Annotated in this window: 50 protein-coding genes, 2 tRNA genes and 1 pseudogene (1 of these 53 cut by a window edge); 17 read left to right on the top strand and 36 right to left on the bottom strand. The window is 67.7% G+C overall.

Features of this window, described 5'->3' with window-relative positions; translation table 11 throughout:
* A pseudogene (locus OXR60_RS13190) lies at positions 1-350 on the top strand (hypothetical protein); the annotation flags it as partial.
* Between the two features lie 53 nt (positions 351-403).
* Complete coding sequence (gene nhaA / locus OXR60_RS13185; protein WP_267396372.1) at positions 404-1,795, top strand: Na+/H+ antiporter NhaA; 1,392 nt, start codon at positions 404-406, stop codon at positions 1,793-1,795.
* 62 nt (positions 1,796-1,857) lie between these two features.
* Here the strand turns inward: nhaA and OXR60_RS13180 are convergent, their stop codons facing one another.
* A complete protein-coding gene (locus tag OXR60_RS13180; protein WP_267396371.1) occupies positions 1,858-3,159 on the bottom strand; it encodes a hemolysin family protein in 1,302 nt (433 codons plus the stop codon).
* 154 nt (positions 3,160-3,313) lie between these two features.
* Between OXR60_RS13180 and OXR60_RS13175 the strand changes: the two genes are divergently transcribed.
* Positions 3,314-3,988, top strand: coding sequence for an OmpA family protein (locus OXR60_RS13175; protein ID WP_267396370.1), 675 nt, complete (start codon positions 3,314-3,316; stop codon positions 3,986-3,988).
* A 135-nt stretch (positions 3,989-4,123) separates the two neighbouring features.
* Here the strand turns inward: OXR60_RS13175 and OXR60_RS13170 are convergent, their stop codons facing one another.
* Positions 4,124-4,552: a nucleoside deaminase gene (locus OXR60_RS13170; protein ID WP_267396380.1), complete on the bottom strand. Its 429-nt coding sequence runs from the start codon at positions 4,550-4,552 to the stop codon at positions 4,124-4,126.
* A 65-nt stretch (positions 4,553-4,617) separates the two neighbouring features.
* Positions 4,618-4,827, bottom strand: coding sequence for a hypothetical protein (locus tag OXR60_RS13165; protein ID WP_267396369.1), 210 nt, complete (start codon positions 4,825-4,827; stop codon positions 4,618-4,620).
* Positions 4,828-4,968: 141 nt separating this feature from the next.
* Here OXR60_RS13165 and rpmB point away from each other — a divergent pair, with 141 nt between their 5' ends.
* A complete protein-coding gene (gene rpmB, locus OXR60_RS13160) occupies positions 4,969-5,268 on the top strand; it encodes a 50S ribosomal protein L28 (RefSeq protein ID WP_267396368.1) in 300 nt (99 codons plus the stop codon).
* Between the two features lie 134 nt (positions 5,269-5,402).
* Here rpmB and OXR60_RS13155 read toward each other — a convergent pair whose 3' ends face one another.
* Entirely contained in the window at positions 5,403-6,404 is a 1,002-nt protein-coding gene (locus OXR60_RS13155; RefSeq protein WP_267396367.1) for an esterase-like activity of phytase family protein, read from the bottom strand.
* Between the two features lie 157 nt (positions 6,405-6,561).
* Here OXR60_RS13155 and OXR60_RS13150 point away from each other — a divergent pair, with 157 nt between their 5' ends.
* Both OXR60_RS13150 and OXR60_RS13145 read left to right on the top strand, forming a co-directional pair.
* Positions 6,562-6,930 (top strand): glycine zipper 2TM domain-containing protein, encoded by a 369-nt coding sequence (locus tag OXR60_RS13150; RefSeq protein WP_267396366.1) that lies wholly within the window; start codon positions 6,562-6,564, stop codon positions 6,928-6,930.
* A gap of 260 nt (positions 6,931-7,190) precedes the next feature.
* Positions 7,191-9,521 carry a TonB-dependent receptor gene (locus OXR60_RS13145; protein ID WP_267396365.1) on the top strand — a complete coding sequence of 777 codons (2,331 nt, stop codon included), beginning with the start codon at positions 7,191-7,193 and terminating at the stop codon, positions 9,519-9,521.
* 236 nt (positions 9,522-9,757) lie between these two features.
* Here OXR60_RS13145 and typA read toward each other — a convergent pair whose 3' ends face one another.
* The 4 genes from typA to OXR60_RS13125 all read right to left on the bottom strand — a co-directional run bounded on the left by typA (position 9,758) and on the right by OXR60_RS13125 (position 13,791).
* Complete coding sequence (gene typA, locus OXR60_RS13140) at positions 9,758-11,599, bottom strand: translational GTPase TypA (protein WP_267396364.1); 1,842 nt, start codon at positions 11,597-11,599, stop codon at positions 9,758-9,760.
* Between the two features lie 209 nt (positions 11,600-11,808).
* Positions 11,809-12,462, bottom strand: a complete 654-nt coding sequence (locus OXR60_RS13135) for a hypothetical protein (RefSeq protein ID WP_267396363.1) — start codon at positions 12,460-12,462, stop codon at positions 11,809-11,811.
* Between the two features lie 138 nt (positions 12,463-12,600).
* Positions 12,601-13,074 carry a hypothetical protein gene (locus tag OXR60_RS13130; protein WP_267396362.1) on the bottom strand — a complete coding sequence of 158 codons (474 nt, stop codon included), beginning with the start codon at positions 13,072-13,074 and terminating at the stop codon, positions 12,601-12,603.
* Positions 13,075-13,200: 126 nt separating this feature from the next.
* A complete protein-coding gene (locus OXR60_RS13125; protein ID WP_267396361.1) occupies positions 13,201-13,791 on the bottom strand; it encodes a hypothetical protein in 591 nt (196 codons plus the stop codon).
* 272 nt (positions 13,792-14,063) lie between these two features.
* On the opposite strand from OXR60_RS13125, the gene OXR60_RS13120 reads away from it, so the two are divergent.
* Entirely contained in the window at positions 14,064-15,284 is a 1,221-nt protein-coding gene (locus OXR60_RS13120) for a toxic anion resistance protein (protein WP_267396360.1), read from the top strand.
* A gap of 16 nt (positions 15,285-15,300) precedes the next feature.
* Complete coding sequence (locus OXR60_RS13115; RefSeq protein ID WP_267396359.1) at positions 15,301-16,005, top strand: hypothetical protein; 705 nt, start codon at positions 15,301-15,303, stop codon at positions 16,003-16,005.
* Between the two features lie 9 nt (positions 16,006-16,014).
* Here OXR60_RS13115 and OXR60_RS13110 read toward each other — a convergent pair.
* The 6 genes from OXR60_RS13110 to OXR60_RS13085 all read right to left on the bottom strand — a co-directional run bounded on the left by OXR60_RS13110 (position 16,015) and on the right by OXR60_RS13085 (position 20,287).
* Positions 16,015-16,090: transfer RNA gene (locus tag OXR60_RS13110), tRNA-Val, on the bottom strand.
* Between the two features lie 65 nt (positions 16,091-16,155).
* The gene (locus tag OXR60_RS13105) at positions 16,156-16,905 is read right to left on the bottom strand and encodes a MarR family winged helix-turn-helix transcriptional regulator (RefSeq protein ID WP_267396358.1); all 750 of its coding nucleotides are present in this window, start codon (positions 16,903-16,905) and stop codon (positions 16,156-16,158) included.
* A gap of 334 nt (positions 16,906-17,239) precedes the next feature.
* Complete coding sequence (locus OXR60_RS13100; protein ID WP_267396379.1) at positions 17,240-18,703, bottom strand: NAD(P)(+) transhydrogenase (Re/Si-specific) subunit beta; 1,464 nt, start codon at positions 18,701-18,703, stop codon at positions 17,240-17,242.
* On the bottom strand, positions 18,703-18,993 hold the full coding sequence (locus tag OXR60_RS13095; RefSeq protein WP_267396357.1) for an NAD(P) transhydrogenase subunit alpha: 291 nt from the start codon (positions 18,991-18,993) through the stop codon (positions 18,703-18,705). The genes OXR60_RS13100 and OXR60_RS13095 overlap by 1 nt, the downstream gene beginning before the upstream one ends.
* 33 nt (positions 18,994-19,026) lie before the next feature.
* On the bottom strand, positions 19,027-20,154 hold the full coding sequence (locus tag OXR60_RS13090; protein ID WP_267396356.1) for an NAD(P) transhydrogenase subunit alpha: 1,128 nt from the start codon (positions 20,152-20,154) through the stop codon (positions 19,027-19,029).
* Positions 20,155-20,164: 10 nt separating this feature from the next.
* Positions 20,165-20,287, bottom strand: coding sequence for an aa3-type cytochrome c oxidase subunit IV (locus OXR60_RS13085; protein WP_267396355.1), 123 nt, complete (start codon positions 20,285-20,287; stop codon positions 20,165-20,167).
* Between the two features lie 132 nt (positions 20,288-20,419).
* On the opposite strand from OXR60_RS13085, the gene OXR60_RS13080 reads away from it, so the two are divergent.
* Positions 20,420-21,835 (top strand): sigma-54 dependent transcriptional regulator, encoded by a 1,416-nt coding sequence (locus OXR60_RS13080; protein ID WP_267396354.1) that lies wholly within the window; start codon positions 20,420-20,422, stop codon positions 21,833-21,835.
* Positions 21,836-21,886: 51 nt separating this feature from the next.
* Positions 21,887-22,234, top strand: coding sequence for a PilZ domain-containing protein (locus tag OXR60_RS13075; RefSeq protein WP_267396352.1), 348 nt, complete (start codon positions 21,887-21,889; stop codon positions 22,232-22,234).
* A gap of 7 nt (positions 22,235-22,241) precedes the next feature.
* Here OXR60_RS13075 and OXR60_RS13070 read toward each other — a convergent pair whose 3' ends face one another.
* The 8 genes from OXR60_RS13070 to glmM form a co-directional block, all read right to left on the bottom strand.
* Positions 22,242-22,574, bottom strand: a complete 333-nt coding sequence (locus tag OXR60_RS13070; protein ID WP_267396351.1) for a PilZ domain-containing protein — start codon at positions 22,572-22,574, stop codon at positions 22,242-22,244.
* 131 nt (positions 22,575-22,705) lie between these two features.
* Positions 22,706-23,590 (bottom strand): bestrophin family ion channel, encoded by an 885-nt coding sequence (locus OXR60_RS13065; RefSeq protein WP_267396350.1) that lies wholly within the window; start codon positions 23,588-23,590, stop codon positions 22,706-22,708.
* 82 nt (positions 23,591-23,672) lie between these two features.
* The gene (gene folP / locus OXR60_RS13060) at positions 23,673-24,722 is read right to left on the bottom strand and encodes a dihydropteroate synthase (RefSeq protein ID WP_267396348.1); all 1,050 of its coding nucleotides are present in this window, start codon (positions 24,720-24,722) and stop codon (positions 23,673-23,675) included.
* A 111-nt stretch (positions 24,723-24,833) separates the two neighbouring features.
* Complete coding sequence (locus tag OXR60_RS13055; RefSeq protein WP_276046603.1) at positions 24,834-25,979, bottom strand: site-specific DNA-methyltransferase; 1,146 nt, start codon at positions 25,977-25,979, stop codon at positions 24,834-24,836.
* Positions 25,980-26,155: 176 nt separating this feature from the next.
* Positions 26,156-26,785, bottom strand: a complete 630-nt coding sequence (locus OXR60_RS13050; RefSeq protein ID WP_267396347.1) for a ribonuclease HII — start codon at positions 26,783-26,785, stop codon at positions 26,156-26,158.
* 2 nt (positions 26,786-26,787) lie between these two features.
* Entirely contained in the window at positions 26,788-27,558 is a 771-nt protein-coding gene (thiD, locus tag OXR60_RS13045; protein ID WP_267396377.1) for a bifunctional hydroxymethylpyrimidine kinase/phosphomethylpyrimidine kinase, read from the bottom strand.
* Positions 27,555-27,779 carry a DUF1272 domain-containing protein gene (locus tag OXR60_RS13040; RefSeq protein ID WP_267396346.1) on the bottom strand — a complete coding sequence of 75 codons (225 nt, stop codon included), beginning with the start codon at positions 27,777-27,779 and terminating at the stop codon, positions 27,555-27,557. The genes thiD and OXR60_RS13040 overlap by 4 nt, the downstream gene beginning before the upstream one ends.
* Positions 27,779-29,119 carry a phosphoglucosamine mutase gene (glmM, locus tag OXR60_RS13035; RefSeq protein ID WP_267396345.1) on the bottom strand — a complete coding sequence of 447 codons (1,341 nt, stop codon included), beginning with the start codon at positions 29,117-29,119 and terminating at the stop codon, positions 27,779-27,781. The genes OXR60_RS13040 and glmM overlap by 1 nt, the downstream gene beginning before the upstream one ends.
* 56 nt (positions 29,120-29,175) lie before the next feature.
* On the opposite strand from glmM, the gene OXR60_RS13030 reads away from it, so the two are divergent.
* Positions 29,176-30,417: a cation:dicarboxylase symporter family transporter gene (locus OXR60_RS13030; protein WP_267396344.1), complete on the top strand. Its 1,242-nt coding sequence runs from the start codon at positions 29,176-29,178 to the stop codon at positions 30,415-30,417.
* A 3-nt stretch (positions 30,418-30,420) separates the two neighbouring features.
* Here OXR60_RS13030 and OXR60_RS13025 read toward each other — a convergent pair whose 3' ends face one another.
* Positions 30,421-32,025 carry a peptide MFS transporter gene (locus OXR60_RS13025; protein WP_267396343.1) on the bottom strand — a complete coding sequence of 535 codons (1,605 nt, stop codon included), beginning with the start codon at positions 32,023-32,025 and terminating at the stop codon, positions 30,421-30,423.
* Positions 32,026-32,133: 108 nt separating this feature from the next.
* Here OXR60_RS13025 and OXR60_RS13020 point away from each other — a divergent pair, with 108 nt between their 5' ends.
* Positions 32,134-32,745 (top strand): nitroreductase, encoded by a 612-nt coding sequence (locus tag OXR60_RS13020; protein WP_267396342.1) that lies wholly within the window; start codon positions 32,134-32,136, stop codon positions 32,743-32,745.
* Between the two features lie 6 nt (positions 32,746-32,751).
* Positions 32,752-33,108, top strand: coding sequence for a GntR family transcriptional regulator (locus OXR60_RS13015; RefSeq protein ID WP_267396341.1), 357 nt, complete (start codon positions 32,752-32,754; stop codon positions 33,106-33,108).
* Between the two features lie 162 nt (positions 33,109-33,270).
* Here the strand turns inward: OXR60_RS13015 and OXR60_RS13010 are convergent, their stop codons facing one another.
* Positions 33,271-34,089: an arylamine N-acetyltransferase gene (locus OXR60_RS13010; protein WP_267396340.1), complete on the bottom strand. Its 819-nt coding sequence runs from the start codon at positions 34,087-34,089 to the stop codon at positions 33,271-33,273.
* The gene (locus tag OXR60_RS13005; RefSeq protein ID WP_267396339.1) at positions 34,089-35,804 is read right to left on the bottom strand and encodes an acyl-CoA dehydrogenase; all 1,716 of its coding nucleotides are present in this window, start codon (positions 35,802-35,804) and stop codon (positions 34,089-34,091) included. Before OXR60_RS13005 ends, OXR60_RS13010 begins: the two co-directional genes overlap by 1 nt.
* Before the next feature lie 39 nt (positions 35,805-35,843).
* On the opposite strand from OXR60_RS13005, the gene OXR60_RS13000 reads away from it, so the two are divergent.
* Positions 35,844-36,767: an L-threonylcarbamoyladenylate synthase gene (locus OXR60_RS13000; RefSeq protein WP_267396338.1), complete on the top strand. Its 924-nt coding sequence runs from the start codon at positions 35,844-35,846 to the stop codon at positions 36,765-36,767.
* Here OXR60_RS13000 and msrA read toward each other — a convergent pair.
* Positions 36,764-37,303 (bottom strand): peptide-methionine (S)-S-oxide reductase MsrA, encoded by a 540-nt coding sequence (msrA, locus tag OXR60_RS12995; protein ID WP_267396337.1) that lies wholly within the window; start codon positions 37,301-37,303, stop codon positions 36,764-36,766. The genes OXR60_RS13000 and msrA overlap by 4 nt on opposite strands.
* A 78-nt stretch (positions 37,304-37,381) precedes the next feature.
* On the opposite strand from msrA, the gene galE reads away from it, so the two are divergent.
* Positions 37,382-38,407 (top strand): UDP-glucose 4-epimerase GalE, encoded by a 1,026-nt coding sequence (gene galE / locus OXR60_RS12990; RefSeq protein WP_267396336.1) that lies wholly within the window; start codon positions 37,382-37,384, stop codon positions 38,405-38,407.
* On the opposite strand, the gene OXR60_RS12985 is transcribed toward galE, so the two are convergent.
* The 3 genes from OXR60_RS12985 to folK form a co-directional block, all read right to left on the bottom strand.
* The gene (locus OXR60_RS12985) at positions 38,404-39,108 is read right to left on the bottom strand and encodes a phosphatase PAP2 family protein (RefSeq protein WP_267396335.1); all 705 of its coding nucleotides are present in this window, start codon (positions 39,106-39,108) and stop codon (positions 38,404-38,406) included. The two genes, galE and OXR60_RS12985, sit on opposite strands and share 4 nt — an antisense overlap.
* Before the next feature lie 224 nt (positions 39,109-39,332).
* Positions 39,333-39,408, bottom strand: a tRNA-Lys gene (locus tag OXR60_RS12980).
* A gap of 22 nt (positions 39,409-39,430) precedes the next feature.
* On the bottom strand, positions 39,431-39,907 hold the full coding sequence (folK, locus tag OXR60_RS12975) for a 2-amino-4-hydroxy-6-hydroxymethyldihydropteridine diphosphokinase (RefSeq protein WP_267396334.1): 477 nt from the start codon (positions 39,905-39,907) through the stop codon (positions 39,431-39,433).
* Between the two features lie 22 nt (positions 39,908-39,929).
* Between folK and OXR60_RS12970 the strand changes: the two genes are divergently transcribed.
* Entirely contained in the window at positions 39,930-40,652 is a 723-nt protein-coding gene (locus tag OXR60_RS12970) for a uracil-DNA glycosylase (protein ID WP_267396333.1), read from the top strand.
* On the opposite strand, the gene aguB is transcribed toward OXR60_RS12970, so the two are convergent.
* The 4 genes from aguB to rpsD form a co-directional block, all read right to left on the bottom strand.
* A complete protein-coding gene (aguB, locus tag OXR60_RS12965; RefSeq protein ID WP_267396332.1) occupies positions 40,640-41,500 on the bottom strand; it encodes an N-carbamoylputrescine amidase in 861 nt (286 codons plus the stop codon). The two genes, OXR60_RS12970 and aguB, sit on opposite strands and share 13 nt — an antisense overlap.
* 93 nt (positions 41,501-41,593) lie before the next feature.
* Entirely contained in the window at positions 41,594-42,559 is a 966-nt protein-coding gene (locus tag OXR60_RS12960) for an agmatine deiminase family protein (RefSeq protein WP_267396331.1), read from the bottom strand.
* On the bottom strand, positions 42,556-44,208 hold the full coding sequence (locus OXR60_RS12955; RefSeq protein WP_267396330.1) for a M28 family metallopeptidase: 1,653 nt from the start codon (positions 44,206-44,208) through the stop codon (positions 42,556-42,558). Before OXR60_RS12955 ends, OXR60_RS12960 begins: the two co-directional genes overlap by 4 nt.
* A gap of 122 nt (positions 44,209-44,330) precedes the next feature.
* On the bottom strand, positions 44,331-44,945 hold the full coding sequence (rpsD, locus tag OXR60_RS12950) for a 30S ribosomal protein S4 (RefSeq protein ID WP_267396329.1): 615 nt from the start codon (positions 44,943-44,945) through the stop codon (positions 44,331-44,333).
* A 182-nt stretch (positions 44,946-45,127) separates the two neighbouring features.
* On the opposite strand from rpsD, the gene OXR60_RS12945 reads away from it, so the two are divergent.
* Entirely contained in the window at positions 45,128-45,433 is a 306-nt protein-coding gene (locus tag OXR60_RS12945) for a chorismate mutase (protein ID WP_267396328.1), read from the top strand.
* Positions 45,434-45,443: 10 nt separating this feature from the next.
* Here OXR60_RS12945 and OXR60_RS12940 read toward each other — a convergent pair whose 3' ends face one another.
* The 3 genes in view from OXR60_RS12940 to OXR60_RS12930 are tightly spaced (each overlapping or abutting the next) and all read right to left on the bottom strand, a layout consistent with a single transcriptional unit that may run on beyond the window.
* Positions 45,444-46,181: an RNA methyltransferase gene (locus OXR60_RS12940; protein WP_267396327.1), complete on the bottom strand. Its 738-nt coding sequence runs from the start codon at positions 46,179-46,181 to the stop codon at positions 45,444-45,446.
* A complete protein-coding gene (nrdR, locus tag OXR60_RS12935) occupies positions 46,181-46,654 on the bottom strand; it encodes a transcriptional regulator NrdR (protein ID WP_267396326.1) in 474 nt (157 codons plus the stop codon). Before nrdR ends, OXR60_RS12940 begins: the two co-directional genes overlap by 1 nt.
* Positions 46,655-46,809 carry the 3' portion of a hypothetical protein gene (locus OXR60_RS12930; protein WP_267396325.1) on the bottom strand. Its footprint extends 22 nt past the window's final position, so only the last 155 of its 177 coding nucleotides appear in the window; its start codon lies beyond the right edge, outside the window; its stop codon occupies positions 46,655-46,657.

The raw sequence follows: 46,809 nt of genomic DNA, 5'->3' as shown, positions 1-46,809 counted from the left end.
AGCGTAGCTCCGACGAGGCGATCGCTACCGCGCCGTCGGCGGCAACCACCGCCGCCGAGACATCGGACGCACCGGTCGCGCCCACGCCGACGGCTGCCGCGCCGGCCGCGGCGGATGCCCCGGTCACCCAGCTGAAGGGCCTCGGCCCCAAGGTCGCCGCGCGGCTCGGCGAGCTCGGCATCACCAGCGTCGGTCAGCTCGCCGCGCTGGGCGCCGGCGAGGCGGCCGATCTCGACGCCAGGCTCGGCGCCTTTCAGGGCCGGATGGGCCGCGATCGGTGGATCGAGCAGGCCCGCTTCCTCGCCGCGGGCGACCGCGCCGGCTTCGAGGCGGTGTTCGGCAAGCTCTGATCCGTTCGCGGGCGACGGGGAACCAAAGCCCGCGCCCGCGCCTTGCCCCCGGCATGGGATTATCGCCACGCCGCACCGGCGCAACTGCCGCGCGCGCGCGCCACTCGCCCGCCGCCGCTGCGTTTCTCGACCGGATCGAGCCGTTCTTCGCCGGTAGCGACGTCTCGGGCGGCCCACTGCTGCTCGCCACCGTGATCGCGCTGGCCGCTACCAACAGCGGCCTTGCCCACCTCTACGAGCGCTTCTGGGATACACCCTTCACGCTGTCGTTCGGCGCCTCGCGGCTCAGCCATAGCCTCGCCGAGTGGATCGACCACGCGCTGCTGCCATTGTTCTTCATCATCATCGGCGCCGACGTGAAGCGCGAGATCGTCCGCGGCGAGCTGTCGCAATGGCGCACCGCCGCCTTTCCGGTGGCGGGGGCGATCGGCGGCATGATCGTGCCCGTTGCGCTGTTCCTGTTGATTAACCACGCTTCCGCCGACAAGGCCGGCTGGGGCACGGTCGTGACCATGGACACCGCCTTCGGCCTCGCCGCGATCGGCCTGTTCGCCACCCGCCTGCCACCGGGGGTGCGCGCGCTGTTCCTCGCCTTTGCCGCGATCGACGACATCGGCGGCCTGCTGGTGATCGCGATCGCCTATACCGAGACGATCCATGTCACCGGGCTGGTGATCGCCGGCGTTGCGCTGCTCGCGATGATCGGCCTGCGCCGCTTGCGCTGGGTCGCCTCGCTGCCGTTCGTGCTCCTCGCGCTGGTGGTATGGGGTGGGATCTTCGCCGCCGGCGTCCATGCCACCATCGCCGGGGTGCTGATCGGCCTGCTGGTGCCGGTGACGCCGCGGCTCGAGCGCGGCACCTTTGCCGACGAGATCCAGCACCGCGTCGACCAGTTCCAGGAAGCGCACCGCGAGGCGGACGATGCCGATGACGACACTGTTGCCGAACAGGCCGAGGAACGCGCCGAGCATCGGCTGGGTTTTCTCCACGAGATGACCGCCGCGACCAGCGAGACCAGCGAGCGCGTGATCGTGCTGCTGACGCCGTGGATCAGCTATGTGGTGCTGCCGCTGTTCGCCCTGTCCAATGTCCGCATCCACCTCTCGGCGCCGCTGCTTGCGGCGGCGATGAGTTCGACCCTGGTGCTTGGCGTCGTCGCCGGCCTGGTGATCGGCAAGCCGTTGGGCTTCCTGTCCTTCTCCTGGGCGGCGACCCGGCTCGGCGCCGCCAGCCTGCCCGATCGCGTCACCTGGGCGATGATTGGCGCGATCGGTGCGCTGGCGGGGATCGGCTTCACCGTGTCGCTGTTTATCGCCGGGCTCGCCTTCCCCGATGCGGCCAAGCGCGAGGAAGCCTCATTGGGCGTGCTGCTCGCCTCGATCATCGCCGGGCTGATCGGCTATTGGCTGCTCAGGCGCAGCGCGCCGCAGGCAACCGACGGCTAACGCGCCATCCGTCATCCTCAACGCGTTTCGGCATGACACGGATAGTTAAAGGCGCCGCCCGCTCACGCCGCGCTCACCAGCAATTTGTCGATCCGCCGCCCGTCGAGGTCCACCACCTCGAAACGCCAGCCCTGCTCTTCGAAGCTCTCGCCCTCGGCGGGCAGATGCCGGAATGCCGCCAGCGCCAGTCCTGCCACCGTCGCATAATCGCGATCCTCGGGCAGCTCGATCCCCAGCCGCTCGGCCAGTGAATCGGCGGCCATCGCGCCGGCGACCAGCAGCGAGCCGTCATCGCGCTCGACCACGTCGGGCGCCTCGTCCGGATCGACGTCCGAGGCGAACTCGCCGGCGATCGCCGCGAGCAGATCGGCCGGGGTCACGATCCCTTCGAAATGCCCGTATTCGTCGTGGATCAGCGCCATCGGCACCTCGGCCTGGCGCAGCGCCATCAGCGCGTCCATCGCGTCGATCTGGTCGATCACCACCGGTGCCTTGCGCATCAGCTTGCGCAGGTCGAGCGGCTCGCCGCGGAACAGCGCACCGGCGATGTCGCGCGCCTGGACCACGCCGACCACCGCGTCGATCGAGCCGTCGCCCACCGGCAGGCGGGTGTGCGGCGTGCTCAGCAGCTTGTCGCGGATCCCCGCCGAATCGAGCGCGCAATCGAGCCAGTCGACCTCGGTGCGCGGCGTCATCACCTCGCGCACCGGCCGGTCGGCGAGCCGCACCACGCCCGAGATGATGGTCCGCTCATGCTCTTCGATCACGCCCGACTTGGAGGCTTCGGCGACGATCAGGTGCAGCTCTTCCGCCGTCACCTGGTCTTCCGATTCGCGCTTCAGCCCGATCAGGCGGAAGATGAGGCTGCTCGATTGATCGAGCAGCCAGCCGAGCGGCGCGGTCGCGACCGCGATATAGCGCATCGGGATCGCCACGGTCGCGGCGATCGCCTCGGGGCTGCGCAGCGCAAACTGCTTCGGCACGAGCTCGCCGATGATCAGCGAGAAATAGGTGGTGATGCCGATCACCAGCGCAAAGCCCGCGCTTTCGGCGGTGTGCGGTGCCAGCCCCAGCGCCTGCAGCCGCGCCGCCGTCGGCGTGCCGAGGCTCGCGCCCGAATAGGCGCCCGCGAGGATACCGATCAGGGTGATGCCGATCTGCACGGTGGAGAGGAACTTGCCCGGGTCTGACGCCAGCGTCACCGCCGCCACCGCGCCCTTGCGCCCCGAACGCGCCATCGCCTCCAGCCGCGCCTTGCGCGACGAGACGATCGCCAGCTCACTCATCGCGAACACGCCGTTCAAGGCGATCAGCGCGAGGATGATGAGGACATCGATCCAGGGGAAGGGAGGCAGTTGCGCCATCGGTTCGCCCCTCCTTTGCCGGTTTAATCCGGCGCCGACAATGGCCGACGTGCAGGCATCGTGTCGCGCCGCGTCAGTCAGCGTTCAGATCGCAAGCGGAACAAGCCGTCGAAGACCCGGGTTTACCTGGGCAACGGTTCACGAAAGGGACGCCATGAAAACCAAGTTGCTCGCCGCCGCCGCGCTCGCCGCGCTGGTCACCACCAGCGCCTGCACCACCGATCCCGAGACCGGCCAGCGCCACATCAACAAGGCGGCGCTCGGCGGTATCGGCGGCGCGCTGGGCGGCTATCTCGTCGGCGATCTGGTTGGCGGCCGCCACGATCGCACCGCGAAGATCCTCGGCGCCGGGATCGGCGGCCTCGCCGGCGCGGGAATCGGCGCTTACATGGACAAGCAGGAACGCGAGCTGCGCGCCCGCACCGCCGGCACCGACGTGCAGGTGACGCGCGAGGGCGACAATCTGCTACTCAACATCCCGTCGGGGATCACCTTTGCCTATAATAGCGCCGACGTGCAGCCGCAGTTTCAGCAGACGCTGAACCAGGTCGCCGACACGCTGTCGCAGTATAACCAGACCTATATCGACGTGTACGGCCATACCGACTCGACCGGGTCGGACGCGTACAATCAGACGCTGTCGGAGCGCCGCGCGGTCGCCGTCGCCGATTACCTCAGCAGCCGCGGCGTCCAGAAGGCGCGGATCGGCACCCGCGGCTTCGGCGAAACCCAGCCGATTGCCTCCAACGACACCGACGAGGGCCGCGCCGCCAATCGTCGCGTCGAGATCAAGATCGTCCCGATCAGCCAGAACGACCTGCGCCAGTAGGGCGCGCCACGGGCGCCCGCTTTCACATCCTCCGTCACCCCAGCGAAAGCTGGGGTCTTTGGCGGCTCTCGTCCCGCGCATGCGCTTGACCCAGCGTCCGCTGGCGTGACGGACGATGGTTGCGGCTGGACCCGCTCACCGCCGCGCCTGGAAGAATCCTCGCAACAGGCCGGCAGCCTCGTCCTCGCCGATCCCGGGATAGACCTCGGGCCGATGATGGCAGGTCGGTTGCGAAAACAGCCGCGGCCCATGTTCGACCGCGCCGCCCTTGGGGTCCGCGGCCGCATAATAGAGCCGCCCAATTCGTGCATGCGCGATCGCGCCCGCGCACATCGCGCATGGCTCCAGCGTCACCCACAGATCGGCCTCTTCCAGCCGCTCGCGCCCCAGCTGCGCCGCTGCCTCGCGGATCACCCGCACCTCGGCATGCGCGGTCGGGTCGTGCAGGGTCCGAGGCGCGTTGGCCGCGACCGCGATCAACGCGCCCCGCCATGTCAGCGCGGCGCCGACCGGCACCTCCCCGGCGGCGGCAGCGGCGCGCGCGACATCGAGCGCGGCGCGCATCGGGGCAGGCAGGGGAAACATCGCCCCTGCCTGCCCCACCGGCCCTCGCGCGTCCAGCGGGTCGCTTACTGGCTGTTCCCCGGCTTCTCGACGTTCACCGTCGGCACCGCCACGGTCTTGTTCTCGGTGCCCAGGGTCACCTTGCTGACATCCGCCTTGAACGCGGGCGCCTGGACCATGCCGGGCCGCGTCTGGTCGATATTGATGAAGCCGAAGTACATCAGCGCGACCACGATCAAGGCCACGATTCCGATCAACACGAGCAACGAGCGCATCCAGTTTCCCCTTCCTTGGAATGATTCACTGGCGTAACAACGTCGCGCTGCCCCAGGGGTTGCACCGGCGAGCGGTTGACGGACCGGCCGCCACGCGTTATCCGCGCCCACTTTCCGGGCAACCGAATTCAGGAATTACACATGTCGCGCATTTGCGAGCTGACCGGCAAGGGCCGGCAGGTGGGCAACAACGTTTCCCACGCCAACAACAAGACCAAGCGTACCTTTCTGCCGAACCTGCAGAACGTCACGCTGATGTCCGACTCGCTCGAGCAGAGCGTTCGTCTTCGCGTCTCGACCCACGGCCTGCGCTCGGTCGAGCACAATGGCGGTCTCGACAATTGGCTGGTCAAGACCAGCGACGACAAGCTGTCGCTGCGCTGCCGCCGCCTCAAGCGCACCATCGTCAAGAAGCTCAGCGCCGCCACCGCGGCGGCCTGATCTTTCCACGACAGGTTGCCTGCAGGCCCGCCGCTCACCCCGAGCGGCGGGCTTGAGGCGTTTTGGCGAACCGATTTACACGCGTTGTCCTGAAATACCTTGCATGACGAACGGGAGGACGGCTCCCTGCCCCGCTACAGGTCCAGCCGAAACTTGAGCAGCAACGTCCGCTGCAGCATCGACTGGTTGTCGTCCGACACCAGCCAGATGATCGTCTTGCCCGCCTCACGGGTGGTGGCGACGCCTTCGAAGTTGTCGTGGATCAGCGGCGCTGCCAGCACCGCGAGCAGCCGTCCCCGTGCCACCCCACCGGGACGAACATCGGCGCGGCGCACCAGCGACAGCCGGTTGGCGAATCGGTACGGCAGGCTGAACACGCGATCGAGCACCAGCAGATCGCCGTTGGGCAGCGCGGTCGCATCTGACGGATCGTAGCGGCCGACCGGTTCGTAGGCGAAGCGCGTCGGTGCCGGTGCCTCGATCGGATCGCCGGCGAAGATCAGCCCCTCGCGGGTGTGCAGCCGCTCCTCTTCCCCGCCCCGCCACTGCTGGCGCGATACGTGGCGCTGCTCGCTGATCGTCACGAATCGGCCATCCGGCAGCCGCGCAAGCGATTCGGGGCCGCCGTTCACCGGCCAGCGCGCCATGGCCGGCGGCGCGAGCTGTGCCTCGGCGCGCGCGAAGCCCGGGGCATAGCGCCAGATCGCGTTGTAATTCTCATAGCCCACCCAGATCCGGCCGGTTGCCGGGTCCAGCGCCATCGATTCGGTGTCGCGGTCGCGCTTTTCCCAGCCGATCCCCGGCCCCGCCGGCAGGTTGACAAAGCGCAACGCGCGCAGCGTCCAGTCCGCGCCCATCTGGAAGCTGACGACATTGCCGCCATCGCTCAGCAACGTGAAGGTATCGCCCACCACGGTCAGCGACGAATAGCCGCCGAACGCGGGATCGCGGCTGCGCAGCCGCACGCCGCCGAGGAAGGTCAGCGCCCCCACCTTGTTGTGGCCGGGGTCGCGCGGATCGAGCGCCACCGGCGTCGCGATCAGTTGCGCGTCGTGGCCCAGCAAGGCCAGCCGCTGTTCGCCACTCCAGCCGGGCACGACCAGCAGCACGGCCAGGATCACGAAGATGATGCGCACGGGCCTCTCATAGGCGCCCACCGCCGCAGCGGAAGCCTGAACAGGGGATAACGGCGGCATTCAGGCTTGGCTCAACGCGAATCAGGCAAACCTCCTTTATCGAGACGGCCACCAGTCCCCCCGGGGCTCCGCCGCGATGGATTACGGGAGACGCACGATGTTCAAGACCCTCAGCCTCGCCGGTGCCGCGCTCGCGATGACCGCCGCCACGCTGGTCCCCGCCGCGCCTGCGATGGCGCAGGGCCGCTATTATCAGGACGATCACGGCGGCTATGATCGTGGCTATGACGATCGCGGTTATCGCGGCCGCGGCGATGATCGCCGCTACGACCGTCGCTACTATCGCGGCCGCGAGCGGTGCAGCAACGGCACCGGCGGCACCATCATCGGCGCGATCGCCGGCGGCCTGCTTGGCCGCACCGTCGACACTCGCGGTGATCGCGCGCTCGGCACCGTGCTCGGCGCCGGCGCCGGTGCGCTCGCCGGCCGCGAAATCGATCGCTCGGGCCGTCGCGGCTGCCGCTGACCCTGATCCCACGGTTACTGCCTCCCAGGGGCAGTGCATGACCCTCGCGTAGCGTAACGGGGGCGGGGCGTCGGCTCGCAAGAGCCGGCGCCCCCTGTTCGTTTGAACGGCAACCATCTGGAACGACGCTGTAACAAACCGTCGCCGTGTTCATCATGCCGACACAATCCGGCTCTAGCTCCCACCCTGCCGGGGGGCGACGAGGGCAGGGACATAACCCGCGATGCGCGCTCCCCCGATGATCCATCAGGGGGAATTTCGTGACCGCTTACCGTTGCCTCAAGACCGTGCTGCTGCTCGGCGTCGCCAGCCTCGCCGCCACCGGCGCCGCCGCGCAGACCGCCCACGAGCCCGCCGGCGCCACCCAGGGCCAGGACGCCGCCGCTACCGACAGCAGCGCGCTGGGCGACATCGTCGTCACCGCCGAGCGCCGCTCGGAAAACCTGCAGCGGGTGCCGGTCTCGGTCGCCGTGGTCGGCGGCGCCGACCTGCGCGACTTCCAGGCGGGCGGCGAGGACATCCTGACGCTCGCGGGTCGCGTTCCCGGCCTCTATGCCGAAACCACCACCGGTCGCATCTTCCCGCGCTTCTACATCCGCGGCCTCGGCAACATCGATTTCTACCTCGGCGCCTCGCAGCCGGTGTCGATCATCCAGGACGATGTCGTCCTCGAGCATGTTGTGCTCAAGTCCAACCCGGTGTTCGACGTCAACCAGGTCGAGGTGCTGCGCGGGCCGCAGGGCTCGCTGTTCGGCCGCAACACCACGGCGGGCATCATCAAGTTCGACACCATCCGCCCGAGCCAGACCTTCGAGGGCCGCGGCTCGGCGAGCTACGGCAGCTACAATACGGTGACGGCCGATGTCGGCGTCGGCGGCCCGATCATCGCCGACAAGCTCGCCTTCCGCCTGTCGGGCCTCTACCAGCACCGCGACGACTGGGTCGACAATCGCTTCGCCGGCACCGGCCCGGACGGCACCACCGGCGGCAAGGATGCGCTCGGCGGGTTCGACGAGAAGGACGTCCGCCTCCAGCTGCTCCTCACCCCTGCCGACGGCGTGTCGGTCAATTTCTCGGGCCACGCCCGCGACTACAAGGGTACCTCGACCATCTTCCATCGCGGCGCGCTGCGCCCCGGCTCGAACAACATTGATGCCGAGCCGCGCGACTCGGTCTCGCTCGACGAGGGCGCCGGCAACGACCAGGCATATAAGACCTACGGCGGCTCGGTGAACGCCGCGTTCGAGATGGGCCCGGTCACCCTCACCTCGATCACCGCCTACGAGACCACCTCGGGCTACAGCCGCGGCGATACCGATGGCGGCGCCGCGGTGGACTATCCGGGCAACGGCACTCCCGGCCAGAGCCAAGGCCGGATCCGCGATCTCGACCAGTGGACCCAGGAACTGCGCCTCGCCAGCAACGGCGACGGCGCGTTCAAGTGGCAGATCGGCGGCTTCTATTTCGACAGCCGCGACATCACCGAGTTCGACCAGCGCGCCTCGCTGCTGCTGCCGACCAACGCCGCCTACAATGCCCGCAACTTCGTCCAGCTGCATGACGTCAACACCTCCTGGGCGGTGTTTGGCCAGGCGAGCTACCGGATCGGCAAGCTCACCCTCACTGCCGGCGGCCGCTATACCGAGGACGACAAGCACACCACGCTGATCACGCCGGCCTATACGCTGGCCGGCGCGGTCAACTTCCCCGCGACCGCGCCGCGCGATGTCCGCCTCAAGGGCAAGGAGCCAAGCTTCGACGTCTCGGCGCTGTACGAGATCACCCCCGATTTCAGCCTCTACGGCCGCGTCGCGCGCGGCTTCCGCGGGCCGACCATCCAGGGTCGCTCGGCGGTGTTCGGCTCGGCCTTCACCACCGCCAACTCCGAAACGATCATGTCGTACGAGGCGGGGTTCAAGTCGCAGCCGTTCAGCAACCTGCGCTTCAACGCCACCGCGTTCACCTATCGGGTCAACGACATCCAGCTCAACGGCAACGACGCCAACGGCAACGGCACGCTGTTCAACGCCGATCACGCCAATGCCTATGGCCTCGAAGCCGAGCTCGAGTGGCGGCCGATCCAGAACATCACCTTCAGCCTCGGCGGCAGCGCGCTGCACACCGAGATTAAGGACAAGAACGTCTATGCGCAGGTCTGCGCGATCGGCGCGCGGGTGACGTGCACCGTGCTCGACCCGACGATCGTGCGCCCGCTGTTCGGCACGCCGACCACCTTCGCCCAGATCGACGGCAACCCGCTGCCCAACGCGCCCGAGTGGCAGCTCGACGCCGCGGTGCGCTACGACATCCCGCTGTGGAACAACGGCAACCTGTTCCTGTCGACCGACTGGAACGTCCAGGGCTACACCAATCTGGTGCTGTACAAGACCAAGGAGTTCTACGCGAACGGCAACCTCGAGGGAGGCCTCAAGGTCGGCTACACCACGCCGGATCGCAATTACGAGATCGCCGCCTTCGCCCGCAACATCACCGCAGAGAAGAATCTCAAGGGTGTGATCGAGAACTTCAACGCCGCGGTGTTCAACGAGCCGCGCGTGATCGGCATCTCGCTCAGCGGCAAGTTCCACTGATCCAGGCAACCATCGCCTGAACGACGAAGGCCGGGTGGCGACACCCGGCCTTTTTTTGTGATCTCCCAATCGTCATCCCAGCGAAAGCTGGGATCTCGGGCAGCTCGTTCCCCCGACAATCACGAGACCCCAGCTTCCGCTGGGGTGACGATTGGTGGGCGCGCGCTGTACCCCCACTCCACAAAAAAGGGGCCAGGTGTCGCCACCCAGCCCCTCTTCTTACCTTGAAACGGCGCTTACGCCGCCTTCGCCCGGCTCGCGCGCTTGCGCTCGTTCGGGTCGAGGTAGCGCTTGCGCAGCCGGATGTTCTTCGGCGTCACTTCCACCATCTCGTCGTCGTCGATGTAGGCGATCGCCTGCTCGAGCGTCATCTTCTTCGGCGGGGTGAGGCGGATCGCATCGTCCTTGCCGCCCGACGCACGGAAGTTGGTCAGCTGCTTGGACTTCATCGGGTTGACCTCGAGGTCATCCGTCTTGGCGTTCTCGCCGATGATCATGCCCTCGTACAGCGCCTCGCCATGGCCGACGAACAGCACGCCGCGCTCCTCGAGCGGCCCCAGCGCATAGCCCTGTGCTTCGCCGGCGCCGTTGGAGATCAGCACGCCGTTCTTGCGGCCTTCGATCGCGCCCTTGTGCGGGCCGTACTTCTCGAACAACCGGTTCATGATGCCGGTGCCGCGGGTGTCCGACAGGAACTCGCCGTGATAGCCGATCATGCCGCGCGACGGCGCGGAGAAGGTGATGCGGGTCTTGCCACCGGTCGACGGCCGCATGTCGGTCATCTCCGCCTTGCGCAGGTTCATCTTCTCGACGACCGTGCCCGAATGCTCGTCGTCAACGTCGATGATCACCGTCTCGTACGGCTCGGTCTTCTTGCCGTCCTCGTCCTCGCCGAACAACACGCGCGGGCGGCTGATGCCGAGCTCGAAGCCCTCGCGGCGCATCGTCTCGATCAGCACGCCGAGCTGGAGCTCGCCGCGGCCGGCGACTTCATAGCTATCGCGGTCGGCGGCCTCGGTCACCTTGACGGCGACGTTGGACTCGGCCTCGCGGAACAGGCGGTCGCGGATCATGCGGCTGGTCACCTTGGTACCCTCGCGGCCCGCCATCGGCGAATCGTTCACCGCGAAGCGCATCGACAGCGTCGGCGGATCGATCGGCTGGGCATGCAGCGGCTCGCTGACGGTGACGTCGGCGATGGTGTTCGCCACCGTCGCCACCGAGAGGCCGGCGAGGCTGATGATGTCGCCTGCCTTGGCTTCTTCCACCGGCACGCGATCGAGGCCGCGGAACGACATGATCTTGGAGGCGCGGCCGGTCTCGACGATGTTGCCGTCGTTATCCAGCGCGTGGATCGGCTGGTTGAGCTTCACCGTACCCGAATTGACGCGACCGGTCAGCACGCGGCCGAGGAAGTTGTCGCGGTCGAGCAGCGTGACGAGGAAGGTGAAGGGCACGTCCTCCACTTCCACCTTGGGGGCGGGCACGTGCTTCACGATCGTCTCGAACATCGGGATCAGCGTGCCTTCGCGCGCGTCCATGTCGGTCGAGGCATAGCCGTTGCGGCCCGACGCATAGAGCACCGGGAAATCGAGCTGCTCGTCATTGGCGTCGAGCGACACGAACAGGTCGAACACCTCGTCGAGCACTTCCTGGATGCGCGCGTCGGAGCGATCGACCTTGTTGACGACGACGATCGGCTTGAGGCCGAGCGCCAGCGCCTTGCCGGTGACAAACTTGGTCTGCGGCATCGCGCCTTCCGAGGAATCGACCAGCAGGACGACGCCGTCGACCATCGACAGGATGCGCTCCACCTCGCCGCCGAAGTCGGCGTGGCCGGGGGTGTCGACGATGTTGATGCGGATGCTCTCGTCGCTGCCCGGGGGAGTCCAGTCGACCGAGGTCGGCTTGGCGAGAATGGTGATCCCGCGCTCCTTTTCGAGGTCGTTCGAGTCCATCGCGCGCTCTTCGATGCGCTGGTTGTCGCGGAAGGTGCCGGACTGACGGAAGAGCTGGTCGACGAGCGTGGTCTTGCCGTGGTCGACGTGCGCGATGATCGCCACGTTGCGGAGGCTCATGGGAATTCCTGATCTGAAAGAGATTGCGCGCGCCCCTAGCGCATTTTTGCAGGCGCGAAAAGCCACCCGTCGCTGTGAAGCAAACGACGGGTGGCCATAAGGCTAGCCGGTGCCCCTCCAGATTGCCACCCTGGCCCCGGGGCTGATCCTGCGGGCGGCCGGTCTGGCGGCCGCGCCCCGGGTCGGCCCGGGATGGGCGTGGAGTGGCGTTAGTTCTGCGTCGTCACCGTTGTCGTCGTCTTCACCGCAGCCGGCTTGGCCGTTGTGCGGCGGGCCGTGGTCTTGCGGACGACATGCTTGGTGGTGGTGGCGCGAGCCGCGGCGGTTGCGGCGACCGGCTGCTCGACGGTGGTGGTCGTCGTCGTGCTCGCCGGCTGGGCGGGCGGCGTGGCGCGCAGCGCGGCAGCCTCGGCCTGGGCGCTGGCCGCCTGCGCCTGGGCAGCCGCCGCGCTCTGCTCGGCGTCGGCCGCGCGGGCCTTGGCGGCATCGGCTTCCGCCTGCGCCGAGGCTGTCGCGGCGACCGCGTCGCTGCGGACCGCGGCGTTATTCTCGGCGCGACGACGCTGCGACTCGCCGAGTGCCTGGTCGGCGAGCTGCGACGCGCGATTGGCGGTCGCGATCCCGTCGTCCTTGTGATTTTGCGCCAGATCCTCCTGCGCGGTGCGCAGGGTCGCCTGCGCATCGGCGAGCAACTTGGGCGTCAGCGTCGAGGCATCGACCTTCATCGCCGCCTCCACCTTGGCCTGCGCCTCGGTGACGGCCATGCGGGCGCGATCCTTCTTGCCCTGTGCATCAGCAGAGCCGGTCGCCAGCGCAGCGATCATGCACAGCCCGGCAGCCTGGGCGAACAGTGTGGGACGCATTATCGTATCCTCTCCGTAATGATCGTGCCGAACGCGCTGCCCGGATGGCGAGTTCCCGACGGGAGCGCCCGCCCCACATGCTGCACGCTTGGCCAGCATCGCGATGATCTGTGCGGCCAAATCCGATCACGCCAGCGCTCACCAGACGATAGTGGTCGCCAGCCAGCTGCCCGGGGTCGCCACATGCGCCATGGCAAGTGCGGCAGGGTCGTCCGTCGCCCGCAATCGGACAAGCAGCTCGCCGGCTTCCACCCAATGCCCGCCTTCGCCCCACGGCATTGCCGCTGCAGGCCAAGCCTGGCCGCACACCCGAGTTACCATCTCGGCGAGCGGCATAAACAAATCTCCTGCCGCGGCGAGCGGCGCGACCGGTGATCCACCCTGGCGATGGCAGCGCGCCAGCGTCATCGCCTCGTCGCCAAGCGGCTCGAGCGCCGGTATCTGCGTCAGCAACCATATCAGCCCGGGCACCACCACCTCCGGATACAGATATCCTTCGGCATAGGATGGATCGCCTAGGCCGAAGGCGGCGAGCCGATCGGGCCAGGCGCCGGCAGTGGCGAGCCGCTCGCGCCCCACCTGGCTCAGCGCCTCGCCGGAGAGTGTCGCCATGGCCCTCGCTGCCTCACATGCGGCCGCCGTCGGATCCCACCGGAAGCCATGATAGATGACGGCCATGGTGCTCGCCTCGCCTTCTCGTGCCTGGCATGATCGTTTAGCCCAGCGGCGGCACGCCCGTCACGGCTGACAGTTGGCGACGGTGCCGTCCACGATCGTTACGTGGCCGGCTGCCTGGCTGGCGCGGAACACCTGCCCGGCTATGGTGCCGGCCATGGCATTGCTGACTGCTCCGACAGCGATCGCCGTCTTGTCGATGTGCCAATGGCCCGCGGGAACGTTGTCGAACACCGCCGGCCAGGGGCTGGGCTGCGCGTTGACCACGCCGACCGTGGTCAGGGTCACGGTACCACCGCCGTTGACTGGTACCGGCACTGCCGCAACGGTGACCGGCACCCGCAGCCAGCACGCCTGCCCGCCGCCCATGGCGTTGAAGAACGACAGGTTGGGGACGGGGCCGGACACGCCGAAGCTGTTGTTGCTCCAGTCGATGTTGGTGGTATTCGCGAGCACCTTCACCCCCCGGTAGATATCGACCACTACCTGCGGCGCGACCACCGGTGCCACCGCCTGGTTGCCTCCGTCGGAGGGCGCCGCGGCCGGTGCAGGCGCGGCGGCCGTGTCGGTTGGGCGCGGGCTGGTCGCACAGGCGCCCAGGCCGAGCAGCATTACCCCCGATAGGATCGGCGCGATGAAAGCCGAACGTGCCATGCAGATACTCCCCTTAATAGCGCAAGGCAGGATGATCCCTGCTTCGTTGCCGATGCCCGCGAGGATCGCACGAGCGGCAGAGGCCATCCATCACGGACGCCTCTGAAACGGTGGCATGCCCGCCCCACCCCGCCGTTTTGCCACCACTCTGGTGCCGATCACTCACCTTACCCCGCTCACGCGACCGCTCCTCCGCAGTGTATTATGTCGCTGATGCACTTGAATGGCTGCAGGTTATTCGCCATCGTTTGGTCAAGCTGGAGACGAAGACCATGGCGACCACTGCCGACACGATCACTGCCGACAAGGGACTTGTCCTCACGCCCCCCGATCCGGTGCCGACCGTTGCCGCCGAGCGCGCCGCCGGGCTGGTGCCGATCGACGACACCAAGAAGACGCAGCTCGAGGCACGCGTCGACACCTTCGTCGCCGAACTGGTCGCCGAGGACGTCAACTCCCCCGAATTCGGCAAGCGCGTCGATGCGATCACGGCGATGGGTTCGAAGGAGATCCGCGAGGCGGCCGGCCAGTCGAACCGCTTCCTCGATCGCCCGATCCGCGCGATGGACAAGGACACCGGGGTCGGCGCCGATCTCGCCCAGCTCCGCCGTGTCATCGAGGATCTCGATCCCGGCAAGAAGGGCGCGCTCTCTGGTCCCAAGAAGATCTTCGGGATCATCCCGTTCGGCTCCAAGATGCGCGACTATTTCGACAGCTACAAATCGTCGCAGACCCATGTCAGCTCGATCCTCAAGAGCCTTGCCAGCGGCAAGGACGAGCTGCTGATGGACAATGCCGCGATCGATACCGAGCGTGCCAATCTGTGGGGCGCGATGAGCCGGCTAGAGCAGATGATCCACCTCAGCCAGACGATGGACGCCAAGCTCGAAGACAAGGCCAACGAGCTCGACGCCACCGATCCCGCCAAGGCCAAGGCGATCCGCGAGACCGCGCTGTTCTACACCCGCCAGCGCACCCAGGATCTGCTGACGCAGATGGCGGTAACGGTGCAGGGCTATCTGGCGCTCGACCTCGTCAAGAAGAACAATGTCGAGCTGGTGAAGGGGGTCGATCGCGCCTCCACCACCACCGTCTCGGCGCTGCGCACCGCGGTGACCGTCGCGCAGGCGCTGACCAACCAGAAACTGGTGCTCGAATCGATCACCCAGCTCAACACCACCACCGCCAACATCATCGATTCCACCGGCAAGCTGCTGCGCTCCAACACCGCGGCGATCCACGAGCAGGCGGCCGCCTCGACGATCCCGCTGGAGACGCTGCAGCGCGCCTTCCAGAACATCTACGACACCATGGATGCGATCGACACCTTCAAGCTCAAGGCGCTCGATTCGATGAAGACCACCGTCACCGCGCTCGGCAGCGAGGTGGAGAAGTCCAAGGGCTATATAGCCCGCGCCGAGGGTGCCGCGCAGGGTGCGCTCAAGGGCCCGTCCGGCGGCCTGGGCGACCAGTATAAGCTCGAATCGCTGTGAGCCTGAAAGTTGACGCATGACTGAAGTCGACGACCAGATCGAACGTGCCCGCGCGATGATGGCGCGGATCTCCGATGGCTATGCCGACGCGCCGCAGCGTCGCCGCGCCACCCAGGCGATCGCCCAGCGGCTGGCGCGGATCGCGATCGCCGATGCCGCGATCCTGATCGGCGCCTTCATCCTCGGGCTGGTGATGCCGCTCGGCATCCTCGGCGCGCTCGCGGTGATGGCGCTGCTGGTCGCCGCGACCGTGCTGTTCGCGATTTGGCCCGCCGAGGGCCGCGCGCCGCCGCCCGAGAAGCTTCGTACCGTCGATCTCAAGGCGCTGCCCGCGCAGACCGAGCGCTGGCTCGGCACCCAGCGCCCGGCGCTGCCCGCGCCGGCGCGCACGCTGGTGGACCAGATCGGCGTGAGGCTGGAGACCTTGTCGCCCCAGCTCGGCCGGATCGAGGGCGATGACGAGACCGCCCACGAGGTCCGCCGACTGATCGGCGAGCAGCTCCCCGCCTTCGTCGGTGATTATGCCAAGGTGCCGCCGTCGCTGCGCACCGTCGAGCGCAACGGCAAGACCCCCGATCGCGAGCTGGTCGACGGCCTGCGCCTGATCGAACAGGAGATCGCCGACATGACCGCGCGGCTCGCGCAAGGCGACCTCGATCAGCTCCAGACCCGCGGCCGGTTCCTCGAGATGAAGTATCGCGACGACGAGAAGGCGGGCTGAGCGGCCGCGTGGTGGGCGATGACGGGCTCGAACCGCCGACATTCTCGGTGTAAACGAGACGCTCTACCAACTGAGCTAATCGCCCCTCTCGGGAAGCCACGCCCTGCCAAACCGCGGGCGATCCCGCAAGCCCCCTAGACCGGCAAGCCCCTACACCGCGACCAACTCGCCGCGCTTGGCCGCGACCATATAGCCGCGCATCGCCTCGCTCGCCTGGGCGGAGAGCGCCATGAACGCGCGGCGGCGATCCTGCGGGTCCGGCTGGCGGAGGAACAAGCCCATGTCGCTCATCTTGGTGATCCAGCGCAGCGCCGTGGTCGGCGCCACCGCCGCGGCGATGCACAGGCTGGAGACAGAGACGCGCACGCCTTCGAGCTCGGCGGCGAACAGGTCGAGCAGCATGTCCCAGGCCGGATCCTCGAACAATCCGGCGGCGAAGAACTGGTCGCGGATGCGCCGCGCGCGGATCGTCCGGCGCACGTCCTGCGGCTCAAGCGACGGCAGCTTGCCCGGTCCAGGGTCATAGCTGCGCCGCCGATCCTCGATTTCACTGCCCGGAACAGGCGTTTCGGACCGCGTCAGCCGCGCCAGTATCTCGGCGATCCGCGCCACCTCCTGATTAAGCCGCTGCAACCGCATCGATTCGGTCTCGCGCCAGCTGTCGTGAAGCGCGACGCTGCCGCTCGCCTGGGCCGCAAGCGCGAGCGCCGCGACGCGGTCGCCGAGCCCGGGCGCGCATAGCAATTGCACCCGCCCGCCGAGCAGGTGCCGCGTGACCAGGTCGATCTGCGGCTCGGCCAGCGTCACCACCATCTGCAGGTCGAGCGCGCTGGCATAGCCGTCGAGCCGCGGCAGCGCGGCCTCGAGCACCCGATCCTCCACCCCCGCCGTCTCCAGCACCAGCAGCGGCCGGGCCGCCTGTGCATCGAGACTCGCCGGCAGATCGGCCCAGTCGACCCGCTCGAGCAGCCGTGCGCCGGCGAGATCGATCGCCTGCGCCGCCGCCGCGGCCCCTTGCGCCCCGGCGATCAGCAGCGCCGCATGGCCCGCTTCTTGATATTCCCCCGCCCTCGTTCATCGCCGGCTCCCCACGCAATCGCCGTTTCCTGTCCAGAATAGACCTGACACAGAAGTGGTGGCGATCATTCACCTCCAATTCCGTGGAATCATGGATGTCGGACAGTAGCAGATCGCCGCGATTGCCTCCATTGTGGAGACAACATGATGTTTCCGGTCAATCCAGCGCCTTGACGATATCCTCGACCATCTTCTTCGCATCCGCCAACAGCATCATCGTGTTGTCGCGGTAGAAGATGTCGTTATCCACCCCGGCGTATCCCACCCCGCCCATCGATCGCTTGATGAACAGCACGGTCTTTGCCTTGTCGACGTCGAGCACCGGCATGCCGTAGATCGGGGATGATCTGTCGGTCTTCGCCGCCGGATTGGTAACGTCGTTGGCGCCGATAACAAAGGCGACGTCGGTCTGGGCGAACTCGCCGTTGATGTCCTCGAGCTCGAACACTTCGTCATACGGCACGTTGGCCTCGGCGAGCAGCACGTTCATGTGCCCGGGCATGCGGCCGGCGACCGGATGGATGGCATATTTGACGCGGACGCCCTCGGCCTTCAGCTTGTCGGCCATGTCGCGCAGCGCATGCTGGGCCTGCGCGACCGCCATGCCATAGCCCGGCACGATGATCACCTGCTCGGCCTGGCTCATCAGGAACGTGGCGTCTTCGGCCGACCCTCGCTTCCACGGCCGGTCGCTCGCCGCCGCCGCGCCGGTGCCGCCGTCGCTCGCCGCGCCGAACCCGCCGGCGATGACGCTGATGAAGCTGCGGTTCATCGCCCGGCACATGATGTAGCTGAGGATCGCGCCCGACGAGCCGACCAGCGCGCCGGTGATGATCATCGCGCTGTTGTGGAGCGTGAACCCCATCGCCGCCGCGGCCCAGCCCGAGTAGGAATTGAGCATGCTGACGACCACCGGCATGTCGGCGCCGCCAATCGGGATGATCAGCAGGAAGCCGATGGCAAAGCTCAGCCCGGTGATCATCCAGAACACCCAGGGCCCCTGGTCCCGGGTGAAATAGACGATCAGGCCGAGGATCGTCGCGAGCAGCGCGAGGTTGATGACGTGGCGCCCCGGCAGCATGATCGGCTTGCCGCCCATCGTGCCGTTGAGCTTGAGGAAGGCGATGACACTGCCCGAGAAGGTGATCGCGCCGATCGCAACGCCAAGCCCCATCTCGATCCGGCTGACCGGATGGATCACCGCGAACGGCCGGCCGAGCATCGGCACCACTAGATCGGCGATGCCGAACGCGCTCGGGTTGAGATAGGCGGCGGCGGCCACCAGCACTGCCGCGAGGCCGACCAGGCTGTGGAACGCAGCGACCAGTTGCGGCATCGCCGTCATCGCGATCCGCCGCGCCGTCACCAGCCCGATCGCGGCGCCCAAGGCGATCGCCGCCAGTATCTCGCCGATGCCGACGTTGAGGTGCGTCACCAGCGTGGTGATCACCGCCAGCCCCATGCCGATCATGCCGAGCCGGTTGCCGCGCTGGCTGGACACCGGGCTAGACAGGCCGCGCAAGGCGAGGATGAAGCACACGCCGGCGACGAGATAGGCGAGGGCGACCCAGGGATTGGCCGCCACGTCGCGCATCGCCGCCCCGTTTTGGAGGTGCCCCATCATGGTGCCGGCCGCTCCTTCTTCTTGTACATCGCCAGCATCCGCGCAGTAACGGCGAAGCCGCCGAAGATGTTGATGCTCGCCAGCACCACCGCGCCGAGCCCCAGCCATTTGGCGACGGAGGAACCCGCGGCGCTGCCGGCGATCAGCGCACCGACAATGATCACGCTGGAAATGGCGTTGGTCACCGCCATCAGCGGCGTGTGCAACGCCGGGGTGACCGACCAGACCACGTAATAGCCGATGAAACAGGCCAGCACGAAGATCGACAGAATGGCGACAAAGTCCATGGCCTGCTCCTTAGCCCGCTGCCGCCGGGCGGTTCATGCCAGCAGCCTTGCGCTGACCACCTGCCCGCCGCGCGTCAGCCGGATCGCCTCGCCGATCTCGTCGCCTTCCGGCAGCATCGGGCGGCTCGCGTCCTTGTCCCAGAAGGCGGCAAGGAAATTGTAGAGGTTACGCGCGAACAACGCCGAGGCATCGGTCGCGACCCGCGAGGGCATGTTGCGATGGCCGACGATCGTGACCTCGTGGCGCACGACGGTCTCGCCCGCCACTGCCCCCTCGACATTGCCGCCCTGCTCCACCGCCAGATCGACGATCACGCTGCCAGGCTTCATGCTCGCGACCTGCGCCTCGCTGACGAGCCGCGGCGCCGCCCGGCCCGGGATCAGCGCGGTGGTGATCACGATGTCCTGCTTGGCGAGATGGCCGGAGACGAGCTCGGCCTGTGCGGCTTGATACGCGGGGCTCATCTCGCCCGCATAGCCGCCGGCGCCCTCGCCCTCGATCCCGGCGACATCCTCGACGAAGATCGGCTTGGCCCCGAGGCTGATGATCTGTTCGCGGGTCGCGGCGCGCACGTCGGTGGCGGATACCTGCGCCCCCAGCCGCCGCGCGGTGGCGATCGCCTGCAGCCCGGCGACGCCCACCCCCATCACGAACACCCGCGCTGCAGAGATCGTCCCTGCCGCTGTCATCATCATCGGGAACGCGCGGCCATAGACGGCGGCGGCGTCCAGCACCGCCTTGTAGCCGGCGAGATTGGATTGCGAGGACAGGATATCCATCGATTGCGCGCGGGTGATGCGCGGCATGAACTCCATCGCCAATGCCTCGTACCCGGCCGCCGCATAGCCGTTTATCCGCGCACGGTCGGCAAAGGGGTTGAGCGCGGCGACGATCCAGGCGCCCGGCGCCGCACCGGCGAGGCTGTCGGCCGCCGGCCCCTGCACGGCGAGCACGATCTCGGCACCGGCCAGCGTCGCGGCTCGATCGCCCACCCGCGCACCTGCCTGTCGATACCCCTCGTCGGGATAGGCGGCTGCCGCCCCCGCGCCCGCCTCCACCGCGACGTCGGCGCCGAGCGCCACCAGCTTGCGCACCGTTTCCGGCGTCGCCGCCACGCGCTTCTCGCCATCGGCAGTTTCGCGAACGATGGCGATCGTCATCGCCACAAGGTCAGGCGATCAACCAGATGACGAAGCCGGCGATCACCGCACAGGCCACCGCGCCCCACTTCAGCAGCCCGATAACGCTGCCATAGGTCGCCTCATGCGCCTCCAAACCACTGTTGTCGGCCATCTGCGCGCCTCTCCTGCCCGTGATTGTCACCGATACCTATCTTGCACCAGGGCCCGCTTCAAGCGCCGGCGCTTAAGAGCGCCTTTACCCCCTTCCGCTAGCAAGGTGCCCCGAACCGGCACAGGATGAACCATGACGCGCAACGGCCAGCGCTTGCTTTTGCTGATTGACGAAGAACCGGCCCAGCGGCGGCTGGTCTCGGCGCTGGCCGCGCGTGCGGGCTGGCGGTCGATCTTTGCCGCCGATGGCGAGATGGCGCTTGCCCAGCTCGGCACCCAGGACGGGATGCAGCTCGATGCGATCCTGCTCGACCATTGGTCGCTGGATGCCGATGCCGCCAAGCTGATCGCCGAGTTGCGCGAACGCCGCCCGGCGCTGCCGATCCTGATGCTCACCGCCAACGGCTCGGTGGCGCATGCGGTGGCCGCGATGCGCGCCGGCGCCACCGATTTCCTGGTCAAGCCGCTCGCACCCGAGCGGCTGCTGGCGGCGCTGGAGACCGCGGTCGGCGGTACCAGCAGCGGCGAGCTGCGCCCGCTGACCGAGAAGATCCCGGCGCTGCTCGCGTTCGACGAGATTGTCGGCTCCTCGCCCGATTTTCGCACGGCGCTGGCGATTGCCGCCAAGGCGGCGCGCGCGCGGGTGCCGGTGCTCGTCGAGGGCGAAAGCGGGGTCGGCAAGGAAGTGATCGCCGAGGCGATCCACGCCGCCTCCCCCCGCGCCAAAAAGCCCATGATCACCGTTAATTGCGGGGCGATCCCCGACAATCTGGTCGAATCCGAGCTGTTCGGGCACGAGAAGGGCGCCTTCACCGGCGCGTTCGAGCGCAAGATCGGCAAGTTCGCCGATGCCGATGGCGGCACCATCCTGCTCGACGAAATCGGCGAGATGCCGATGGACACCCAGGTCAAGCTGCTGCGGGTGCTGCAGACCGGCGAGGTCCAGGCGATCGGCGCCCGCCACCCGCGCGAGGTGGATGTCCGCGTCATCGCCGCGACCAACAAGAAGCTGCTCGACGAGGTGGAGGCCGGCCGCTTCCGCGAGGATCTCTACTATCGGCTCAACCCGGTTCAGGTGACGATCCCGCCGCTGCGCGAGCGCACCGGCGACATTCCCGCGCTTACCCGCCATTTGCTGGCGCGGATCGCCCAGCAGCCGGGGCTGCGCCCGCTCGGCATCACCGACGATGCCCTGGCGCTGCTCGTCGAATATGACTGGCCGGGCAACGTTCGCCAGCTCCAGAACGCGCTCTTCCGCGCCGCCGTGCTGTGCGAGGGATCCGCGCTGACCCGCGCCGACTTCCCGCAGATCGCCGCGCTCGGCCATCGCCGTGGCGGCACCGCGGCGGCGGCGTCGGGCGGCGGGGTGACGCTATTCCGCCCCGATGGCAATCTGCGCCCGCTCGAGGATATCGAGGCGGACGTGATCCGCCTCGCGATCGGCCATTATCGCGGGCGGATGACCGAGGTCGCCCGCCGGCTCGGGATCGGCCGATCTACGCTGTACCGCAAGCTCGGCGAACTCGGCATCGACAACGCCGCGGCCTGACGGCCACGCCTTGGTAAGCAGTTGTTAACCGGATCGGCGCATCGCACCCCCATGACCGACATCGACCCCTCCCAGCGTGAACCCCGTAGCAGCGTGATCATCCGCGCCGGCCTCGAGCTGCCCGGCGGCACGGTGGAACGGCGCGTGCGCAACCTCTCGCGCCTTGGCGCCTGCGTCGATCAGGAAGGCGAGCTGGTCACCGGCACCACGATCACCCTGGCGCTAGGCAGCATCCGCGATCTCAAGGCCGAGGTGATGTGGACCAAGCCGCAACTGGCGGGCCTGCGCTTCCACCAGCCGGTCAACCTCGATGATGCGCGCAAGCCGCGCCGCGCCGGCACCGTCACCAAGGCGGGCTGGATGGCGAACATGGATAACGCCTACCGTCGCGTGGGCTAGGCCTAGGCTAAGCCCGCAGCCGCATCGCTGGTTCGGCCACCGGTGCGTCATTGCCACCAATCACCCGCGCCACCTCCGCCTCGCCCAGCGGCAGCGTGAAGGCGATGCCGAACCGCGAGCCGCTCGACCACATTACCGTCGCCAGTCGCAACACACCGAGGCAATCGAGCCGCACCCGCTCCCCGGGCAGCGGCGGTGACGCATGGTGCGCCAGCGCGCCGCTTGCCGACAGATTGAGCAGATGGACACGGATCGGGCCACGCCCGGCATCCATCACTGTGGGCATGAACAGCTTGAAGCGCGTGTGCTGGCGCGGATGAGTGCTGTCGCCGTAATCCATGGCGGCCGATCCCCTTACCCGTGGAAGACTATCACTGTGGCCTCATTCCGTCCTGTACAAACAACCCTAATGGAGCGGTAAGCACGAATAACGTACCGAATCTGGGGGATAATTTAATCCACGTTAGCTAATCACCACAGCACGCCGTGGACGGGCTTGATCGACTCGGGCGCGGCGTCGCCGATCGCCTGGAGCAGGTCGATCTCGATCGTCCGGCACATCGCGGTCAGCGGCACGTCGTGGACGGTATCGGCGAAGGGATCGACCAGATCGTCGCCGATCTGGAGCACCGACAGGAACATCAGCCCCGCCACCGTCGACCCCAGCGGGGTCGCGAAACCCAGCGTCTCGACCAGCCCGATCGGCAGCAGCACGCAGAAGATGTGGGTGAAGAAGGTCGGGAAGAAGCGATATTGATTGGGCAGGGGCGTGTTCTTGATCCGCTCCATCCCGCCCTGCGCATTGGCGATATCGACCAGCACGCTCTCGATATGGGCCTGCTGGATGGTATCGATCCAGCCCTTGCGCATGGCGTCGTCGAACCGTCGCCCGGTCCCGTCGAGCAATCCGTTGGCGATATTGGTCCGCGCAAGCGCCGGTTCCGCCTCGCCGCGCGAGAGCCGGCTTAACACCTGTTCGTCAACCGGCTGGCGGCGCAGCTGGCAGCGCAGCGCGTTCACATAAGCGATCTGGCGCAGGACGATCGACCGCTTGAGATCATGCGCGTCGGGATCGGGCAGGAAATTGCGGGTGGCGCGCGCCAGGCTGCGCGAGGCGTTGATCATCGCGCCCCACAGCACCCGGCCCTCCCACCAGCGCTCGTACGCCGAATTGTCGCGGAAGCCGAGGAACAGCGCCAGCGCCGAGCCGAACAGCGTGAGCGGCAGTGACGGTGCCTTGAAGGGCAGGAAATAATAAGTGACGGTGACGATCACGTCCCACACGAACAGGATGGCGAGCGGCCGCCACACTTCGGAAACGATCTGCCGCAGGCGCGGGGTGGCATCGACGATCATAGGCTCTTCTCTGCTGACGGAGGCAGCGATCTAACGCATCAACCCCCTGAAGGTGCGTGGCAAAGTGTTGCCCGCCGCACGATCAGCCGCCGGCGAGCGCGCGATCGCGCAAGCCCCGCCACACCCTGATCGCCTGCACCGTCTCGGCCACATCGTGGACGCGGATCAGCTGGACGCCGGCCTCCGCCCCCTTGATCGCCAGCGCGACGCTGCCGCCCAGCCGCTGGTCGACCGGCGCCTCGTTGCCGAGCGCCCCGATCAGCCGCTTGCGGCTGACGCCCAGCATGATCGGGCAGCCGAGGCCGTGGAACAACGCCAAGCCATTGATCAACGCGAGATTGTCGGCGAGGCTCTTGCCGAAGCCGATGCCGGGATCGACGATGATCTTCGCCCGATCCACCCCGCCCGCGACAACCGCCGCGATCCGCGCCTCGAGCCAGTCGAACACCTCGGTGACGACATTGCGATAGCTGATCCTGCCGTGGCCGCCGTCCTTGGGATCGGGCGAGTGCATCAGCACGACCGGGCAGCCGGCACGCGCGACCACGGCCAAGGCGCGATCGTCCCACAGCAGCGCCGCGACATCGTTGACCAGTCCCGCCCCCGCCTGCAGCGCCGCCTCCATCACCGCGGCCTTGCGGGTGTCGATCGACACTGGCGTACCGCTGCGGGCGAGCCGCTCGACGACCGGCACCACCCGCGCGATCTCGTCTCCCTCCCACACCGCCGGCGCGCCTGGACGGGTCGACTCGCCGCCGAGGTCGATCAGCGCCGCGCCCGCGGCGGTCATATCGACACCGGCCGCAGCCGCCGCGGCGGGGTCATCGAGGTGTCGGCCACCATCGGAGAAACTGTCGGGCGTGATGTTGAGGATGCCGGCGACCAGCGGCTGGTCGAGGCGCAGCGTGCGTTCGCCGAGCTGCAGCGGCGGCCGGGGGGCGGTGATCGCGGCGTGGAGCGCCGCGCCGCGATCACCCAGCGTGCCGATGTCGGCGATCGACACGGTGCGGCGGCCGCTGCCCTCGATCACCTCATAAGCAGCGAACCATTGCATGCCGCCGGCGAGGCGTGCCACCGCGCCGTCGGCCTGGGTCACCGGCGTGTCGACGAACTGGACCGGGCGGAGGTGCATGATGAGGTGTCTTTCGCTGGCGAGCCGGCCATCGCTCCTACGGCGGCGCCGAGGCCTTGCCTATGGCCAAGCTAGGCTGATCAACGCCCCTCGCCTCCGCAGCAATGGGCTCTACGGCTGGGTCGCCAGCAGATAGGTCTGCCGCAACGCGTCGATCGGCTTGAGTCCGTCGGCCGCCTCATAATGCCAGAAGCTCCAGCCGTTGCAGGCGGGCGCGTTCTGCAGCGTCGAACCGAGCTTGTGGATCGAGCCGGTCGCCCCGCACGTGCTGGCGAGGCTGCCGTCGGCGCGCACCGCTGCCTGGAAGCGGCGCTTGCTGTCGGTCAGCACCATGCCGGGCTGAAGATAGCCATTCTCCACCAACACCCCGAACGCGACCTTGGGCTGCGAGCGCGGGCTCTGCATCGTCGCCAGCGCCGATTCGTCCAGCGGCAGCGCCGCGGCGATCCGCTCGTTGGCGGCATCGATATAGCCGTCCTCGCGCTCGATGCCGATCCAGCGCCGGCCGAGCCGCTTGGCGACCGCGCCAGTGGTGCCGGTGCCGAAGAAGGGATCGAGCACCACGTCGCCGGGCTTGGTGCAGGCGAGCATCACCCGGTAGAGCAAGGCTTCGGGCTTCTGGGTCGGATGGACCTTCTGCCCGTCCTTCTTGAGCCGCTCCTGGCCGCCGCAGATCGGGAACTCCCAGTCCGAGCGCATCTGCAGCTCGTCGTTGAGGGTCTTCATGCTGCGATAGTTGAAGGTGTACTTCGCCTTCTCGCCCTTCGATGCCCAGATCAGCGTCTCATGCGCATTGGTGAAGCGGGTGCCGCGGAAGTTCGGCATCGGATTGGCTTTGCGCCAAACGATGTCGTTGAGGATCCAGAAGCCGAGATCCTGCACCGCGGTGCCGACGCGGAAGATGTTGTGGTAGCTGCCGATCACCCAGATCGCGCCATCGTCCTTGAGGATGCGATGCGCCTCGTTGAGCCAGGCGCGGGTGAAGCGGTCGTAGGCGGCGAAGGTGTCGAACTTGTCCCACTCGTCGGTTACGGCATCAACATGGCTGCCGTCGGGGCGGAACAGCTCGCCGCCGAGCTGGAGATTGTAGGGCGGATCAGCGAAGATCATGTCCACCGACTTGGCCGGCAGCGCCTTCATCGTCGCGATGCAATCGCCGCGCAGGATCTGGTCGAGCGGCAACACGGCGGGGGTGGATGCCACCGCCGGCTTCCGCGTTGCGACGCGCGGCTGCCTGACCTTGTCGATAACCGCCATGAAATCCCCTTTGTCTGCGGCTATTCGCCCGATGCGGTGGACTCTCGTCAAGCGGCAAATATTAACGATGAAGCTGACGATGGCGTTAACGTCGCGCGGACAATGCGCCGTTGACCAGATGTTGAGTCAAGCCGCGGGCCGGCATCCCTACTGCTGGGGTGTGTGACTCAAAAGACTCACAGCGGCAGAACCGGCGCTAGAACAGGCTGCATCGCCTGCGCGACCGGCGAGAAGCTGCGCCGGTGCAGCGGCGTCGGCCCGTGCTCGCGCAAGGCGCGCAAATGCGCTGGGCAGCCATAGCCCTTGTTCGAATGCCAGCCGTAATGCGGATGCGCGTCGGCATGGGCGAGCATGATCGTGTCGCGGGTATGCTTGGCGACGATCGACGCCGCCGCGATCGAGGCGCTCTTGGCGTCGCCGCCCACCAAGGCCGTCGCCTGGTACGACCAGCGCGGCAGGCGATTACCGTCGACCAGCACATGGCCGGGGTGACAGCCGAGCGCCGCGCACAATTGATCCACGGCGAGCGTCATCGCCTTCATCGTCGCCCAATAGATGTTGAGCCGGTCGATCTCGTCCGATTCGACGATGCCGATGCCGACCAGCGCGCGGGTCTTGAGCAACCCGCATAGCCGCTCGCGCTCGGCGGCGGCGAGCTTCTTGGAATCGTCGAGGCCGCGCGGGATTCCCTTGGCCGGCAGGATCACCGCCGCGGCCACCACCGGCCCCGCAAGCGGGCCACGCCCGGCCTCGTCGACGCCCGCCACCGGCGGCAGGCAGAGCTTCTCGTGCTTCAGTCCAGGCATCGTCAGCCTTTAATCTCGTCGAATGGGCAGAGGCCCAGGCCATGTCCCATCGGGCCATGGCCCTGCCCCAACCCCGGCGCGTGGATCAAGGCGATCCGGACGAAGCGGATGGCGCGTGCGACGGCTTCCTCGATGCCCATCCCCTGCGCTAGCCCGGTGGCGATCCCGCTCGCCAGCGTGCAACCGGTGCCGTGCGACCCCCGGGTGTCGATCCGCCTGGCTTCCCACCGCGCGACCGGACCGCTCGGCGACAGCAATTCGTCGACGATCCAGTCGCTCTCGCCATGGCCACCCTTGGCGAGCAGGTGGCAGCTATGCGCGAGCACCGCGTCGCGCCCGCCCAGGGCGGCAAGCTCGGGAATATTGGGGGTGACAAGCGAGGCGAGGTGCATGAGCCGCGCAAACGCCGTGACCGCTGCGGTATCGGCGAGCACCGCGCCGCTGGTTGCGATCATCACCGGATCGAACACGATCGGCACCTCGAGCGCCTCGAGCCTGTCGGCGACCGCCGTGGCGGTCGCAGCCGAGCCGATCATGCCGATCTTCACCGCATCCACCCCGAGGTCCGACACCACCGAGTCGATCTGCGCCACCACCATCTCTACCGGCACCGGGTGAACCGCCTGGACGCCAAGGCTGTTCTGCGCGGTGATCGCGGTCACCGCCGTCATCGCGTAACCGCCCAGCTTCGTCACCGTCTTGATATCCGCCTGGATCCCGGCGCCACCGCCCGAATCGGAGCCGGCGATGATCAGGACGCGCGGGATCATCAGCTCTGGAATACCCGCGTCGTTGAACCGGGGTGGCGCTTTAGCGCGGCGCCGACGCGGGTCGGCCGGTCCATCAGCTCGCCGCCGCAGCCGGGGCAGCGCTCGTCGAGCGCATCGGCGCATTCGCTGCAATAGGTGCATTCCATCGAGCAGATGAACGCGCCGGGTTGATCGGCGGGCAGATCGGTGCCGCAGCGCTGGCAGTCGGGGCGCATCGCGAGCATCAGGCGGCCGCCGCGCGCACGGCGTCGCAGATGCGATCGACGATCTGCTCAACCTGCGTGGCGTCGTCGCCCTCCGCCATCACCCGGATCACCGGCTCGGTGCCCGAAGGGCGGATCACCAGCCGCCCGGTGCCGGCGAGATCGGCCTCGGCCTGCGCGATCACTGTCTTGACCGCCTCGGTCTCGAGCGGCTTGCCGCCGGCGAAGCGGACGTTCTTGAGCAATTGCGGCAGCGGCTCGAAGCGGCGCAACACCTCGCTCGCCGGCGCGCCGGCGCGCTTGACCTCGGCGAGCACCTGCAGCGCCGCGACGAGGCCGTCGCCGGTGGTGCCGTAGTCGGCGAGGATGATATGGCCGGACTGCTCGCCGCCGACGTTATAGCCCGAGCTGCGCATCTTCTCGAGCACGTAGCGATCGCCAACCGCGGTGCGGACGAGGCCCAGCCCCTGCGCCTTGAGGTGACGTTCGAGGCCGAGGTTGGACATCACCGTCGCCACCAGCCCGCCGCCTGCCAGCCGCCCGGCACGCGCCCAGCTCGCCGCGATCGTCGCCATCAGCTGGTCGCCGTCGATCACGGTGCCGGTTTCGTCGACCACGATCAGGCGATCGGCGTCGCCATCTAGCGCGATGCCGATGTCGGCGCCGGCGGCGACAACCGTCTCGCCGAGCGCCTGGGGTGCGGTGGAGCCGACGCCGTCGTTGATGTTGATGCCGTCCGGGGTGATGCCGATCGCGATCACATCCGCGCCGAGCTCCCACAGTGCCGCGGGCGCGACCTTATAGGCGGCGCCGTGGGCGCAATCGATCACCACGCGCAGGCCGTCGAGGCGCAGATTCTCGGGAAAGGTCGATTTGGCGAAATGGATGTAGCGCCCTTGGGCATCGTCGATCCGCCGCGCGCGGCCGATCTGCGCCGAGGGCACCAGCGGCACCTCGCTGTCGATCAATTGCTCGATCGTCGTCTCGGCCTCGTCGGAGAGCTTATAGCCGTCAGGGCCGAACAGCTTGATGCCGTTGTCGGCATAAGGATTGTGGCTCGCCGAAATCATCACGCCGATGTCGGCGCGCATCGACTGGGTGAGCATCGCCACCGCCGGGGTCGGCATCGGCCCGACCATGATCACGTCCATGCCGACGCTGGTGAAGCCGGCGACCAGCGCCGATTCGAGCATATAGCCCGACAAGCGCGTGTCCTTGCCGATCAGCACGCGATGCTTGTGGTCGCCGCGCTGGAAATAGGCGCCGGCGGCCATGCCCACCTTCATCGCCATTGCCGCGGTCATCGCGCCTTGGTTGGTGGCGCCCCTGATTCCATCGGTCCCGAAATATTTCCTTGCCATGAAATGCGATCCGCTCCGCTATGCCGCTCCGCTCCTCCGTTGCGCCAAGGAATCCGATGTCGCAAGCCACCCGCATTCTGCTGGCGCTGATCGCCGGGCTCGTCCTTGGCATCGTCGCCGTCGCCGCCAACAAGGAATGGGCGCTAAGCGTCACCACCGTCACCCAGCCGATCGGGTCGGCATGGCTGCACGGCTTGCAGATGGTGATCGTGCCGCTGATCGTCGGGCTGCTCGTCACCGGCATCGCCGCCACTGCGGAGGCCGCGCGGGCCGGGCAGATCGCCGGGCGCGCGGTGGTGATGTTCGTCGTCATCCTGTGGAGCACCACGATCATGTCGGCGATCGTGATGCCGCTGTTGCTCGACCTGTGGCCGTTGCCCGCTGCCTGGTCCGCGGCGTTGCGCGCGGCGCTTACCGGGGTTCAGCCGCTCGGCAAGGTGCCGAGCCTCGGCGACTTCTTCGACACCATCGTCCCCACCAACATCGTCGCCGCGGCGGGGGCCGACGCCTTCCTGCCGCTGACCGTTTTCACCCTCGCCTTTGCCTTCGCGATCACCCGGCTCGATCCCGAGCCGCGCCAGCGGCTGGTCGACCTGTTCCGCGCGATCACCGATGCGATGCTGGTGATCATCGGCTGGGTGCTGAAGCTCGCGCCCATCGGCATCTTCGCGCTCGCTTATGGGGTGGGGGCACGGACCGGGGCGGCGGCGTTCGGCGCATTGCTTCATTACATCGTGCTGGTGTCGAGCATCGGCTTTCTGGTGCTGCTGTTCGGCTATCCGCTGGCGTGGCTGGGCGGCCGGGTGGCGCCCGGCGCGTTCGCGCGCGCGGTCGCGCCGGCGCAGGCGATGGCGATCAGCACGCAAAGCTCGCTCGCCTCGCTGCCGGCGATGCTCAAGGGCTCGGAGCAACTGGGCGTCCGCTCCGCCACCGCGGGCATCACCCTGCCGATCGCGGTCGCGATCTTCCGCGCCACCAGCCCGGCGATGAACCTCGCGGTCGCGCTCTACATCGCGCGCTGGCTGGGCATCCCGATCGGGCCGGGGCAGCTTGCCGCCGGCGTCGCCACCGCCGCGATCACCACCATGGGCTCGGTGAGCCTGCCCGGCACGGTCAGCTTCTTCGCCAGCGTCGCGCCCGTCTCGATCGTGATGGGGGTGCCGATCGAGGCGTTGGGGCTGCTGGTCGCGGTGGAGACGGTGCCGGACCTGTTCCGCACCGTCGGCAACGTCACCATGGACGTCGCCGTCACCGCCTGCGTCGGCCGCCTCGACGGCAGGCCGACGCAGGCGGCCTAGCGATCAGCGCCGACCGAGCCGCTGCTCGTCGCGGGTGTCGAGCCCGGCGGCAGCGGGTTCGCCGATCGCGCCCTCGCCCGCCAGCGCATGGTCGGGGCGCTCGCCGAGGCTGTCGAGATGCATCAGCCGGGTGACGAACGGCGCCACCAGCAGCACCAGCACGCCCACGCCCATCGAAAACCAGCCGATCTTGGCGTAGATGCCGAGCACATGGCCGACGCCGGCGCCCTCGCCGCCCGTTTCCTGCGCGATCAAGCCGGCGATGAACTCGCCGCCCGCGGTGGCGAGGAACCAGGTACCCATCATCAGCCCGGTCATGCTCGCCACCGACAGCCGCGTCATCGACGACAGCCCGATCGGCGAGAAGCAGAGCTCACCCATCGAATGGAGCATGTAGAGCAGGATCACGAAGATCGCCGGCGTCAGCCCCGCCGCCGGGGCGCCGAGGATCAGCGCGAAGAAGCCGGCGCCGACGAGGATCAGGCCGATGCCGAACTTGAATGGCGCGCTCGGCTCCAGCCCGCGCTTGCCCAGCACCGTCCACAGCAGCCCGAACAATGGCGCCAAAGTGATGATGAAGAAGGCATTGACCGACTGGAACATCGAGGCGGGGATCGTCCAGCCCAGCATCGTGCGATCCACCGACTGATCGGTGTAGAGGGTGAGCGACGAGCCGGCCTGCTCGAACAAGGCCCAGAACAGCGGTGACAGCGCGATCAGGAACAGCGCGGCGAAGATGCGATGTCGCTCGACCTTCGGCAGGCGGCGGAACGAGGTGAGCAGGATGAAGCCGACGGTAAGCACCGCGGCGACCAGCAGCAGCGTGCCGACCGCGCCCTGCGAGCGCACCAGCCACCAGGCGAGCATCACCCCCGCCACCGCGCCCAGATAGATCGTCCACTCGATCGAAACGCCGATCGGGCTGCGCGTCTTGAGCGCGGCGGGCACCGGCGGCTGACCGGCATCGTAGAGCGCGCCGCGGCACAGCACGAACACCACCAGCCCGAGCGCCATGCCGATCCCGGCGGCGCCGAAGCCCCAGGACCAGCCCACCGTCTCGCCGAGGATGCCGACGATGATCGGCCCGGCAAAGGCGCCGGTGTTGATCCCCATGTAGAAGATCGAGAAGGCGCCATCGCGGCGGAGATCATCGCGCGGGTAGAGCTGGCCGACCAACACCGAAATGTTGGCCTTGAGGAAGCCGGTGCCGATGATGATGCAGGCGAGTGCGAGGTAGAAGCCGTTAAGCGCGCTGCCCTGGACGCCCGCCGGTCCCTCGACCAGCGCGATCATCAGATGGCCGACGGTGATGAACAGGCCGCCGACCAGCACCGCCTTACGCGCGCCGAGGAAGCGATCGGCGATATAGCCGCCGATGATCGGCGTAATGTAGACCAGCGAGGTATAGGCGCCGTAGATCGCATAGGCGGGCTGCTCGCCAAACAGGAAGTGCTTGGTCAGGTAGAGCACCAGGATGGCGCGCATGCCGTAGAAGGAGAAGCGCTCCCACATCTCGGCGAAAAAGAGCATGAACAGCCCGGTGGGATGCCCCAGAAACGTCTTGGCGTGGGCCGGAACGCCGCCCCCGCCCGCATACGCGCTTGCCATTGGTGTCGGATGCTCCCGGATAACTCGCCGCGCACGGGCGGCCCGGGCATGCACCGTAGCGGCTCGCCGCCGGGTGTAAATAACAGGCAGTGCCGCTACATAGCCGCCATGTTCAACGATCTCTCGTCGCCATTGGCGCTGCTCGCCACCCGCCGCTCCGGCAAACCGCGCGATCTCGTCGCGCCCGGGCCGGATGACGCGCAGCTCGCCCAGATCCTCCAGATCGCCGCGCGAACGCCGGATCACGGCAAGATCGCTCCGTGGCGGTTCGTGATCGTCGGCGCCGACCAGCGCGATGCGCTCGGCCGTCTCATCGGCGCGGCCTACCGCCGCGAACGGCCGCAGGCGCCTGAGCGTGAGATCGAGGCCTTTGCGCAATTCGCCCGTCAGGCGCCGACGCTGGTGGTGGTGCTCTCCTCACCCAAGCGCGACAGCCCGATTCCGTTGTGGGAGCAGGAATTGTCCGCTGGCGCGGCCTGCATGAACCTGCTGCACGCCACCCACGCGCTGGGCTTTGCCGGCGGCTGGCTGAGCGGCTGGGCTTCTTTCTCGGATGAGGTGCGCGACGCCTTTGGCGGCGCGCCCGAGCGAATCGCCGGCTTCATGTTCCTCGGCACCCCTGCACGGCCTCTCGACGAACGGCCCCGCCCCGATCAGGCACAGATCGTCTCGCATTGGCAGGGCAAGGGACTCGACGATGCAGCCAAGTTGCTGTATTAGATCAGCATGACAGCTCTGAGCAACGAGGACAGCCCGGTCTACATCCGCTTGCGCGGGACCATTGCGGCAGGGATCCTGCGCGGCGACTATCGCGCCGGCGATCAGCTACCGTCGGTGCGCGCCTTTGCCGCCGAACATGGCGCCAATCCGCTCACCGTCGCCAAGGCATACCAGAGCTTCCAGGACGACGGCTATGTCGAGGTGCGCCGCGGTGTTGGCATGTTCGTGCTGCCCGGTGCCGCCGAGAAGCTGCGCATCGCCGAGCGCGACAGCTTCGTGAACAATCAATGGCCGCGGATCCGGGCGCATATCGACCTGCTCGGGCTCGACGCCGGCGATCTGCTGGAGCGCGAGCGGGCGTAAGCCGGTCGCCCTCGGGAAAGACGCCTGCATCTACACCAATAGCCGTCACCCCAGCGAGCTGGGGCCTCCCGCGGCTCCTGCCCTGCCCAAGCGCACGAGATCCCAGCCTTCGCTGGGATGACTAATGGGGAGCAAGGACGGCATCGGCGGGCAGAATCGGGTTCAGAACAGCCCCAGCTGCGCGACATCCTCCGCCGACAGATCGATCCCGAACATTAGGCTCATCCGCATCCGGTAGACGCGTGGATCGGTGATCTCGGCGATCGATTCATTGTCGCCGGCGCGGCGGTGATACCGGCGGTCGGTCAGCGCCGCCAGGCCGTGCGGCAGGACCATGCTCGCGATCCGGGTCTGCGTGAAGCGGCTGCCCGGCGCAGTCGAGGTCCAGTGGTTGGACAGCGCCAGATCGGCGTCATGCACCTGATCCAGCGTGAAGCTGTACTGCGGCCGGAAGCCGGGGCCGGCACCGCGGCCGTCGGTAGAACCCGACGGGCCTTCGCGGCTCAGCAGCCAGCCGTGTTCGGTACCGGCCTCGAGCCGGAAGCGCGCGCCGTCGGGCGCGTCGAGCTCGACGCCATGGACCAGCGGCATCACGGGCGCATAGCTGCCGCCGAAGCCCGCATCGGCGATCCATTGCTGGCCGCCGATCGTCACCAAGCTGAACGTATGGGTGAGCGGCGGCACCGTCTCGGCGCCGAGCCAGACCCGCGCCAGCAGCGGGCGCGCGGTGAAGCCGAGCCCGGCCAGCGCATCGAGAAACAGCCGATTGTGCTCGAAACAATAGCCGCCGCGCTTGGCGGTGACGAGCTTGGCGAACACCGCAACGCTGTCGATGGCAATACCGCGACCGAGGATCACGTCGAGGTTTTCAAACGGGATGTGCAGCCGGTGAGCACGCTGCAGCGCCGCCAGCCCCTCGGCGTCGGGGATCGGAAACTGCCCCAGATCGATGCGCTGGAGATAGGCGTCGAGATCGAACATCAGGCTGCGAAAACCTCTGCTTGAATGGCGTAGAGAACGTCGGCGTTGGCGCTGGCCGCGGCGCACAGCCCAAGCGCTTCGGGCACGATCTGGTCAAGATAGAAGCGCACCGCCGCGCGCTTGCGCTGCGCGGCAGCATCGTCGCCGGTTGCCACCCGCCCTTGCCGCTCCATCAGCCAGCCGCATGCGGCGACCGAGACCATGGTCATGAAAGGATAGCTTGCCGCGAGCTTGTCGTCGGCATCGGCGACCGCGATGCGCCGACCGATCGCCTCGACCGCATCGATCAGCGCGATGAGCTCGGGATGGATCGCCTCGGCGCGCATGTCGGCGATCAGCGCCGCGAACGCGCCGCCATTGTCGAGCGCGAGCTTGCGGCCGACAAGATCGGCGGCCTGGATGCCGTTGGTACCCTCGTAGATCGGGGTGATACGCGCATCGCGGAAATATTGCGCGGCGCCGGTTTCCTCGATGAAGCCCATACCGCCATGGATCTGGACGCCGAGGCTGGCGACCTCGTTGCCGAGATCGGTGCCATGCGCCTTGGCGAGCGGGGTGACGAGCTCCAGCCGGTTCTTCGCGCCGGCTTCGCCGAGCGTCGCGCGATCCACTTGCCCGGCGGCATAATAGACCAGCGCGCGCGCGGCCTGGGTCTGCGCCGTCATCCGCATCAGCATGCGCCGCACGTCGGGATGCTCGACGATCCGCACCGGCGCCTTGTCGGCGCCGCCGGCGCGCGCTGACTGGACCCGGTCGAGCGCATAGGCCACCGCCGCCTGGGTCGCGCCCTCGGCGATCTGCACACCCTGCAGGCCAACGTTGAGCCGGGCATTGTTCATCATCGTGAACATCGCCCGCATTCCGCCATGCTCGGGGCCGATCAGCTCGCCGACACAGTCGCCGTCGTCGCCGAACGACAGCACGCAGGTGGGCGAGGCATGCAGTCCCATCTTGTGCTCGATCGATACCACGCGGACGTCATTGGCCGCGCCCGGCCGCCCATCGGCATCGAGCCGGAACTTGGGCACCAGGAACAGCGAGATGCCGCGCGTGCCCAACGGCGCATCGGGCGTGCGGGCAAGGACGAGGTGGACGATCTGCTCGGCCATGTCGTGGTCGCCAAACGAGATGAAGATCTTGGTGCCCTTGATGCTCCAGGTGCCGTCGCCACGCGGCGTCGCGGTGGCCCGCAGCGCGCCGACATCGCTGCCCGCCTGCGGCTCGGTGAGATTCATCGTTCCGGTCCAGGCGCCGGTGGCGAGGTGCGGCAGGTAGAGCGCCTGCTGCTCGGGGCTGCCGTGATGCGCCAGCGCCTCGATCGCGCCGACCGTCAGCGTCGGGCACAGCGCGAAGCCCATGTTGGCCGAGCCCAAGGTGTCGAGCACCGCGGTCTGGATCGCGAACGGCAGGCCCTGGCCGCCGAACTGTTCGGGCACGCCGATCGTGCCCCAGCCGCCCTCGACATAATCCTGATAGGCGGCGCGGAAACCGTCGGGCATCACCACGCCGTCGGGCGTCCAGGTCGCGCCGACCGTGTCGCCGATGCGGTTGAGCGGTGCCCATTCGCCCGCCGCGAGGCTGCCGACGCCCTCGAGCACCGCGTCGACGACATCGTCGCTCGCGGCGGCGAACCGCTCGGTCGCGGCGAGATCACCGATCCGCACGACATGCTCCAGCACGAAACGCTGCTCGGCGACGGCGGGGGTGAAGGGCATCATTCTCTCCTGTGTTTGCGGCGGCTATAGCGACCCGCAATGACCGCTCCAAACTGCCATATTTTACCCTACGGCATGGCCGCGATCGCCGAGGGCGCGGCGCGAATCGGCGCCGGCGAGCTGGTCGCGGTGCCAACCGAGACGGTCTATGGGCTTGCCGCCGATGCCACCAACGCCGCGGCGGTAGCCGGCATCTACGCCGCCAAGGGGCGGCCGAGCTTCAACCCGCTGATCGTCCATGTCGCCGATCTCGCCGCCGCCGAGGCGATCGCGGTGTTCGACGACGACGCCCGCGCGCTGGCGGCGGCGTTCTGGCCGGGGCCACTGACGCTGGTGCTGCCGCTCAGGCCCGCCAGCGGGATCGCCGCACTTGTCACGGCGGGGCTCGATACGATTGCGCTGCGCGTCTCGCGGCATCGCGCGATGCAGGCGTTGATCGCCGCGGCCGGCAAGCCGCTCGCCGCGCCATCGGCCAATGCCAGCAACGGCATCAGCCCTACCCGCGCCGCGCATGTCGCCGCGAGCCTCGGCCAGCGCGTGCCGCTGATCATCGACGACGGCGCCACCGAGGCCGGGCTGGAATCCACCATCATCGCGGGGCGCATCCTGTTGCGCCCCGGGCCGCTTGCGATCGAAGATCTGCCCTTTCCGGTGACCCGTCGATCTGCCGATGAGGCAATCACCGCCCCCGGCCAGCTCGCCAGCCATTATGCGCCGGCCAAGCCGCTCCGCCTCGGTGCCACCGTAGCGGCCGATGACGAATGGCTGATCGGCTTCGGCCCGGTCGCAGGCGACGACAATCTGTCGCCGTCAGGCAACCTGCTGGAGGCGGCCGCGCGGCTGTTCGATGCGCTGCACAAGGCCGATGCCAGCCCGCGCGCGCGCATTGCCTTGGCGGCCATACCCTTCACCGGCATCGGCGAGGCGATCAACGATCGCCTCGCCCGCGCCGCTCACGTTTAGGCGGTCACCGCCTTGGAGCGTGCCGCGAAGCTCTTGCGCAGCTTTTGCAGCTTGGGCGGGATCACCGCCATGCAATAGGGGTTCGACCGGCCCGAGGTTTCCCAATAATCCTGGTGGTAGCCCTCCGCCGGATACCATTGCGAGAATTCCTCGATGGTGGTGACGATCGGCTTATCGAGATCCTGCTGCGCGCGGGCGATTGCCTCGTTCGCCTGTTCTTCCTGCATCACCGTCTCCGGGAAGATCGCCGAGCGGTACTGGGTGCCGACGTCATTGCCTTGGCGATTGAGCTGGGTGGGATCGTGGGTCGCGAAATAGATGTCGAGCAGGTCGCCATAGCTCAGCTGCGCGGGGTCGAAGCCGACCCGGATCGCCTCGGCATGGCCGGTGGTGCCGCCGCACACCTGCTTATAGGTCGGATTGGGCACGTCGCCACCGATATAGCCGCTCTCGACGCTCTCGACGCCGATCACATCCTTGAACACCGCCTCGGTGCACCAGAAACAGCCGCCGGCGAGCGTTGCATATTCGGTCATGATGATCTCCTTTGCTCATTAGATAGGGTGTCGTTAACGCAAGGCAATTAGGCGGGCGGCGACACAGACGGAGCGACCATGGCACTCGACAACGCACTTCACGGCCCCTTCCACGGCAAGGTGATGGTCACCGGCGGTGCCGGCTATATCGGCAGCCATGCTGTGCTGGCGCTGCTCGACGCCGGCTATGAGGTGGTGGTGCTCGACAATCTGGTTACCGGCTTCGCCTGGGCCGTTGATCCGCGCGCGATGCTGGTGGAGGCCAATGTCGCCGACGACAACAAGGTCCGCGCCGCGATCCGCGATCACAACGTGCGCGCGATCATGCATTTCGCCGGCTCGGTGGTTGTACCGGAATCGGTCAGCGATCCGCTCAAATATTATCGAAACAACACCGCCGCGACGCGTTCGCTGATCGAAAGCGCGGTGGCCGAAGGCGTGCCCCACTTCATCTTCTCCTCGACGGCAGCGACCTACGGCACCCCGACGCGGGTGCCCATCGCGGAAGCCGATCCGCAGGTGCCGATCAATCCGTATGGCATGTCCAAGCTGATGACCGAGGCGATGCTCCGCGACGTCGCCTTCGCGCATCCGATGAACTATTGCGCGCTGCGCTACTTCAACGTCGCCGGCGCCGATCCTGAAGGTCGCAGCGGCCAGTCGACGGTGGGGGCGACCCATTTGATCAAGATCGCGGTCGAAGCCGCCACCGGCAAGCGAGCGGCCGTGAGCGTGTTCGGCACCGACTTTGACACGCCGGACGGCACCGGGGTGCGCGACTATATCCACGTCAGCGACCTTGCCGCCGCTCACGTCGCCGCCCTCGGGCTGCTGATTGCCGAGCCAACGGAAAGCCACATGCTCAACTGCGGCTACAATCGCGGCTTCTCGGTCAACGAGGTGCTCGACGCGGTCGATCGCGTCACCAACATGACGATCGAGCGCCGCTACGAAGGCCGCCGCGCCGGCGACCCTGCCGCGCTGGTCGCCGACAACACCGCCATCCTTGCCGCGCTGCCGTGGCGCCCCGCGCGCGACAATCTGGAGACGATCGTCCAGGACGCCCTCGCCTGGGAGCGCAAGCTCGCCGAGATGGGGCGCTAGCGCTCCCCGCCGATCGCCCGACGGGCGCTGGCAGTGGCCCGCCACCAGCCCAGCGCCCACAGGGTTCCAAAGCTCCAGCCGGCAAGCACGTCGCTCGGCCAGTGGACGCCCAGATACACCCGGCTGGTGCCGATCGCCCCGACCAGCAGGATCGCCACCACCAGCAGATAGGAGCGGGTGCGGCGATCCGGCGTCACCTGACCGGCAAGGCTTGCCAGGGTGAGATAGACGATGGCGCTGCTCGCGGCATGACCGCTCGGGAAGCTGTAGCCGGTCACCGCCACCAGATGCGGCACCAGATCAGGGCGCGCGCGCACCTCGACATGCTTGATCAGATCCACCGCCCAGCTGCCGCTCGCCGAAGCGAGCACGGTGGCGAGCGCGGTCAGCCACAACCGTTGCACCAGCAATAGCCCGGCGGTGATCACCACCAGCAGCGTCAGCACCACCCCGCCGCCGAGATCCGTGAGATCGGCCGCGGCATCCGGCAGCCATGCCGGCCCGTGCCACGCGCGCACGCCAAGCACGATCGCCCGATCGAACTGAAACGGATAGCGGTCAATCACAAACCCGGCCGCCAGGGCCAGCACGATCGCCACCGCGATCATCGCGGCGCCGGCGAGCACCGGCGGCAGCGACCGGGCGCCACCCGCGGCGGGCTGATTGATGGCGATGTCCGTCTGCGTGTCGTGCTGGATCATCCGTCTCTCGTTCGTGTCCCTCGACGACCAAACGCATCGGGCGATCGGCTATCCGCCGCAACCCGACCAATCCGGACTGGACCCGGCGCCGTCTTCCGTGGCTTATGCCGAGCGTCGCGGCGGGGCTAGATTTTCTCGTGCTCGTCACACGATCCCGTCGCGACACCCTCGAGGGAGGCATCAGCCGTCGCTCCAGCCCGCGCATCTTGGGTAAAAGGTGCCGATGGTGGGTCCGCCGGGGCTCGAACCCGGGACCTCTCGATTAAAAGTCGCTTGCTCTACCGACTGAGCTACGGACCCCTGCCATCGGCACCGGGGGCACCTAGGGGCGCGGGCGGGGCCGGTCAATGGCATGGAGCAATTGCCGCGTCGTCCGCCCGGTGAGCGGATCGCGCCAATCAGGGGCGATCGCCGCTAGCGGCGCGAGAACGAAGCGGCGGCGCCGATAGTCACGGTGCGGCAATGTCAACGCTGGCGAGCCCCATGCGCCCTCCGACCAGAGCAGGATATCGAGATCGATGACCCGCGCTCCCCAGCGCCGCCCGCTGCGCCGGCCGAAATCGGCCTCGATCGCTTTCAGCCGGGCGAGCAAGGCCGATGGAGCCTCCTCGCTTTCGATCAGCACCGCGGCGTTGGCGAAGCGCCTCGATGAGGGGCCGAGTGGCGCGCTGGCGACGATCGGCGAGGTGGCGATGGTGTCGCCCAACGCGGCGACAGCGGCACGCACCTCCGCCGCCGGCGCGCCGTGGCGCCCGCGCCGGTTGGAGCCGATCCCAATTGCATAGATTGAAGCTGCCACGCACCGGCCCTATCGCACCCCGATGGATTTCGAAGCAAGCCTTGCCCCGGTCGACGCCACTGCCGCCGCCGCCGTTCTCGTTGATCGTCCGATCGTGAGCCCGATCCCCGCGACCGAGCCGCCGCTCGATTGTCCGCGCTGCCCGCGGCTAGCCACCTTCCGGCATGAGTTGCGCGTCGAATATCCCAGCTGGTGGAACGCGCCAGTGCCTGCGTTCGGCGATCCTGAAGCATGGCTCGCGGTAATCGGCCTAGCGCCCGGCAAGCATGGTGCCAATCGGACCGGACGCCCCTTCACCGGCGATTTCGCCGGCGAGTTGCTCTACGCGACGCTGGCGAAGTTCGGCCTGTCGACCGGCACCTTCCAGGCGACGCCCAACGACGATGTGGAGCTGCACGGCGCGATCATTATCAACGCGGTGAAGTGCCTGCCCCCGGCGAACAAGCCGACGCCCGAGGAAATCCGCACCTGCCGGCCGTTCCTTGAGGATCAGATGGCCACCGTTGCCAACGCACGGGTGGTAATCGCGCTCGGCCAGATCGCGCATCAATCGGCAGTGAAGGCAATGGGCGGGCGGTTACCCAAGGCGACGTTCGGCCATCTCGCCGAACATCGCATGCCCGATGGCCGCATCCTGATCGATAGCTATCATTGCTCGCGCTACAACCAGAACACCGGCCGGCTCAACGCCGCCATGTTCGAAGCGGTGTTCGCACGCGCGCTGGAGCTGCGTCAGACGTCCTGAACCAGCCGGCCGTACAGTTCCGGCCGGCGATCGCGGAAGAAGCCAAAGGCGGCGCGATGGCGTTTGACGCGGTCCAGATCGAGCGTCGCCGTGATCACGCCCTCTTCCTCGCGATCCAGCTCGGCGATGATGTCGCCACGCTCGTCGGTGATGAAGCTGGTGCCGTAAAAGGTCTGGCCATGCTCGGTACCGACGCGGTTGGCGGCGATCACGGGCACGACGTTGCTGACCGCATGGCCGACCATAGCACGGCGCCACAGCCGCGCGGTATCGAGGCTGGTGTCATGCGGCTCGCTGCCGATCGCGGTGGGGTAGAAGAGCAGCTCGGCGCCCATCAGCATCATCGCGCGCGCGGTCTCGGGATACCATTGATCCCAGCATACGCCGACGCCGAGCTTGGCCGCCGGCGCCGATGGTGGGCCCCGCCATACCTTGAAGCCGGTGTTGCCGGGCCGGAAATAGAATTTCTCCTCATAACCCGGCCCATCGGGAATGTGGCTCTTGCGGTAGACACCCTGGACCTCGCCATCGGGGCCGATCATCGCCAGGCTGTTGTAATAATGCGGGCCGTCGGCCTCGAAAAAGCTGGTCGGGATCGTCACCTTCAGCGCCTCGGCAAGCGCCTGCATCGCCAGCACCGCCTTATGCTCACCGACCGGCGCTGCGTTGGCGAACAGGCCTTCGTCCTCGATCCGGCAGAAATATTCGCCCTCGAACAGTTCGGGCGGCAGGATCACTTGCGCACCCTGCCCCGCCGCCTCGCGCACCAGGCGCGAGACGTTGCCGATATTGGCATCAATATCGTCTGAGAAGGCGAGCTGCAGCGCGGCGACGGTGATCTGGGTCATGCGCGTGCAGATAGGGGGGCAGTGAGCGTTCGTCACCCCGGCAGTGTGCTCTTACCGTCATCCCGAGCCTGGCCCGGGACGACGAATGGGTTGTTACCCCGGTATCTGCTGGCTGATGCAGTGGAAGCTGCCGCCGCCGGTGAGGATGCTGTCAGCGCGCAAGCCGACCGCCTCGCGATCCGGGAACAGAGCCTGGATCGCCGCGACCGCGCGTTGATCATGCTCGGTGCCGTAGATCGGCACCACCACCGCGGCATTGCCGATATAGAAGTTCATGTAGCTCGCCGGCACGATCTCCTCGTCGCGCAGCACCCGGCCGGGCGAGGGAATGGTGACCACCTCGAGCCCCGCGGCACGCGCGTCGCGCTGGGCGTTCTTATAGACCAGCCAATTGGGGTCGTTCTCGACCGCCTCGGGCAATGCCACCCGGCCCTCGCCGACGAAGCGGGCGAGGTTGTCGACATGGCCGTCGGTATGGTCGTTGAGCAGCCCCTCGCCCAGCCAGACGACACGGGTGAAGCCGAGGTCATCGTGCAGCCGTGTCTCGATCTGCGCCTTGGTCAGCGTCGGGTTGCGATTGGCGTTGAGCAGGCATTGCTCGGTGGTGATCGCCGTGCCGGTGCCGTCACCGTCGATCGCGCCACCCTCGAGCACCCAGTTGCAATAACCGACCTGGCGGCCGAGCCGCTTGCCAAGCCGCAGCCCGATAGTGTCATCGCCCGGCAGGTCGTATTTGCCGCCCCAGCCGTTGAACTCGAAGTCGCTCGCGGTGCCGTTGCCGAGGATGATCGGCGCGGTGTCGCGCAGCCAGATGTCGCCGAACGGCTCGATGATGACGTCGGCAAACGATGCCAGGCGGCGCGCGGCGGTGGCGGCTTCCTCGTCAGCCGCGACCAGGATGACCTGCTCGCCGCGGCCGTCGGCATGGACGGCTCGGGCAAAGGCCACGACCTCGTCGCGAGCCGGATCCAGATCCTCCTGCCACAGCTCGGGATGGCTCGGGAAACCAATCCATACCGCCTTGTGATGTGCCCATTCGGCGGGCGGCACGAGCGTCACTTGGCGGCTCCCGTCAGCGCAGCGCGGCTCTTGTCGCGGATGGCGCGGAACTCGTCGCCCGGGGTCCAGTTCGGCCAAGCATCGCCATCGGCAAGGCCGCGGCTGATGCTGTAATAGAGCTGCAGGTCCTGCTCGACGCCGGTCCAATCCCAATTGGGATCATATTCGTCCTGCGGCGCGTGGTAGCGATGCTCCTCGTAATCCTTGGCCGCGGCCTCGCCTGCGGCACGGCCGCCCTGCACCAGATCCATGCCGGCTTCGAAATAGACCATCGGCACGCCGTGCTTGGCGAGGCTGAAATGGTCCGAGCGATAGTAGAAACCCTTTTCCGGGGTGGGTTCGCGCGTGGCGGTACGGCCTTGCTGCTTGAGCGCCGCCTCAAGATAGCCGTCGAGCTCCGACTTGCCGAGCCCGATCACGGTGACGTCGTGGCTCGGGCCGGCCATGCTCAGCGCATCCATGTTGGCGCCGCCCACGGTCTGCGCCAGCGGATAGACCGGGTTGTTGCCGTAATATTCGGAGCCAAGCAGCCCCGACTCCTCGGCGGTCAGCGCGATGAACACCATCGTCCGCTTTGGCGGCCCCGCCTTCACATTGGCCTGCGCCAGCGCGACCAGCGCCGCGGTGCCGGTCGCATTGTCGACGGCGCCGTTGCAGATGTCGTCGCCGTTAACGGGCGTGCAATGGCCAAGGTGATCCCAATGGCCTGACAGCAGCACATAATCGTTCGGCCGCGTCGTCCCCGGCAGGATGCCGATTACATTGTGCGAGATGTGCTTCTTGATCGCATTGTCGAACGACACCGAAGCCTTCACGCCGAGCGGCACCGGCTTGAACCCCCTGATCTTGGCGGCGGCGGCCAGCTGATCGAAGTTCCGGCCGGCGCTGGCGAACAGCGCCCGGGCCTTGTCGAGCTGCATCCAGCCATGGGCGGCGACATCGTCCATATGGCCGTTGGCGGCATCGGCGACCTGGTTGGGGCCGGTGTTGCTCGACTGGACGACGTTCCAGCCGTAGGCGGCGGGCTCGGTATCGTGGACGATGATCACCGCCGCGGCGCCCTGGCGCGCGGCCTCTTCATATTTGTAGGTCCAGCGGCCGTAATAGGTCATCGCCCGCCCGCCGAACGGGCCGTCGAGGGTCGGGGTCTGCCAGTCCGGATCGTTGATCAGCACGATCACCGTCTTTCCCTTCACGTCCAGCCCGGCATAGTCGTTCCAGCCCTTTTCGGGGGCGACGATGCCGTAGCCGGCGAACACCACGTCGCTGTTCTTGACCTCGACATGCGGGGTGACGCGGTAGGTGCTGAGTACCGTGTCAGGCCCGAAGGCCAAGCTGAGCGGGGTCTTGCCGCCGGTGAAGGTGAGGGCCGAGACGTTCTTGGCGGCGATCTCGACCAGCGGCACGTCCTGCAACCACTTGCCGTGATTGCCCGGCTTCAGCCCGGCCTTGGCGAACTGCACCTGGAGATAGGCGAGCGTCTTGTCCTCGCCGGCGCTGCCGGGCGCCCGGCCCTCGAAGGCGTCGGAAGACAGCGTCTTGGTGACCTCCTTCATCGTCTCGATCGGGATGGTCGGCGCTTGGGGCACGGTCTGCGCGCCGGCCGCGGTGGAGGTGGCGAGCAGGGCGGCGAGGACGAGGCGACGCATGGAACACTCCGGTACGGGCAACATTGGGTCGAGCTTGTGACGCGGCCCGCCGCGCTTGTCCACGAACGAAAAAGGGCGACCCCGAAAGGCCGCCCTCTTGTCGTCTCGCCGAGGCGAACCGATCAGCGCGAGTAGAACTCGACGACCAAGTTCGGCTCCATCTTCACCGGATAGGGCACTTCGTCGAGCGTCGGCACGCGGGTCAGCGTGACCTTGGCGGCGCCGTCGGGGGCGACATAATCGGGGATCTCGCGCTCGGCGAGGCTCTGCGCCTCGAGCACCAGCGCCATTTCCTGCGCCTTCTTGCCGAGCGTGATCTCGTCACCGGTGAAGCAACGACGCGAGGCGATGTTGCACTTGGTGCCGTTGACGCGGACGTGGCCGTGGCTGACGAGCTGGCGCGCGGCGAAGATCGTCGGCGCATATTTGGCGCGGTAGACGATCATGTCGAGACGCTGCTCGAGCAGGCCGATCAGGTTCTGCGAGGTATCGCCCTTCATCCGGGCGGCCTCGGTGTAGCAGGCCTTGAACTGCTTCTCGGTGACGTCGCCGTAATAGCCCTTGAGCTTCTGCTTGGCGCGCAGCTGGATGCCGAAGTCCGACACCTTGCCCTTGCGGCGCTGACCGTGCTGGCCGGGGCCGTATTCACGCTTGTTCACCGGGGACTTGGGACGGCCCCAGATGTTCTCGCCCATCCGACGATCGAGCTTGTGCTTGGCGCTATGGCGCTTCGACATATCTTTTCCTTGGCAATGGCTAACAACGTAGTTCCCGGTATCGCTCTGCACGGCGTGCGAACACACCGACAGGGCCACCGCTTCACCGGGATGCGGGGCCAATCGCGAAGCCGCGGCCTCTGTCAGAAAGCGGAACCCGCGTCAACCGCTGGACAGCGATGGCAGCCTTACTAAGAAGCGCCATGACCAGCTCCATTCTCGCCGGACCCGATTGCACCAATATGGCCGAGGTCCGCGCCGGCGTCGACCAGCTCGACGCCGAGCTGGTGGCGATGCTGCGCCGCCGCTTCGACTATATGGAGGCCGCGGCCCGGATCAAACCCGAGCGCGGCCATGTTCGCGACGAGGACCGCAAGGCGGCGGTGATCGACCAGGCGGTCGCCGAAGCCGAACGTCTGGGGCTGCCGGCCGATGCCATCGCTGCGATGTGGGAGACGCTGGTGGAAGCGTCGATCGCCTATGAGCTGGCGGCGTTCGACCGGCGCTGAACGGCGGCCGTCAGTCCCCGCCCCGCCGGCGCTTGGCGCCGTCCAATGCCGAGAGCACGCCGCGCATGGTGCGCACCTCCTGCGACGACCAGCCGGGCTTGGTGAGCAGCGTCCGCAAGGTACGCTTGCTGGTGGGCACGCGGTCCGGCGGAAAGAAGAAGTTGGCGGCCTCGAGCATCTCATCGAGCTGCATCATCATGCCCTCGAGCTCGCCGTGCGGCGCCGGAGGATCGAGATCGGTGAGCGACGGCTGAGCCAGGGCCTCGCCCTTCGACCATTCATAAGCGACCAGGATTACCGCCTGGGCGAGGTTGAGCGAACCGAATTCGGGATTGATCGGCACGGTGATGATGCTGCCGGCGAGCGCGACGTCATCGGTCTCAAGGCCGGAGCGCTCCGGGCCAAACAAGATCGCCGAGCGCGCGGTGGCGGCATTGGCGTGGATCGCCTGGGCTGCCGCCTCGGGGGTCGCCACCGGCTTGGTGACGCCGCGCTTGCGCACCGTGGTGGCATAGACATGGCCGCAATCGGCGACCGCGGCGGCGACGCTGTCATACACCACCGCGCGTTCAAGCACGACATCGGCGCCGCTCGCCGCCGGGCCTGCCTGGGGGTTGGGCCAGCCATCGCGGGGGGTGACGAGGCGCATCTCGGTAAGGCCGAAGTTGAGCATGGCGCGCGCAGCCTTGCCGATATTCTCGCCCAATTGCGGGCGGACCAGGACGATGACGGGGGGCAGGCCGGCCATCAGCTACGCCCCGCCTCTTCGACGCTGCCGGCGAACTGCTCGAAATCGCGCGCTTCGCTGAAGTCGCGGTAGACGCTGGCGAAGCGGATATAGGCGACCGAATCGAGGCCCTTCAGCCCCTCCATCACCATCTCGCCAATGCGCTTGGACGAGACCTCGCTGTCACCCGTCGTTTCGAGCTGGCGCTGGATGCCGCTGACCAGCTTCTCGATGCGGATCGGCTCGATCGGGCGCTTGCGGGTGGCGATCGATACCGAGCGCAGCAGCTTCTCGCGGTCGAACGGCTCGCGGCGCAGGCCATCGGTGCCGGCGCTCTTGACCACCCACAGATCGCGCAGCTGGATCCGCTCGAAGGTGGTGAAGCGCGCGGCGCAGCCCTCGCACTGGCGCCGGCGCCGGATCGCCGCCCCGTCTTCGGTGGGGCGGCTGTCCTTTACCTGGCTGTCTTCATGTCCGCAGAAGGGGCAGCGCATTTAGATCTTGTCGCGCCTCGCATAGGCCACCGCCGTGCCGACGATGGCGCCGAGCACCGGGCCGACGAACGGCACCGGAATGGCGACGATCGCCCCGATCAGCCCGTACTTCGTCATCTTCTTGCCGAGACCAGGGGTGTTCTTGACGGTAGCCT

It is taken from the genome of Sphingomonas sp. GC_Shp_5 (genome assembly GCF_026540855.1).
In the GTDB taxonomy this organism is placed as follows: Bacteria; Pseudomonadota; Alphaproteobacteria; order Sphingomonadales; family Sphingomonadaceae; genus Sphingomonas.
The sequence above is the reverse complement of the archived record's forward strand: the minus strand, read 5'-3'. Positions and strand labels throughout refer to the sequence as shown.

Coding starts and splice junctions, on each gene's coding strand:
- OXR60_RS13095 (WP_267396357.1), bottom strand. CDS start 18,993: ATGGACTTTGTCGCCATTCTGTCGATCTTCGTGCTGGCCTGTTTCATC.
- glmM (WP_267396345.1), bottom strand. CDS start 29,119: ATGGCAAGGAAATATTTCGGGACCGATGGAATCAGGGGCGCCACCAAC.
- OXR60_RS13025 (WP_267396343.1), bottom strand. CDS start 32,025: ATGGCAAGCGCGTATGCGGGCGGGGGCGGCGTTCCGGCCCACGCCAAG.
- OXR60_RS13170 (WP_267396380.1), bottom strand. CDS start 4,552: ATGCGCGCCGCGCTCGATGTCGCGCGCGCCGCTGCCGCCGCCGGGGAG.
- OXR60_RS13125 (WP_267396361.1), bottom strand. CDS start 13,791: ATGGCACGTTCGGCTTTCATCGCGCCGATCCTATCGGGGGTAATGCTG.
- OXR60_RS13005 (WP_267396339.1), bottom strand. CDS start 35,804: ATGCCCTTCACCCCCGCCGTCGCCGAGCAGCGTTTCGTGCTGGAGCAT.
- aguB (WP_267396332.1), bottom strand. CDS start 41,500: ATGACCCAGATCACCGTCGCCGCGCTGCAGCTCGCCTTCTCAGACGAT.
- OXR60_RS13090 (WP_267396356.1), bottom strand. CDS start 20,154: ATGACGATCGCCATCGTTCGCGAAACTGCCGATGGCGAGAAGCGCGTG.
- OXR60_RS13175 (WP_267396370.1), top strand. CDS start 3,314: ATGAAAACCAAGTTGCTCGCCGCCGCCGCGCTCGCCGCGCTGGTCACC.
- OXR60_RS13000 (WP_267396338.1), top strand. CDS start 35,844: ATGACCGCTCCAAACTGCCATATTTTACCCTACGGCATGGCCGCGATC.
- OXR60_RS13065 (WP_267396350.1), bottom strand. CDS start 23,590: ATGATCGTCGATGCCACCCCGCGCCTGCGGCAGATCGTTTCCGAAGTG.
- OXR60_RS13080 (WP_267396354.1), top strand. CDS start 20,420: ATGACGCGCAACGGCCAGCGCTTGCTTTTGCTGATTGACGAAGAACCG.
- OXR60_RS13020 (WP_267396342.1), top strand. CDS start 32,134: ATGTTCAACGATCTCTCGTCGCCATTGGCGCTGCTCGCCACCCGCCGC.
- OXR60_RS12970 (WP_267396333.1), top strand. CDS start 39,930: ATGGATTTCGAAGCAAGCCTTGCCCCGGTCGACGCCACTGCCGCCGCC.
- OXR60_RS13015 (WP_267396341.1), top strand. CDS start 32,752: ATGACAGCTCTGAGCAACGAGGACAGCCCGGTCTACATCCGCTTGCGC.
- OXR60_RS12985 (WP_267396335.1), bottom strand. CDS start 39,108: ATGATCCAGCACGACACGCAGACGGACATCGCCATCAATCAGCCCGCC.
- nrdR (WP_267396326.1), bottom strand. CDS start 46,654: ATGCGCTGCCCCTTCTGCGGACATGAAGACAGCCAGGTAAAGGACAGC.
- OXR60_RS13070 (WP_267396351.1), bottom strand. CDS start 22,574: ATGGATTACGGCGACAGCACTCATCCGCGCCAGCACACGCGCTTCAAG.
- folP (WP_267396348.1), bottom strand. CDS start 24,722: ATGCACCTCCGCCCGGTCCAGTTCGTCGACACGCCGGTGACCCAGGCC.
- OXR60_RS13050 (WP_267396347.1), bottom strand. CDS start 26,785: ATGCCTGGACTGAAGCACGAGAAGCTCTGCCTGCCGCCGGTGGCGGGC.
- OXR60_RS13165 (WP_267396369.1), bottom strand. CDS start 4,827: ATGCGCTCGTTGCTCGTGTTGATCGGAATCGTGGCCTTGATCGTGGTC.
- OXR60_RS13055 (WP_276046603.1), bottom strand. CDS start 25,979: ATGGCGGTTATCGACAAGGTCAGGCAGCCGCGCGTCGCAACGCGGAAG.
- OXR60_RS13010 (WP_267396340.1), bottom strand. CDS start 34,089: ATGTTCGATCTCGACGCCTATCTCCAGCGCATCGATCTGGGGCAGTTT.
- OXR60_RS13180 (WP_267396371.1), bottom strand. CDS start 3,159: ATGGCGCAACTGCCTCCCTTCCCCTGGATCGATGTCCTCATCATCCTC.
- galE (WP_267396336.1), top strand. CDS start 37,382: ATGGCACTCGACAACGCACTTCACGGCCCCTTCCACGGCAAGGTGATG.
- OXR60_RS13085 (WP_267396355.1), bottom strand. CDS start 20,287: ATGGCCGACAACAGTGGTTTGGAGGCGCATGAGGCGACCTATGGCAGC.
- OXR60_RS13075 (WP_267396352.1), top strand. CDS start 21,887: ATGACCGACATCGACCCCTCCCAGCGTGAACCCCGTAGCAGCGTGATC.
- OXR60_RS12940 (WP_267396327.1), bottom strand. CDS start 46,181: ATGGCCGGCCTGCCCCCCGTCATCGTCCTGGTCCGCCCGCAATTGGGC.
- OXR60_RS13135 (WP_267396363.1), bottom strand. CDS start 12,462: ATGCGTCCCACACTGTTCGCCCAGGCTGCCGGGCTGTGCATGATCGCT.
- OXR60_RS13150 (WP_267396366.1), top strand. CDS start 6,562: ATGTTCAAGACCCTCAGCCTCGCCGGTGCCGCGCTCGCGATGACCGCC.
- rpsD (WP_267396329.1), bottom strand. CDS start 44,945: ATGTCGAAGCGCCATAGCGCCAAGCACAAGCTCGATCGTCGGATGGGC.
- typA (WP_267396364.1), bottom strand. CDS start 11,599: ATGAGCCTCCGCAACGTGGCGATCATCGCGCACGTCGACCACGGCAAG.
- OXR60_RS13040 (WP_267396346.1), bottom strand. CDS start 27,779: ATGCTCGCGATGCGCCCCGACTGCCAGCGCTGCGGCACCGATCTGCCC.
- OXR60_RS13115 (WP_267396359.1), top strand. CDS start 15,301: ATGACTGAAGTCGACGACCAGATCGAACGTGCCCGCGCGATGATGGCG.
- OXR60_RS12955 (WP_267396330.1), bottom strand. CDS start 44,208: ATGCGTCGCCTCGTCCTCGCCGCCCTGCTCGCCACCTCCACCGCGGCC.
- nhaA (WP_267396372.1), top strand. CDS start 404: ATGGGATTATCGCCACGCCGCACCGGCGCAACTGCCGCGCGCGCGCGC.
- OXR60_RS13100 (WP_267396379.1), bottom strand. CDS start 18,703: ATGGGGCACCTCCAAAACGGGGCGGCGATGCGCGACGTGGCGGCCAAT.
- msrA (WP_267396337.1), bottom strand. CDS start 37,303: ATGACCGAATATGCAACGCTCGCCGGCGGCTGTTTCTGGTGCACCGAG.
- rpmB (WP_267396368.1), top strand. CDS start 4,969: ATGTCGCGCATTTGCGAGCTGACCGGCAAGGGCCGGCAGGTGGGCAAC.
- OXR60_RS12945 (WP_267396328.1), top strand. CDS start 45,128: ATGACCAGCTCCATTCTCGCCGGACCCGATTGCACCAATATGGCCGAG.
- OXR60_RS13030 (WP_267396344.1), top strand. CDS start 29,176: ATGTCGCAAGCCACCCGCATTCTGCTGGCGCTGATCGCCGGGCTCGTC.
- OXR60_RS13130 (WP_267396362.1), bottom strand. CDS start 13,074: ATGGCGACACTCTCCGGCGAGGCGCTGAGCCAGGTGGGGCGCGAGCGG.
- OXR60_RS13120 (WP_267396360.1), top strand. CDS start 14,064: ATGGCGACCACTGCCGACACGATCACTGCCGACAAGGGACTTGTCCTC.